Origin of the sequence: Pedobacter sp. FW305-3-2-15-E-R2A2 (assembly GCF_038446955.1) — a bacterium.
Lineage (GTDB): Bacteria > Bacteroidota > Bacteroidia > Sphingobacteriales > Sphingobacteriaceae > Pedobacter.
The window spans coordinates 4,958,975-5,016,645 of sequence record NZ_CP151803.1 but is presented as its reverse complement, the minus strand read 5'-3'; the positions used below and the strand labels follow the sequence as shown (position 1 = coordinate 5,016,645).

Sequence of the window (57,671 nt, the reverse complement as noted above, 5' to 3'; positions counted from 1 at the left end):
CATTCGCGTAATCTCCGGATGCAAATCTTCACAGTTGAGGTTTGGCGCAATAAAACCATGATGAAGCTGTAATACCGCCGCTACAGATTCTATACTTCCTGCAGCACTCAGACAATGCCCAACCATAGATTTTAAAGAATTGATCATAGGGAAATCTTTGCCTGATCTTTGCAGGGCGATGCTCCAGTTCTCTATTTCCAGGGCATCTTTCGAAGTGGCAGTAAGGTGGCCATTGATGAGGTCAATGTCTTTCGCCTCAATACCTGAATCCCGGACGGCTGTGGTAATACAGCGTTGTACGGCCTGTGCATTTGGAGCGGTCATGGTTCCTGTACCGCGTTGTCCGCCGGAGTTCAGGTTTCCTCCAAGTACCTCTGCATAAATCCTGACCCCACGGGAAAGCGCGCTTTCCAATGATTCTAAGACCAGCGCCCCGGCACCACTGCCCGGAACAAAACCACTGGCACTGGCACTCATCGGTCTGGAACCCTGCTCAGGCGATTGGTTGTGTTTAAAGGTACAAACCCGCATGGCATCGAATCCGCCCCAGATATAAGGGCCACTGTCGCTGGTACCCCCGGCAAGCATTCTTGTCGCCTGACCGGATTTGATGCGCTCATAAGCCATTAAAATGCTTTCTGTGCCCGTTGTACAAGCCGAAGAGTTGGTGCTGACCTGGTTGCCCAGTCCCAGCTTTCCGCCGATATACGCACTGATGCCGCTGGCCATGGTTTGTGCCACTACCGTACTGCCCAGTTTACGGGCCTTAAGGTCATCAATCTGATAAACAGCTTCCCTGAATTTATCGACTCCGGAAGTCCCTGTTCCAAAAATGGTTCCGCTCTCCCAATCCGGTTCTTCTTCTCCTGCAACAGGCAGGCCTGCATCTTTCCAGGCATCCATCGCGGCGATGACACCATAAAGAATTCCGGAACTGTTAAAGTTTTTCAATTCCAGTTCCGAAAAATAACCAGCAATCAATGCCGGAGAAAGCTCCGGTTTTCCTGCAATCTGACAGGAAAACTGAAGCTGTTCCAATATCGGATCATGCGCAATACCGGAATGGCCTTGCCGTATGGCTTCCAGGAATGGGGTTAATCCAACTCCATTTGGTGCTACAACACCCAGACCAGTGATGACGACTCTGTTAGGCATTCATTTTATTGGTCACCATTCCTGCTATGGTTCCTTTACAAACCACTTCGCCAGCAGCATTGGTCATCTGAACGGTGCAGTTTAATTTTTTAAAACGGAAATAAACCTTCTCTGCAGTGACTGTTACCTTTTCTCCAGGGAAAACAGGCTTCATGAAATCGATCGCGGTAGAGGTCAGCATGACGTGTCCGGGAACACCTGCAGCTGCGGTTGCTGTTAAATAAATACCGAGGCAAACCAAGCCAATCTGTGCCATTGTTTCTGTTAGAATTACACCTGGTGTTACGGGATGATCTTTAAAATGACCTTTGTAAAAGTCCAGGTCTTCAGAAAAAGTATAGGATCCGGTCACACCGTTTTCGTCAATGTGCTGCAGCTCATCAACAAATAAAAAGGGTTTGCTATAAGGTAAGTGGCTTAGTATTTCTGCTGTATTCATGTTTTTTCTATAATTAATCGGCTAATTTACCACTTTAATAATATTCTCTGTGCAGAAAAACCAGGTCCGAAACTGAGCATCAGGCCAAGATCTCCTTTTTTTTGAGGGGTATCGAGGAAACGGGCCAATACATAGAGGACTGTGGCGCTCGACATATTGCCGTATTGCCTCAATACTTCTTTAGTGTCATCAATGTTTTTCCCGGCTTTACTAAATAATTCTTCCACCACCTGTATGATTTTTTTGCCTCCCGGATGGAATATCAAATGATCGATCTCTGAGATGCTCCATCCGTGTTTTGCCAGAAAAGGATGGATGATCTGGGGGAAATGCAGCTCAATTTGTTCCGGGACAGCAACATCCAGCACCATGGTTAAACCTGTGTTTTTCATTTGAAAACCCATCAGTTGCTCCGTATCGTAGAAATGATACATCTCTTCTCCTATGATTTCAGGCCCTTCCTCACTTTCATCAGAAGATAACAACACACAGGCGGCTCCATCTCCAAAGATGGCAGCACTCACGATATTGGCCATTGAAAAATCATGCAGCTGAAAAGTTGCGGTAGGAGACTCTACGGCGATCACTGCGGCACGTTTTCCGGGATTTGCCTGGAGGAAGTTCTTGGCATAAATGATTCCGGAGATGCCTGCCGCACAGCCCATTTCCGTAACTGGCAAACGCACAATGTCTTGTCTGAGCTTCAGGTTATTGATGATATAAGCATCCATTGAGGGAATCATCATACCGGTACAACTTACGGTAATGATGTAATCTAAATCTTCTCCTTTCCAGGATGCCTGTTCTAAAGCGAGCTTTAAACTGGCCGTACCAAGCCGGATGCTTTCGCGGATGTAAATGTCGTTTCTTTCTTCAAAAGAGAGCTGACTGAAAACTTCTTCCGGCGACATGATCGAGTACCTTCGGTCTACCATTGCATTTTCGAAGATCTTCTTTACTTTTCGGATAAACCGATCTTCCTGTCCGGACAACCAGGCATCTAAAAAAGGCAGGATCTCGGCGGTCGTTCTGGAATGTCCGGGCAAGGACTTCGCTACTGTTTTGATTTTTACACTCATATTGAAGGAATTATCCATTGGTAGCGGAAGGCCCATTTCCATCGGATGCTGGTGTTTGTAAAATTTAATTGATTGGAGTAGCGCAGGAGGTCAGCCTTTTTAAATCCCCTTAAAATTGAAACTAAGCCGTCCTGTTTAGACATGCTGTTGAGCCTGAACACAAAACATAAGGCGATAAACAGGTAATAGGGAAGGGCACTGCGCTGCAAATCATTGATCACAATACCTAATCTGGACCGTTGCTTAAAGCCTTTGAGCAATGTTAAAATTTCCTCATCTTTAAAATGATGCAGGGTGAGGGTGCATAGAATGAGGTCGTAATTGTTTTCTGAGTGGATTTCTTCAAAGATGTCAGCACAGCGGAAATCCAGCTGCTCATAACCGGCAGACAATTGCCGGGCATGGCCAATGGTAAAGGAATTGGCGTCTATACCAGTCAGCCGGAATTTCAATTGTTTTTCCTTCGCAAAATCAGCAAGGGTCCTTAGCATATCTCCATTTCCACAACCTACATCGAGAATGCTGATTTCCTGTTCGCGACCCTGTTCCTGTTTCCGGTCTTTGCGAAGCAGCAGCAATTGTTGCACTCCTTCCAGGGTCACCTTATTCCCGCCAAGCAACCTGTTAATTCCTGCGATTTTATCCAGCGCATCCCTCAATATTTCTCCTTCCATGGAAAAATCATCCATGATTTCCGGGGCTTCACTTCTTTGGGAGGTATTTACCATCATTTAGCCATTATAGGTTTTCCATGGGTTTGCCTGATCAGTGCCTGTAATAGCGCAGGGAATTTTATTAATATACGTAGTAATCTGGCAGAGAGTTGCTTCTTTCTCAGAATTCGGGAGATTATTTTTCCGGTCCTCAGTCTTTTATTAAAATGCCTTTTCCATAAGGTCTCATACTGTGTCTCCATTTTTTTACGGGTACTGGTCTTTCCTTCGAGGTAAGAAATCACTGATTCTGCACAAAGTTTGGCGCTATGGATCGCCATGGCCATCCCGTTTCCACAAAGCGGATGAATCAATCCGGCAGTATCTCCAATCATTAATACATGTTGTGATACTGCATTTTTAGGGTCGAAAGAAATCTGACTGATCACCAGCGACTGATCGAACAGCATCCTGGAGTTGTCAAAGATCTTTCTTAAATGCTCATTCTTGTACAAGACCTGCATTCTATGTTCGGGAATACTTTTGTAGCGTTTAAAAGAAGCATAGTCTACCAGGTAACAGATGTTGATCCGGTTTTCTTCGACTTTAGAAACACCACAATATCCGCCATCAAAATTATGGAGGGCAACGAGGTCATCTGGAAAAGGCCCTTCATAATGTGCCTTTACTGCCAGCCATGGTGATTTCTTTTGAATAAAGTCGCGCGATAGTTTCTGATCAAGGGCATCTCTCTTTCCATAGGCACCTATCACAATCCTTGCAGAAATGACTTGTTTATTTCCCAGACTTACCTGGAACTCATCGGTATTAAAACTGATGTCGGTAATGGTTTCATGAATAAACTGACCACCAAGGCCGATTGCATGTTCGTAAAGAAGCGCATCCAGAAGATATCTGCTCATGCCAAAGCCGCCCAATGGAAGTACAGCATTCAGGCAGTTGCCTTCAACTGTAGAAATCTGGAAGTTTTGAATCCTGCAGGGGCCGGCAGCAGGAATGTCCAGGCCCAGCCATTCCAAATAAGGGAGGACCTCATTCGAAATGTATTCACCACATACTTTATGCTGAGGATAGGTATTCTTTTCTATAACTGTAACGGGGAATCCTGATTTTAAAAGATGAATTGCTGCGGTTAAGCCGGCTAATCCTCCCCCTGCGATCAGTATGTCCATTTTGGTTTCCATAACCGTAGATAAGCGTTTTCCTAATAACAAGATAGCAAATCAATTGTTCTTTAACCTGTTTTATAATTTTCATCCCATTACTTTAAGAATTTCACCCCTTCCGGGGTTCATTGTTGTCTACTTTAGGCACGACCGAATATTTAATCAATGAACCCCTGCCTTTTTTAAGCTCATCTGCTTAATGTTTCCGGTTATACCCCTAACCGCTTCTCTCTGAGAAGCTAATTAACTAAACCAAATATCATATGATGAAAAGAATCTCCCTTCTTATTGCGCTATTTTATTGTTGCAGTACGTTCGTATTTGCACAAACAACCCCAATTACCGGTGTTGTGAAAGATAAATTAAACAGCCCTTTGCCGGGTGTTTCCCTGAGGGTTAAAAACTCAGGAGCAGCCACTTCTACCAATTCTGATGGTAAATTTTCTATCGTCGCTAAACCTGGCGACCTCCTCGTGTTCAGTAGTATCGGCTTTGTAACTCAGGAAATTAAGCTGGTCACCGGCCCCCTAAATGTGATACTCGAAGAAGAAAATGCGAGATTAGAGGAAGTCGTAGTCGTTGGTTATGGCACACAACGTAAGAAAGACCTGACGGGTGCCGTTTCCTCCATTTCCGCCAAAAGTGTAGAGAACGTGCCGATTGCGCGTCTCGATCAGATCATTCAGGGACGTGCGGCCGGAGTACAGGTGAGCCAGACACAGTCGCAACCCGGAGGAACAGTAAGTTTAAGAATCCGTGGAACCAACTCCATCAATTCCAGTAATGAACCGCTGTTTGTCATTGATGGTTTTCCGGGAGCGGGAAATTTAAGTTCACTCAATCCCAACGACATTCAGTCGATAGACATCCTGAAAGATGCTTCTTCCATTGCAATTTATGGAAGCAGGGGTGCAAATGGAGTGGTCATCGTAACCACCAAAAAAGGGGCTGCAGGGCAATCGGCCATTAATTTTGAAGCCTATTATGGTCTGCAAAAGGTCCGCAACCCTTATAAAATGATGAATGCAACGGAGTTTGCAAACTACCTCAATGATACCCAGCGACTCACCAATACCGAAACGCCGGGTTCGGCCAGGGCGCTACCTTATACTGATGCACAGATTGCAGCATTGGGGGTGGGAACAGATTGGCAGGATGAGCTGTTCAGAACTGCTCCAATCAGTAATTACCAATTGAATTTTATCGGAGGAACAGCGGAAACGAAATATAACCTGAGCATGAACTATTTTGATCAGCAGGGGATTATTCTCAATTCGGGCTATAAAAAGGCCTCAGTAAGATTTAACCTGGACAAAAAAGTAGGAGAGCAGTTGAACTTCGGTTTTACTTCCCAGCTGACCGGAGCGATTGATAAACGGGCATTGGTGAATACCAGTGGTGGTTCAGGGGGTGGCGTATTGCTGGATGCCTTAAGGATAAATCCTGCCATGCCTGTTTTTACCAATGGTGATTATACGTATCAGAACGGTCCTACGGGTTATGCTTTTGCTTTAGGTAATCCTGTGGCCTATGCAGAAAAATCAAAGAACCAATACAAAAATATGCGTGGCCTGGTCAACTTTTATGGGGAGTATGAAATCGTTAAAGGCTTGAAATTTAAGACCAGCCTGGGGACAGATTTTAACATCGAAACGAGAAATCTTTTTGTGCCTTCAGATTTGTTTCTGGGGAGCAATACCCTCGGATCTGCCAGAAAGGAGTATTCGGATAACCTGGGATGGGTAAATGAAAATACCCTGACCTATGATAAACAGATCAATAAAAACCATGCACTGAATATCGTTGGTGGTTTCAGTATGCAGGAATTTAATACGAGTGATTTCTTTGCAGCCAGTACCAATTTCTTTACCAATGTGCTCGGCCCTGATAACATCGGAATTGGTTCCAATGTCCTGGTTCCCGGTTCAGGAAGAGTGAAGAATTCGCTGGCTTCCTTTTTTGGACGTGCAAATTACAGGCTGATGGACAAATACCTGTTCACCTTTACCATGCGTGCAGATGGTTCTTCGAAGTTCGGAGTCAATAACAAATGGGGATATTTCCCTTCAGGAGCGGTTGCCTGGCGTGTCATCGAAGAAGACTTTATGAAGTCCTTAACATTCATCAGCGACTTAAAGCTTCGTGCAAGTTTGGGTGTTTCCGGAAATCAGGAAATTGATCCTTATCAATCAATGGCGCGTTACCTCAACAACGGGGCAACCTTAGGAAACGGTCGGGTAGTTGGCGTATCTCCAAATAATATCCCAAATCCAAACCTGGCCTGGGAATCCACTTCTTCCTTCGATATCGGAGTAGATGTGGCACTTTTTAAAAACAGAATCACCTTAACTGCAGATTATTATAGTAAACACACCAAAGACCTTTTGTTGAATGTTTCTGTGCCGCGTAGTACCGGTTTCGGAAGTATTCTGCTCAATGCCGGAGGAGTAGATAATAAGGGTTTTGAAATCGCCCTGAACACCGAAAATATCAATGGAAAAACCTTCCAGTGGAGCACAAACCTGAATTTCTCTATGAATCGAAATAAAGTGACCGACCTCGCAGGAGAAAAGGAACGTTTCGTAGGTGATGCCAGTTCCAGTCTTTTCCCTTCCGGAACAGGAGGAACAAACGTCTTGAGAGTAGGGGAGTCTATCGGTTCATTTTATGGTTATCGCTTTTTAGGAATCTGGCAAACACAGGCGGAAATCGATGCCAGTGGAATTAAAGGAGTGCTTCCGGGTGATCCGAAATATGCAGACCTGACCAACGACAAGGTGATCGATGCCAAAGACCGGGAGATTATTGGTCATGCGCAACCTGATTTTATCTATGGAATCACCAACAACTTTACTTACGGAAGGCTAAACCTGAATGTTTTTATTCAAGGTGTTCAGGGAACGGAAGTCCTCAATTTAAACAGGTATGAAATGGAATCCGGTGATTTTACGACCAATAAACTGGCGAGTGTAAACAATCGCTGGACTGGCCCGAATACGAGCAATACGATTCCAAAAGCAAATAGCACGTTACGCAGAAGAACAGGGATCACAAGTGATGTGGTAGAGAATGGGAGTTTCCTTCGCCTGAAAACCGTTTCGCTGTCTTACAACATTCCTATTGGAAAAGTAACGGGAAAAACGATCAAATCTATTAATGTGTATGCAACCGGGACCAATTTGCTGACGATTACCAAATACAGTGGATATGATCCGGAGGTCAACTCCTTTGCATTGAGCAACGGCCTGAGCCTGAATACAGATTATAATGCCTACCCAACGGTAAGAACCTATACTGCAGGGGTAAGATTTGGTTTTTAATTGATCATTTAAGAAAAAAAGACGATGAAAAAGATAATGATATTATTGGCGGTCATGGTATTGATGACGACAGTATCCTGTAAGAAATTTCTCCAGGAAGATCCTTACGATTTTATTTCCAAGGATAAGTTTTATAAGACAGAAGCTGATGCCAATGCGGCATTGAATGGAGTGATCAGCATTATGCAGTTACAACAATACTATGGTCGGACAGTCTGGGTCGTAAACGACCTGACGGGAGATCAGATGAAAGTAGGTTTGCCACAAACCAACCGGCCGGAACTGTACAGTCAGACCTATACTTCTACCAATGGGGAAATCAGCAACTGGTGGAACAATTCTTATGTACTGATCAACCGGGCAAACGATATGATCGGGAATGTAGCAGGAGGACCAATCGCTGAGGGGGCGAAAAATAACCTCCTTGGCAATGCCAGATTCCTGCGTGCCCTGGCTTATTTTGATTTGGTAAGGAGCTTTGGAGAAGTGCCTCTCTTGCTGAAAGCAACCGAAGGAACGGATGATTTAAGACCTTCCAGAAGTCCTCTTAAAGCGGTCTATGAGCAGATTGTGCTGGACTTGAAGTTTGCCGAAGCAAACTGTGTGACCGAAGATAAAATTCCCGCGGCTTTAAAGGGAAGGGTTTCCAGCGGAGCAGCAAGCGCTTTACTGGCAAAAGTCTATTTAACAAGAGCATCTGGCGCTGCGGCAATTGCTACGGATTATCAGGATGCACTTGCCGCCTGCAACAAGGTCATAGCGCTGAGTCCCGGAGTTTACACTTTATTGCCTTTTGCAGAGGTGTTTAATCCGGATAAAAAAGCCGCCAATAAAGAGGAGATCTTTACGGTTCAGTTTGGTCTGGCACCAAACGTTGGAACGATTACACCGAGGATGCATTTGCCAAAAGCTGTTGCACCTTTTGATGGGAATGAAGCATTTTATGTAGAAAATGCTTTTGCTTTATCTTATTCCTCAACAGACCTTAGGAAAGCAGCAACAATAGGAGTGGTGCCCAATACCGCGAACTTTTATTACCTGAAATTCACTGATCCTTCCAGACAGGGGAACAGTGCGAGAAACAATTGGGTGATTCTGCGTTATGCAGATGTTTTACTGATGCAGTCTGAAGCGATGAACCAGATCAACAGCGCTGATCCTAATAAATTTAATGGCATCAATGCGGTTAGAAACCGGGCCGGATTATTGCCTTTGAGCATGGTAACTACTCCAGGTAAAGACGAATTTGTAACCGCCCTTGTAGAAGAAAGAGGTTGGGAATTTGCAGCCGAAGGACAAAGGAGATATGATTTGCTAAGGCTGGGCAGAATGAAACAGCAGCAGCTGAAATTGCACAACATCGTTCTGGATGATAAATACCTGCTGATGCCGGTTCCGGAAACAGAAAGAACATTGAACCCAAACCTGAGTCAGAATACCGGCTTTTAAATAGACAGAATACCCGCTTTAAATAGATGAATATAGAATCCGGCGCTTTGTAGCCGGATTTTTTATGGTGTTAAAAAACGTAACACCTGGTTGCTCTTGTTTTTTTGTAATCCTTTTTATTGAGGTATAATCCAGCGGAAATCTCATGGCTTCCACTTCCATAGCCCTGAAGTTTGCCCAGGGAATAGTCATAGGAATAGCCAATTCTTAAATCTGGTGTCGCAAAGACCTCAGTGATCAGGCCGACAGAATTATTGGTCGGAAGATTCATCTGCAAATTATTGTTGTGCAGGTGATAACTGCCTCTGTAAAAACCACCGATCCATACGCGTTCTTTGATTAAAAAGAAGGCATTGAAATCAATAGAAGCAGGCCCTTTGAAATCATCTTTAACCAAAATGCTTGGTTTAATGTGTATTTCATCACTCAGTGGGAATAAAGCTCCGGCGGTCAGGTAAAAATGAGGTTTAGGTATAGGAACCAGAAAATTATCGTTTTGTTTGCCAGACATATATCTTGCAACGAGGTTGGTGGCAGAAATGCCTGCAAAATATTTCGTTCCGGAGTAATAAATGCCAAAACGGGCATCGGGGTAAGTATGTGTTTGCGACATATAAGGGGTTATCGCTCCATCTCCGGGGCTGATCTCGATGAGTTTGCTTCCGTTAATGCCCATCTGCATCATTCCTGCTGCGAGTCCAAAGGAAAGTGCTGAGCTTCCTTCCTCATTTAACCGGAGGTGGTATGCGTAATTGGCAAAGGCGGTGAGGCTGTTTTGCGCGCCGATCTGATCGTTGGCAATGATTAACCCAAGGCCTACATTGCCATCATAAAAGGAGCCATCAGCTGCAATGGAAAATGATTTTGGAGCTCCGGTAACACCTTGCCATTGCGAACGGTAGGAAGATTGAATATAGTAATCACCCTTTGTGCCGGCATAGGCAGGATTGATATGAAGCCCATTGAAGATGTATTGTGTAAACTGGCTATCCTGTTGGGCGATAAGTCCCTGATGAATGCTGAGAAACAGGAATAATAAAAAAACTTTTTTCATCTTGATAACTGAGTCATGTTAGGTTCTATTTTCCGCGGATAATGGTAATGAAACCTTTGTAAACCTCCCATTTGTTGGATGCAGATTTGATCTTCAATAAATAGAAGTAAGTGCCTTCATTCAATTGGCTGCCATCCCAGTCATTTTTATACCCTTTTTTGTCAAAGACCGTAGAGCCCCATCGGTTGAACATGGTGAGCTCATTGGCTTCAAAAAACTCGAGACCAGGGATGGTGAAGGTGTCGTTTAATCCATCTCCATTTGGGGTAAATACATTGGGAATCGTAATATTGGTGACCGATTTAAGATCGGTTGAGCTGTTGTTGCTCATATTAGGGTCCTGTTCATTCGCGCTTACCGTAGCGGTGTTGCTGATCATCCCGGGATTTAAAGCTTTGACCTTTATTCTGAGGTCTGCAGTCTGTCCATTTTCCAGTTTAACAATTTCCCATACAATGGTTTTGCTTCCCTGGTTGTAGTTCGCAAATCCGAGAGTAGGCCGGCCAAGATCTTCGAGGCTCAATTCATTGGGAAGTACATCCTGAACCTTGATCATATTTGCTGCACCTGCACCGTTATTCTTCACCTGAATAGTGTAATCAAAGGTGTTGTTGATGCTGACCCCTTTTGATTCAGATTGTTTTTTGATCATGACATCTGCACTAACCGAGCCGACCGGATCAGCAGTCAGGACGAGTGGAGGGGAGATGTCGGAAGCACAGCCCTCTGCGTTAAATGAAATGACGGTATAAGTACCGGGAGCGAATGCCTGGTATTCCTCCTGCGTGGCCCCTGGTATGGTTAATTCGTCTTTGATCCATTGATAAGATACCGCGCTCACAGAATTGGCCCGCAACTTTAAAGAAGATCCATTTGGGATATTCGCAGTGGCGGAACCGGAAGATTGCGCAAAGCATGCTGTTGCACTTAGCAACAGCATACCTGACACAAAACTTTTTTTTCTATAGGACATGTATTTATCAATCAATAGCCATTCCTGGCATTTATACAATTTGGTTAGGAAACGGTAATGGTTGGTGTTCCTGGTTTAGGTGCTACCGTGATGATCGTCGATTCTGCTTGTGTACAAGCTGTGCCGCCCGCCGATTTCAGTGTTTTTCCTGTTCCGCTTACATTGTATTTTACGTTCGAGGTAACGGTATAACTTGCAGGAGTGGTAGAAGTCATGTTGAATTTTTTCGAATCTGTACCATCCACAGCACCTGCGCCGGCAGTGGTGCCAATCCAGTCGTAGTCAAAAACTACTCCTGTTGGAAGCCCTGAAGCTGGGGTTGCCAATGAGCTCACTACGGTTTTTGTGGTATTTGTTGTTCCCGCGACACAATAAGATGTTGCTGCGGGGGTAACGGCTACCGTAAAAGTTGGCAACATATAAATATCGATCGCAGCGGAAACGTCACCCGTACAGGCCGCAGGGTCTGCACTGATCACATGGGCTACCCAAAAGTGTTCTCCGGCGGTGGTCATATCCGTACCGCCGGCAACGGTAAGGTCTGCGCTGCCTGCTGTTCCGGAGTAAGTGTTAGTGACAGCAGCAGAACCGCTGACAGGTGCTCCTACTGCATCTACTTTTTGCCAAACGACCTTATCTCCGGTGACAAGGGTGTAACTGCCGGTATAGGCAAGGGTAACTGATCCGGTCCCACATACATAAATGTCCGGTACTGCGGCAAAAACACCCATTGGTAAGATGAATAGTAAACAAAATGCCATTGCTAATCTGATTGTTTTACTTGTCGTTTTCATAATTTTAAGAGTTTGAATTTGGATAAATAGTTAAGAGGGTTATTGAGATAATATATGAGGCGCCCCGGGTTTGGGGTTCACTTTTAACTGGACATTTACCGCGTTGCTGCAACCGTCTGCTGTTAAGCTGAAGATATAGGTGACCGTAATTGCAGCATTAGTGGTATTGATAAGGGTTTCATTAATGGCACTGCTGAGGCCTGAGCCCGAAGCATTGCTGATGCCGGCAACTGTTGCACGGGTCCAGCTAAAGCTGGTGCTGCCCAGACTGCTGGTTGCGGTATAACTGAAGGGACTGCTGCTGCAAATAGCAGGTGTTAAGCTACTTGTCAGGGTAGGCAGAGGCTTTACAGTAAGGATAGTCGTAACCGAATTAGTACAGGTGGTAGTCGGATCTGTATAGGTGTAAGTGATGGTGCTGGTTCCGGCGGAAACGGTGCTCAGGATCCCTGTGCTGCTGTTTATAGTGGCTACTCCGGTAGCACTGCTGGACCACACTCCGCCGGTTGTGGTGCTGGCTAGTGTGGTGCTTTGATTTAAACAAATGCTGGTGGTTCCTGTAATTGGCGCTACCGTGGGGAGGGGATTAACCGTAACAACGGCTGGCAGCCTCAATGATTCTCCTGTACATCCGATTTTAGCAGTCGCTGCGTAATAGGTAGTCGTTGTACTTAATGCAGGCGTCGTGAAACTATTGCCAGTAAAAACAAGGGTACCACTGGCATCATACCAGAGGGTTTGGTTTCCTGAAGGAGCAGTCGCAATTAATGTAGCGGTGGAATTCGCACAAATAGTTGCGTTTTGAACCGTAAATACCGGGCTGGCACTGGTTCTTTGAACTTCATGAACATGTAAGGTAACCAGAAGCCCTACTACGGCACTATAATTTATAGAAAGCCTGTCGAAGGGGAGGGTAGGCTTAACAGAAACGGTAATTGGCGCTCCCGTATTAAAAAGTCCGAGTAGGTCAAGGCTTAATACAGCACCGAGATTAGTCGTCCAGACAGGTGTCGTATTGCTGCCATTGTAGGCATTTACTGTTATATTACTAAGTAAGCCAAGACTTAATACTGAGGGCGGGATGGAAAGGGTTGCCTTTACTTCGTCGTTTGTAACCGATGGGCCCGAGAAATAAAAGCTCTGTTCAACGGTACTTAACAGGAGGGAAGGAGTAATGTCTGAATAGGTGGCCAAATTACCATCTATTGCATTTGATGAATTAACAACTGTTCCATTTCCAGACCATGAAGTCCCTATTGCTGATCCACAGTCGGCGGTATTCGATGTGCTGTAAAAGGCATAAAATACATTTGCACTAGCTGTTTCAGCGGGAGCACCTAAAAGCCCGCCACCAGCTCCGGTTACGATAAGGCGAACCTGATTGAATACGCTGGTTGCATAAACCCCGATATATTGAGTGCCATCTCCTGCTACTAAATTGTAAAAAGTTGAACCAGTGGCAGCAGTAGAATTATTGTAGGCTACTGCGGTAACAGAACTGGCTATTGAGGGAAGCGTTATTGCGGAGACTTTTATAAATACGACTGTATTTGAAGGAACATTGGATGCAAATTGTAAATTGATATACACCGAAACCGCAGATCCACCCAATGCGCCTGTTGTTCCGGTAGCAGAAAGATTCGCAGGCGTTGATCCTGCCGGAGGAGTTGTAGTACTGGCTCCTCTGACATTCGCCAGACCGGTAACCGTCCCTGTTCCACCTTGTGTGCTCAATGTGGCATAAGTTCTCAATTGCCCTTTTGCCATATTCCCTCCTCCAGCCACTAACATTAAAGTCAGTAGCAACCAAAAATAACCGGTAAATCTATTTTTCAGTCTGAACAAGAGCATAGTAAGCGGCAATTATGGCTGTTTTAAATGCGCCTGAGAGCGTCAAAACAGTCAATTGGTTTTTTATTACCTCAAACTTAGGCCAGAACAGGGGCTTAATTTCTGTTCATATTGTTCATTTTTGCTGGTATTATTGATGCTTTTTTTATTCAAAAAACATCAAATCAATGTTGTTTGCGCCTTTAATCATTAATTGGTCAAGGTTTTTTGCTTTTTATGAAAAAATATTCATTCTGTTCAGGGTTTTTGTAATAATATTCGATACTTTTTTGGACATTCATTCGATCAAATTCTAAGGCAATACCAGAAACATAAGATTAGCGTTGGCTATCCAATAGCTGAGAAGTATACGACAAAGGGCATCCGGTTCCGGATGCCCTTTGTGGCTAAGCCCTCTTCTTAAGAATCGGGATTTATGTTATTTAATTAGCTGTCCAGCAAGGCTGCTGCAGCATCATCTAAGAACCAGGTTACACTTCCATCAATTGGTTGGATCAATTGTGTAGGGTATAATTTGGTGTTCTTTTTCTTATCCTCAATGACATGTTTTACGGCATTGGCCTTGTTTTCTCCAAAAACCAGGAAGGCAATGTTTCTTGCTTTGTTGATCAGTGGAGCGGTAAAGCTGATGCGGTAAGTAGATAACTTCTCTACAAATACAGAATCAACTTCTACTTCCTTGCTGTTTAAGATCGAAGTTCCGGGAAAGAGGGAAGCTGTATGTGCATCATCACCCATTCCTAAAAGGATCAGGTCGAAATTTAGATCTGAACCCTTGAAATGCGCGTTGATTGCTTTTGTGTACTCAATAGCCGCCTTTTCAGGAGCCAGGGTAGTGTCTACATAGAAAATCTGATCTTCAGGAATCTCCAGCAGGTCAAGCATCGCATTTTTTGCCATCAGGCCATTGTAACTCTCATGAGTCGGCATCACATTGCGCTCATCTCCAAAAAAGAAATAGACTTTAGTCCAGTCGATCTTTTCTTTATAGGTTGTTGCCAGCGAATGATACAATGCCTTTGGAGAGTTCCCCCCGGTTAATACGAAGTTGAAAATGCCATGTTCTTCAATCGCTTTATTCGCAATTGCCACAATGTAATCAACAAGATCTTCCTGTAATTCTTCCTGGGTTTTATAAATCAATAAGTTCATCACGAGTTGTTTTTATTGTCAAGAGGCCAATCCTAAAGCTGTACACGACCGCTTTAAGATTAGCCTCTTAAAAAATTTTATTTTTTAATCCTTGTTCAATGGTAAAGTAAACCAATGGAAACCATCTCTGGCGATCAGCGCTTCTGCATCTTCAGGACCCCATGAATCTGCAGTATAGTTAGGGAAGCTCAATGATTTTTTAGTCTCCCATGCATGTACAATCGGCATCAATAATTCCCAGGCACTTTCTACCTGATCCGCACGCATAAACTGTGTCTGATCTCCGGTCATCACATCCAATAACAAGGTTTCATAAGCTTCCGGTGCCTGCGCGGTATAAGTTCCTTTATAATCGAAAACCATGTCTACAGGATTTAAGACCATGTCCAGTCCAGGTCTTTTCGCCTGAACCTGCAAACGGATACTCATTTCCGGCTGGATGCTGATGATCAGCCTGTTTTGTTGCCAGTGTTCGGTTACGCCAGAAGGGAAAACCTGATGAGGCACATCTTTAAACTGAATGGTGATCAATGAAGAAGTCTGGAATAAACGCTTTCCTGTACGTACATAGAAAGGAATTCCCTGCCATCTCCAGTTGTCTACAAAGAATTTAATTGCAGCAAAGGTTTCTGTATTTGAATCCGGATCAACGCCATTCTCATGGCGGTATCCCGGTACTTCTTTACCCTCTACCCATCCTTTGGTATACTGTCCGCGGACGGTGCTAAACCTGATGTCTTCCGGACTGAAAGGACGCATTGCCTTCAATACATCTACTTTTTTATTTCTGATCTCATCCGCATCAAAGTTAATCGGAGTTTCCATTCCAATTAAACAAAGCAATTGAAGCAGGTGATTCTGGATCATGTCTCTCAACGCACCGGCACCTTCATAGTAACCACCTCTATCACCCACACCCAATTGCTCCGTTACAGAGATCTGTACGTGGTCAATATAGGTCCTGTTCCAAAGTGGCTCCAGGAAGGAGTTGGCAAAACGGAAGGCCATGATGTTTTGAACCGTTTCTTTGCCCAGATAATGATCGATGCGATAGATTTGTTTCTCGGTAAAGATACTGGTCAGGATACTGTTGAGTTCTCTTGCGGTTTCCAGATCTCTTCCAAAAGGTTTTTCAATCACGATTCTGCAATTGTCTTCCTCTCCGGCAAGGTCATATTCTGAAATGCATTTGGCAATCAGCGGAAACAGGTTCGGTGCTACCGCAAGGTAGTACAGGACTTGTGTATTCTGACCAAATTCTTCCTTGTACTTCTCAATATTGGTTTTTAAAACGCCAAAAGTTTCCGGAGCTTCTACATCAACCGGGCTATAATGAATATGTTCTGCAAATTTGCTCCACTTTTCTTCCTTCACCTTACCGGATCTGGAGAAGCTGTTTACGCCTTCCATCAATGTTTTTCTGAAGTCATCATCAGTAAGCTTCTTTCGGGCTGTACCAATGATCGCATATTTTGCCGGCATAAAGCCATCAGAATACAGATTGTAAAGTGCAGGCGCAAGTTTGCGCAAATTTAAATCACCGGTACCACCAAAAATGACGATTATGGTTGGATTGAGGTTGATGCTTGTTTTCATTGTTGTGAATTTGTGTCTTTAGTTCACTGGGGTTATTTATAAATTGTCTGAATTCCAGTCTGCGTGAAATATTCCTTCGCTGTCTGTACGTTCAAAAGTATGTGCGCCAAAAAAGTCTCGCTGCGCCTGCGTTAAGTTCAACGGTGAATTTGCTGTTCTTAACGAATCATAATAGGTTAGGGCAGAGGCAAAACACGGTACGGCAATACCATGATTGATTGCAGTAACCACCACATTTCTTGTTCCTGGAATGATGTCTTTCAACTGTTGCTGAATGCTTTCATCGGAATAAAGGTGAGGTAGTTGAGGTTGTTTTTTATAAGCCTGATAAATATCTTCCAGCAATACTGCCCTGATGATACATCCTCCACGCCAGATCTGAGAGATCTCCTGTAGGTTCAGCTCATATTTATATTCTATAGAAGCCTGATTTAATAAATGTAAACCCTGTGCATAAGAAGTGATCATGGCAAAATAAAGCGCCTGCTCTAAATGAACGATAAATTCTTCCGGGTTGTCAATTTTTAGAGAAGGATGAGGTAAAGCTTTGTCAAGTGCTACCCTTAAATCTTTAAATTTAGAAAGATCTCTGGCACTTACCGATTCATTGATGGTAGGAATTGGCAACTGAAGATCCATAGAAACCTGGGAAGTCCATTTTCCGGTTCCTTTAGATTTTGCCTGGTCCTTGATCACATCAATCAGGAAACCTCCGGATTTTTCATCCTTTACTTTGAAAATATCTCTGGTTACTTCCAATAGAAACGATTTCAAACGGCCATTGTTCCATTTTTCAAATACCGCATAGATTTGCTCGTTGTTGTAACCCAGGCTGTTTTTCAACAGGTCATAAGTTTCCGCAAGGATTTGCATCATGCTATATTCAATGCCATTGTGCACCATTTTAACAAAATGTCCGGAAGCTCCGGGGCCAATATAAGCCACACATGGATCACCATTCACTTTTGCAGAAACTGCTTCAAGAATTGGCTTCACCGCTTCGTAAGCCGCTTTATCACCACCAGGCATCATGCTAGGTCCGAACCTTGCACCTTCTTCACCGCCGGAGATGCCCATTCCGAAGAAATGGATCCCCTGATCAGCCAGTTCTAAGGAGCGTCTGGTGGTATCTGTGAAATGTGAGTTTCCACTGTCAATGATCAGATCACCCTTGTCCAATAAAGGAAGAAGTTCCTGGATGACGCTGTCTACAATCGGTCCTGCGGGTACCAAAAGAACGATTCTTCTTGGTAATTCCAGGCTTTGGATGAAATCTTCAAGGACAGCATAACCTTTCAATTGATGTGCTTTTCCGTCCTCTTCCAGCTTCTTTAACATGTCCTGACTCTTATCATAACCTGTTACTGAGTAGCCATTGTCGGCCATATTAAGCAATAAATTGCGGCCCATTGTGCCCAGGCCAATCATTCCTAAAGTGTACTTGTTCATTATCTGCTATTTATTTTTTAGGGTGTGTGGTGAATACATGAAACTTCTCTTCCAGGTCCCATAATTTTGCACCACCCTTGATTCCGTCTTTATTGGAAACAAGCTTGATGTTATGGTCTAATGGGAAATTAATCTCTTTGGAGTTGCCACCACCGATATATAGGGTATCGTAGTTAAATACGGTTTTGTAAATTTCAATCACGCGTTCCAGGCGCTCATTCCATTCTTTTTTTCCTTGTTTCTCAAAGGCTTTATTGCCAAGGTAATCATCGTAATCCTTGGTTTTGGTGATCGGAAGATGCGCGAGCTCAAGATGTGGAAGCAGGTCTCCGTCAAATACTAAAGCAGTACCGAAACCGGTTCCGACAGTAAAGACAATCTCAAAGCCTTTTCCGGATACAATTCCAAGTGCCTGCTGATCCGCATCATTGATCAGGCGGACCGGTTTCCCAAAGGTATCGCTGATCTGTTGTGCCAGGTCTACATTGGTCCACTTGTTTTTTGCCAGATTTGGTGCGGTTTGCACTATGCCACATTTTACGTAACCGGGAAAGCCAATAGAAATTTTCTCGAAAGGAAGGTCTAGCGTCGCCACCAGCTCCTTAATAGATTTGATGACTTCCTCCGGACTGGAGTTTTTGGGAGTGGGAAGTTTTTTGAATTCGGAAAGCTGTTCACCCTTAGGGTCTAAAATACATGCTTTGATGCTTGTTCCACCGATATCGATGGATAAAATATTGCTGTTTTTCTGTTCTTCAGGCATGTAGAATTGGTATAAAGATAACCCGGTGTATTAATAACACTCAAAATAACAAAAAATCGGTCATTTAAAGATGCTAAACCTCAAGATAATACAATAAAAAAACATTACTCCCTGTTTATCGGTGTCTTAAGCGTGTGGGGCTGGTTAGTGTCCCCATGAGCAATTGCTAAATTTCACGCTTGCTCTTCTTCTGACCGGAATTGATTTTTTCCTTCAATTTCCGGACTGAAACCCAAACAACGCAAAAACCTCCGTATGCGGTATATATCTTATCGCTTTCTATTGTACCAGGATCGAGGAGGAGCAAAGTGGTGTACATCAGTTTTGTACCACCACAAAGGGAAGTTGTGGCAAAAAATACAGCTCCTATTTCCTCCAGATTGACTTCATGAAACCGCTTTTGATAAATGCTGGCCATCAGATAAACCAAGAGCAATACTCCTCCCAAAAGTAGAACGGTAAAAGTATTTATCCCGATAATCAATTTAAGATTTCTCTTTTGTTTCGGTTCCCGATGGATCTTTATAGATGGATTTATAACTCCAATACCCCATACAGGAAGAACCGATTAACCCGGTAATCAGCAGAGGCCAGATCCCGAATTCCATTCCTAACATTGACGCACCCATAAAGCCGATAAAGGCTTGTTCAATCACCTTACAAATATCATCAAAGGCATTCCTGGAAGACCCTTGACTTGTATTTTTATCATTCATCTTTGAATTGGTTTAATGTCTTCCTCAAAACTACATCTATTATTTTACTAAAACAACTTTAAAATAAAGTTTAAGTTAATTAAAATGTGTAATTAGGTTTTTTAAACAATTTAAATGATAAATGCAGGTGTTTTAGAAACAAGAGATGGCCACCCGGGTGTCATCAGGGAGAAAGGTCAGCGCTTGTCTAATGCCCGCCTGATCTCGGTATACAGCAATCCGCTTCCACCTCCAAAATGATAAACAACAGGAACCTCCGGATGCTGTTGTTTCAGTTCAGCTTCCAGTAGTTGTTCGCGCTCCGGCGCTAAACCTGCGCCAATGAGCACGAGGTCATAAGGCCTGGCGGCAAAACTAACCATGGCCTCCTCCGGAGAAGCAACCGCAGTTCCTGTCATCTCTTCCCCCTTGTCAATCAACCGGATGATGGTTGCCGAAATCTCCGGATGACAGCATACCACTAAAATCTCTATCTTTTTCATGACCTTAATAATTCATTGGAACTTCCATCAGCAAAATTTCTGCTGCTGTTGATGTTTCCACATCAATTGATCCGGTTTCCCACAACCCATAGCCATCCCGTTCTTCTAATTCCTGTCCGTTTATTTTTATTGAACCCTTAATCACGAAGACATAAATACCGTTTTCTTTATTTCTTAAGGGATGTGTTAGTTTAATGCCGGCTTCAAATTTTCCGATATTAAACCAGGCATCCTGGTAGATCCAGACACTGTCGGCCTCTTTTTCCGGAGATAAAATCTGGGTAAATTCATTGGGCTTTAACAAAGCATCATACCGTTTTTGCTGATACCTTGGACTCACATTTCTTTGATTTGGAAATAACCAGATCTGAAGGAATTTCACGGGCTGATCAGGGTTCTTGTTGAACTCTTTGTGATAGATTCCTGTTCCGGCACTCATTACCTGGATCTCTCCGGGTTCAATAATGGCCACATTTTGCATGCTGTCTTCATGTTGTAAGGAACCTTCCAGTGAAATAGAGATGATCTCCATATTGTCGTGCGGATGTTCTCCAAATCCCCCTCCTCCATCTACAATGTCGTCATTTAAGACCCTTAATGCACCGAATTGTACACGATCAGGATCGTAATTTATTCCGAAGCTAAAGGTTTGAAAACTTTTTAACCAGCCATGATCTGCAATGTTGCGGGTATTGGCTTTATGTAATATCGTCTGTGCCATAATTTTATATCGATGAGGTTTTATAAATGAAAGACCATTTTCCGGGCCAGTTCCAGTTCCGGGTTACTGATGGTATGAACCCTTCCAGGGTAAATCTTTACCTGGACATCTGCGTTCATTTCCTTCAGGATTGCCCCGCTTTCTTCTACTCTGGATACCGGAACATGAGGGTCAGGATTTCCAGTGCTGATGAATACAGGCGTTTGCATAAAATCGCCTGTATACTTAGAACGGTCAATGGTCTCGCCAATCAGGCCACCGGTAAAGGCAATGGCTCCACCATACCGGGCTGCATTCCTGCTGATGTATTCCAAAGTCAGACAGGCGCCCTGGGAAAAGCCTGCAAAAAACACCTTGTTTAAAGGAATTCCATTGGCAACAATTTCAGCAACGAGGTCGCCGATCAGTTCCAAAGCAGAATCCAGTGCAGGCTGATTTTCATTTTCCGGCGCCATAAAGCCATAAGGATACCAGCTGTGGTTGCTTGCCTGAGGGGCAAATAAAGCGGCGTCATTTACCTTTAAATGTTGATTTAATTGGATGATGTCTGCCGCAGAAGCACCACGGCCGTGTAAAAATACAATGGCTTTATCTGCGTTTTCCATTGGAACTCCGGACGTGATGATATTTTTCTGATGTGTATACATATTAGCTTAATTTTGGTAAAATGCCTTCAATCATTACCCTGTTACTTTCGTATTGTGCAGGCAATTTCAGGTTGGTTCCCAATTCTTCTAAAGACTCATCAACAGTGAAACCAGGATTGTCTGTTGCCAATTCAAAAAGTACGCCTCCAGGTTCGCGGAAGTATAAAGAATAGAAATAGTTGCGGTCAATTTTTTCCGTGATGTTCAAACCCAACGCCACAATTTTATCTCTGAAATACATCAACGTCTCCTCGTCTTTAACGCGGAAGGCAACATGGTGTACCGAACCACCGGCAACATGTCCGACAGCTTCTCCGGGAGCTTCCACTAAATCTACGATTGCCGCATGTTCCACGGTATCGGTAATGAAGCGGGATCTGTTCACTTCGGTTTCCTGTAAGCGATACCCCAATACCTGTGTTAAAATAGCGGCTGTTGCTTCCATTTTATTGGTGGTAATGGTAATGTGGTGAAATCCATGAACCGCATTTTCTTTGCTGACTTCTTTAGTTTCCCATTGTACCCGGCTGTCCGGAGTTTTTGCTTCTGTCAATTCAAATTTTAATCCGTCAGGATCCAGGAAGGTTAAATACCTTTCTCCGAATTTTACCGCAGGTTTATTATAGATAACGTTGTTTTTTTCTAATCTGTCTTGCCAGAAATCAAGGCTTCCTGCAGGTACACTGTAACCAATTTCAGTGACTTGTCTGCTGCCTCTTCTGCCGGTTCCGATTCCTTCCCATGGGAAGAAAGTCAAAATGCTTCCCGGAGTTCCCTGTTCATCTCCGTAATAGAAATGGTAAGTATGGGGATCATCGAAATTAACGGTTTTTTTAACCAACCTTAATCCCAATATCCGGGTGTAAAAATCATAATTCTTTTTTGCGTTTCCTGCGATGGCGGTAATGTGATGAATACCTAAAATTTCGTTTTTCATAGCTCAATTATTAATTACAACACAAAATTACAGCTTAGGTTTCTGCGAAATCTTACCATATCGTAAGAAATAACTTTTTTGTATCTTTAAGAATGTCATGATAATTTCATAACTATTATTGAAGAATTAAATTTTAACGAATCCTCCATAAGTTTGTCTTTCGCAAAAGTTCATCTTAATGAAAAAGAATTACATATCCAATTCGTCCGAATCTGTTAGAATGTTTAAGAGTTCACTATTAGAGGGCTTGTCTAAAGTTCCCTATTTTGTTCCCTTAATTGTATTCATTCCTGTGATCGGATATTTTTGCTGGCAATCATTTGTGATCAACAGCCCGCTCACCGCAATAGGGCAGATTTTGCTGGGCCTTTTTATATGGACCTTAATTGAATATGTGATGCACCGCTTTGTGTTTCACTTTTATCCAAAGTCGGAATGGGGCAAAAGAATTCATTTCATCTTTCATGGGGTACATCATGATTATCCGAATGATGCACACAGGTTGGTGATGCCGCCATCAGCAAGCATTCCTTTGGCTACCGCTTTTTACTTTCTTTTCCGGGTCTTTATTCCGGTAAGTATGCTGGACGGTTTCTTTTGTGGATTCATATTTGGCTATCTCGTGTACGACATGACCCATTATATGTTACATCACGCGAAATTTACGGCTCCCTTCTGGAAAAAGCTAAAACAACACCACATGTTACACCATTACGATGATGCAACCAAAGGTTATGGTGTGACTTCTGATTTGTGGGATAAAGTTTTTGGTTCTGAACTTTCGAAGAGAGAACCGAAGAAGTCATAGCGTAAATTTTCTAAGCCTTCTATACCGTCTTCTGATCCATCCTGGCATATCCTGATTTCGTAAAGCGTAATAACGGTGTTTTACTGTGCTGCTATTGTGTTCAGCATGCCTCTACTTGTTAATCGGCATTACCAGGGGCTCTGATAGGGGATGCTAGGGCCTTGCTTAGGCTGATCGCCCTTTTAACACGGTTTATTGCCTTATAATTAGCTTCAATTAAGCATAAATGAATATAGGATGACTGTGATCGGATAAGTGTGACAGATTAAATAAATTTCTTTCAGTTATTGTTATTTTGTGATATTAATGTTAAATTAGGTTAAAACAATTAATCTAATCATTATGGCATTATTACCGTATGGACCTTATGGACCACTAATAGGCAAAGTTGGAAAATTGGTTTCCTATATTTTAAATGGGCAGGTGGTTACCCGGACCATTGGTCATAAACGTACCAGGCATAGTCATAAACAACTGGCAAATTATCAGGCAATGGCTGTGACCATGGATCTTTTAGGTCCTATGACCCCTTTTATCAACTCGAGTTTTGAAATTGAAGCAAGGGGGACGGTTAAAAATCAGCATAACCTGGCTACTTCTTACAACAAAAAACAAGCATTAAAAGGCGAATACCCTAACATTCGTGTAGATTATAGCAAAGTTGTGCTCAGTTATGGCGATTTAGCAGTTGCAGAAAATCTGAAAATGGCCAAAACCGAGGCTGGTGTGCAAATCAGCTGGGATGTCAATGGCGGACGGGCAGAGGATATCGTGATGGTAATGGTTTATCATCCCGGGAAGGGCTTGTATCGTGGCAGCATTAATGCTTGCCGCAGGGATGCCGGGAGTTATTTCGTTCCTGTTGTGGAGAAAGAAGATCTGGAGCAGCAGATGGAAGTTTACGCCTGCTTTAAATCGGCGGATGGGAAAAAAATCTCTAACAGTGTGTATCTGGGAAACTTCAATGGGGAGGCGGATGGTCCTGAAGAACAGGAGAAACAAGAAAAATATCTGTTGGTAAAAAAACGGTTTGATCAGGTTTCAGCCGAGTATTTCCGGCTTCAGACACTCGAAAAGGGCATGAGTACCCGTACCAAAGCCTTTCGGAATTTAGAAAAAGAGTATCAGGTACTCCAGCAGAAACTGCAACATATGCCTGGGAAACCCGGTTAAACGCGGTCTTCGATACCCGACCAGAAAATGTTTATTGGGCCGGATCTACGTAGAAATGCCAAAAAAGCTTAACATTTTGGCAATTAACGCCAATTTTATAAATGAAATTCGCCCTTTCTTTGAAAAGGGTGCCTTTAGCTTATTTAATGGTGCTTCATACCGGACAGATCATGGAGATAAATTTTTTAAAAGGCAAAGCTTGCCACCGCTTAACGTTTATTATAGGTTGTACCATTGCTCTTGGCTTACCGCAAAGAGGAAAGGCGCAGTTATTTACAGATAAGAATTACGTAAAGATCAGTCCGGCAGACAAAGAAGCCGATATCATCAGAAAAGCAGCAAATGTAACGCCTTCCCCACGACAACTCAGATGGCAACAGCTGGAACTGACAGCTTTCATTCACTTTGGAATCAATACGTTTACCAATAAAGAATGGGGTGATGGTACTGAAGATCCTAAAATATTTAACCCGGAAGAACTCGATGCCCGTCAGTGGGTAAAGGTTTGTAAAGATGCCGGCTTTAAACAAATCATTCTGACCGCGAAACACCACGATGGATTCTGTCTGTGGCCAAGTAAATTTACGGAGCATTCTGTTAAGAATAGTCCATGGAAAGGCGGAAAGGGAGATGTGGTAAAGGAAGTCGCTGAAGCTTGTAAAGCGTTTGGTATTGGATTTGGAATTTACCTTTCTCCATGGGACCGCAATTCCACCTATTTCGGAAGCATGCAATACAATGATTATTTCATCAATCAGCTGACAGAACTGCTGACACAATATGGACAGATTGATGAAGTTTGGTTTGATGGCGCAAACGGAGAAGGACCAACAGGAAAAAAACAGGTTTATGAATATAGCCGCTGGTATAATCTGATCCGTAAACTGCAGCCCTTAGCCACAATCGCGGTTTCCGGGCCGGATGTAAGGTGGGTAGGTACAGAAACCGGATACGGAAGAGAAACGGAATGGAGTGTGGTTCCGGGGGATCAGATGATCCCTGAAGCGATCGCGGCAAACTCCCAAAAGGATGCAGATTTCGCCCCACGCGACCTCATGTCGAATGACCTTGGCAGCAGGGAGAAAATTGCCAAAGCAAAGAGCCTGGTATGGTACCCTGCAGAAATAGATGTGTCTATCCGTCCGGGATGGTTCCACCATCCGGAAGAAGATACTAAAGTGAAAGCGCCGGATAAATTGATGGACATCTATTACAGCTCAGTGGGCAGAAACGGAGTCTTGCTGTTGAACATTCCACCTGATAAAAAAGGAAAGATCAATGATAGTGATGTAACTGCTTTAAAAGGATTCAGGAAGCAACTGGAGGAGACCTTTGAAAATAACCTGCTGAAGTCAGCGATACTAAAAGGCAGTACTGCAAAAAAAACAAACCTGTTGTTTGATGGGAAAGACAGCTCCTACTGGAAAACAGGAAAGGCAGATGGAAACCTCGTGATGGAGTTCCAGCTGGATAAAGATCAGAAATTTAACTTGTTGCTGCTTCAGGAGAATTTACAAATAGGACAACGGGTAGAGCAATTTGTACTAGAATATAAAGAGGGGAGTACCTGGAAAAAAGCAACGGAAGGAAGTACCATAGGCTATAAACGTTTACTGCGTTTCCCTGCGGTAAAGGCAAGGGAGTTAAGGTTGACCATCCTTTCCTCCAGGCTTCAGCCTGCTATTGCGGAAATTGGCTTATACCTGCGCCCGGAAGCTGAGGTAAAGTAAATGTTCTGATTTCCTCATTTTGCATTCTTTTTCTGGTATTGCCTGAGGCATTTCTTTTCTTGATCTCCGTCATCATTTGCGCAAAGTAAAAGCCATGTCCGATAAGGATGCAATCTTCATTTTTCTCTTCCAGCAGGTCTAGAAAACGGCTGATCCGCAATTTAGACTTTTCCCGAACTTCTGCCTGTCTCGAAGAATTGAAATACCATTGCAGCCGGCCGGCAATCATCCAGATGATGGTTGGTAATTTAAGGGAGGTGTCGATAAAAGAGTTCAAAGGGATTTCATTCAGTAGAGCCGTCCTGATCAGTTCTTTTTCTCCAATGAGAAAAGCATGAGCGGTTTCTTCTGCTCTTTTCAGCTCGCTGATGTATACACTTTTTCCGCTCAGTTTTAAACTTCCTGAGGTTATGGTAGGTGCATGGTCGTAGGCTCCGCAAGCCAAATCAAAGTCTCTGGAATGATAAAAGGCTTTCCATTTGAAATCAACTTTTGAATGCCTGATGAAAGTAATGTTCATGCCGGTAAAGATAGGAAGAAGGAGGGGAAGTCTTTTAAAGAAATCGAAATGGCATCCGGTAGTTAACAGTACAGGAAATAAGACAGATAGCGGAATCTGCTGTCTTAAAAAGAAAACGACCGGAGCGATTTCTGCTTTTCCATTCTTCGGAACCACTTTATCCTTCGAAGGCTTTGTTTGGTAATCCATACACTGAAGGATATCTGTGCGAATAAATTAGTTTTAATTTAAAAACAACCTTCCTTAAAAGTACTTTAAAGATATTTTTATCTTTTTCTTATATCGTATTGATTTTAACGTAAAAATGGCAGACTTTTTGATGTTTCATTTACAGTTAATTAATAAAAACCCTAAAACAAAAAGTTATGGCTTTCAAAGCAAGATTAAACTTTTCGGGCAAGGAGTACGATGTACTTCACTGTGCCTATTCTCTAAACCGCGATGTAGATGCAAAAGGAAGACCTTCTTCCGGAGTGTATGGTGGAACGATCGATATCGAGATCGAATCAACCGAAGATACCTCTGTCATCGAAGCAATGGTAAACAACCAGTACAAACCTTTAACCGGAACTTTACTGATCAAAAAATCAGAAGAAGATGCGAAGATGAAGGAAGTTCATTTTGAAGACGGATATATTGTGAAATATTCCGAAGGAATTAACATTGTTGGGGATAACCCGATGACCTTGAAATTCCAGATCTCTGCCCGTAAACTGAAACTCGGCAACGCTGAGCACACCAACGACTGGCCAAAGGCATAATTCAAATTCAGGAAGTTTAACATTTAAAAAATATTATCATGGCATTTAAAACCAGGCTGAACTTAGGTTCAAAAGAATTCGATGTGTTGCAGTGCAGCTTTTCATTGAACAGAGACGTAGACGCAAAAGGACGTCCGTCATCAGGTGTTTACGGTGGAACAATCCATCTTGAAATAGAATCAACAGAAGATACTTCAGTGATTGAATCTATGGTAAACAACCAGTACAAGCCACTTTCCGGCAATATTGTCTTCAAAAAAGGCGAAGAAGATGCAAAGATGAAGGAATTGTCTTTCGAAGACAGCTACATCATCCAGTACAATGAGGGTATTGCCGTTAACGACAATACACCAATGACATTGAGTTTTGTAATATCCGCACGTAAATTGAAGATCGGTAACGCAGAACATATTAACGACTGGCCAAAAGCGTAAGCAAAAGACCTTTTGTATAAAACCGCAGGATCCTAAAGGTCCTGCGGTTTTTTTGTGGTACTTATTTATCCTTTTTCTATTTATTTCTGATCAGGAATTGCAGTACTGAACGATTGGGCAGCAGGGGTTGGAAGATTGTTTAGTAATACTAAACCTTGATTTGGAATCTTATGTCAAATGGTTATCTTAGGGCGCCAGTGATAACACACTAAATTTAACCTAAACAAACCGCATGAACAGATTCTTTATTTTTGCATTTCTTCTGATTTGCAGCATCAAATTGTCCGCACAATCCAGGATCTCCCTGATTCCCTTACCTGTAAAAATGGAAGAAAGAAAAGGGAGTTTTTTATTGGATAAAAATGTATACATCAATTACCCCAAGCCGGAATTAAAAGAGCTGGCCGGTTACCTGCAATCTGCGATCGAGGAAACAAGCGGCCTGAAAGCGGGTTTGCGCACCGGAAAGTGGATGCAAAAAGGGGCAAGGACGATCAGCCTGCAGATCGACCCAACAGTGACCGCCAAAGAGGGTTATAGCCTGGAAGTCAGCCCAACAAAAATCAATCTCAAAGCGGGTACAGAAAACGGCTTGTTTTATGGTATCCAGACGCTTCAGCAATTGATTCCATTGAAAGGATCAAAAAGTATTCCTGCTGTGGCGATCGAAGATGAACCCCGTTTCAGCTGGAGAGGAATGATGTTCGATAATTGTCGCCATATGTTCTCCGTACCCTTCATCAAAAAGTTTATTGATCAGCTGGCTAAGCATAAGCTGAATAAGTTTCACTGGCACCTGACCGAAGATCAGGGCTGGAGGATAGAGATCAAAAAGTATCCCCGCTTACAGGAAGTCGCAGCTTATAGAAACGGAACGCAGATTGGGCCTGACCGTAAAAAAGATGTAGATAGCATCAGGTATGGTGGTTATTATACGCAGGAACAAGTGAAGGAAATTGTAGCTTATGCAAGTTCCAGATATGTGGAGGTGATTCCCGAAATAGAAATGCCCGGGCATTCTGTAGCCGCAATTACGGCTTACCCTTACCTGGCCTGTGGCGCCGTAAGTTTTGAAAACGGAAAACCTTTTGAAGTAAGAAAAGTTTGGGGCGTCTCCAAAGATTTGTACTGTGCCGGCAATGAGCAGGTATTTACTTTTCTGGAAGATGTGCTGTCCGAAATTATGCCTTTATTCCCTTCTCCATACATCCACATTGGTGGAGATGAAGCACCGCATGATGCCTGGAAGACCTGTCCTAAGTGTCAGGCCAGAATGAAAACAGAAGGATTAACAGATGAGGCTGCCTTGCAGAGCTGGTTCATCAGAAGAATGGAGAAATTCATCAATAAAAAAGGAAAGAAAATTATCGGTTGGGAGGAGATCATGCAGGGTGGATTGGCTGAAAATGCCACGGTTCATTCCTGGTTGGGCGTGGAAAGCGGATTGAAAGCGGCAAAGAGCGGACATGATGCCATCATGTCTCCGTATTCTCACCTTTACTTTGACGGTTACCAGGCGGATTCAAAAATTGAACCTATGGCAATCGGTTATTGGGTGCCTTTGGATAGTGTGTATGCGTTTGAACCGGTGCATCCGGCATTGAATGAAAAAGAAGCCAAACATATTCTTGGTGCTCAGGCAAACTTATGGACAGAATTCATCGGAACGGAAGATTATTTTCAATATATGGTCTTCCCGAGGATTGCTGCCTTATCAGAAATAGACTGGTCACCAAAAGCATCCAGGAATTTTGAAGATTTTAACAAAAGGTTGGTGGATCAATATCAACGTTACGATAAACAAGGGATTCAGTTCCGTGTTCCAGTGCCAAAGTTGGCCCTGATACGGACTTCAGGCATCACTTCTACCGTTGCATTGACCGACCCTACAAAAAGCGGAACGATCAGGTTTACGTTGGATGGTGGAGAGGTATCGGCTACTTCTTCTCTTTATAAGGAGCCTGTGACTTTGCAAAAAGACCAGGTGATTCGTTATGCTTTGTTCTTTAATGGCCAGAGAAAAGGCTCAACGGAGTCCTTTCCGAAAGTAAAAAAAGCTAAAAAATAAAAGGAATTCTTCCTTGTTAGTTTTGAAAAAGACCTAAGCCAGAAAGGCTTAGGTCTTTTTTTATATTTCCACTCCCGGAACAGGCTTCTTATGCAAGATTGCTTACAAAAGCTATAAATACCAATATTCAGGACAATATAGTGTCATCATTAGACAATCGATGTAGAGTTCGGTGCAGTCATTGGTTTTAACTTTAGTTGACCATCCCCCTCAACATTTTATAACCAAAAAACCTAAACTAAACCAACCAAGTATGATTCGTTTACATTTACTATTATTAGTTGTTTTTTTAACCTGTGGCTACGCACAAGCTCAGGTTAAAATCATCTCAGGGAAAACATTGGACAAAGCAGACAATTCCCCTCTGCCTGGAGTTTCCATCATGCTCAAAGGAAGCAAGAAGGGCGTGCAATCGGATAATAAAGGGAATTTTACTTTAGATATCGGATCTGCTACTTCAGCAACGCTGATCGTTAACTATGTCGGTTACAACACTCAGCAGGTAGAAGTTGGCAATAAAACACAATTGGACATCCTTCTTGTTCAATCGGATAATGGCCTGAATGAAGTCGTGGTGGTTGGCTATGGCACTCAGAAAAAGGTAAACCTGACCGGATCCGTGGCCAGCATCAGCTCTGCGCAGATTACCAACAGGCCGGTCACTTCCATGCAGAATGCGCTACAGGGAATAACCCCGGGCTTAACAGTAAAGTCCAGGACGGGGGATGTAGGTAGTTTTAATACCACTACCGGGGAAGGTGGTGCTGGTGGTGATATCGGTAGTTTATCCCTGAGGGGAAGCAATCAGATCACACTTTCAGGTCAGAGTCCGGTATCCAAAGAACCATTAATTGTGGTGGATGGAATTCCAGCAAGCCCGGCAGATTTTGCCCGCATCAATCCCAATGATGTAGAAAGTATTTCCGTGCTTAAAGATGCAGCATCCGCTTCCATCTATGGTAACCGGGCTGCAAATGGAGTAATCCTCGTAACGACCAAAAAGGGAAAAGATGGCAAGATGAATATTGAATACAATGGCTATTATGGAAATCAATCGCCAACCAATATTCCCAAATACCTGGGATCCCCGCAATATGCGCGTCTGTTAAATGAAGCTTTAACAAATGCAGGTAGACCAGTTCGTTTTACAGAGGAAGAGCTCAGGAAATTTGATACCGGCGAAGATCCGGACAAGTATCCGAATACCGACTGGTATAAAGCATCCTTACTAAAGAATGCGCCATTGCAAGACCACCAGATCAGTGTGAGTGGGGGAGATAAGATTAAATTCTATTCCGGCTTTGGTTACATGAATCAGGAATCCCTGAAAAAAGGAAAAGATATGGACCGTTATTCCTTTCGGTTAAATACCAATGCAGCAATAAACAAAAGACTGAACCTCAGTACAACGAGTTCCTTCACTCAGGAGATGTACCAAATGGATGGAGGTGATTATTCATTCACTACGTTAAACAGAAATGTACCTACGATTCCCATTCGCCATACTGATGGGACCTGGGGAAGTTTGAATGGCGGAGTTTTTGATCCGTTGGTGACTGGAAATACCGTTCGGACGCTGGAAGAAGGCGGATGGAGCCGTTCAAAAGAACAAAGAATCAATACAGCTGTAAATGCAGATCTGACCTTGACAGAGGGATTGGTTTTGCGCGGAACAGCTTCTTATAATGCCTACAATAAAACGGGTTCGGCTTTTATAAATGAGCTGGCGCCGATCATTAACTTTTTAACCAAACAGCCGGTAGCCAGTACTGCTGTTACGCCAAATGCACTTGACGAACGTTGGGACCGGAACAACAGGATGCTGTTGCAGGGAACTGCCGAGTATGAGAAAACGATAGGAAAGCATTATGGCAAAATATTAGGAGGTACCTCTTATGAAGCATTTCAGTCTAGATTTATCCGGGCAGGGCGTAAAGATTTTCCGAACAATGATCTTGGAGTGATCGATGCAGGGGCCAATAATCCAAATTTCAACACCAATGAAGGAAATCTTGGAGAATGGGCCATACAGTCCTTCTTCGGAAGGATGAACTATTCCTATAATGACCGGTATCTGTTGGAAGCCAATATCAGGTTTGATAAATCTTCCAGATTTGGACCTGCCAACAGACTGGCTGTTTTCCCTGGTTTTTCTGCCGGATGGAGAATCAGTCAGGAGGAATTTATGAAACAGATCAAATGGATTGACGACCTGAAAATACGTGCCTCATGGGGTAAACTTGGGAATCAGGACAATGTGGGGAACTACGATTACCTGGATCTGTTGGTGTCTAAGTTTGCTTATTCTTTTGCAGACCAGACCCAGAATGGCGTATGGCAGGAGAAAGGTTCAAATTCAAAAGTAAGCTGGGAAAAGACTACGGTTTCTAACCTTGGAATGGACTTAACCATGTTCAATGGGAAGGTGAACCTGACCGCCGATTATTACCTCAGAAATACCAACGACATCCTGCTTTCTTTACAAAGTGCTTTGGAGTATGGTTTGTTTGCACCGGCGCAAAATGCAGGTTCAGTTCAGAATAAAGGATTGGAATTGCAATTGGGGTATAAGAACAATATTGGTGATTTTACTTACGGTATCGGAGCCAATATGTCTAAAGTATGGAACAAAATCACTTCCTTATCCAGTGCGGATGGAAACATCAACGACAAGTACATTTATAAAGTAGGGGAGCCATTGGGATCTTTCTACATGTATAAATCACAAGGTTTGTTTGCCAGTGATGCCGAAGCAGCAGCCTCGCCAAAAATCAATTCAGCCTCTAAAGGTGGGGACATTAAATTTGCCGATCTGAATGGCGATAATAAAATTGATGCAAACGACCGCACAATCGTAGGAAACGATCAGCCATTTTTCACCTATGGTTTTAACATGAATATGGCCTATAAAGGTTTTGATTTTTCAATGCTGGCACAAGGGGTAACAAATGTTAAAGTTTATTTAGGCGAGGAAGCTTCTATGGCCTTTTTTAATGGTTCAGGGGTGAAGCCTATTCATGAGCAACGCTGGACAATCGCAAATCCGGATCCAAATGCGGCATATCCAAGGTTACTGAAATCGGAAAACAATACTCAAAATACCGTTTTCTCCGATTTCTGGTTATTTAATGCAGCTTATTTAAGAATCAAGTCAATGTCACTTGGTTATACTTTCAATGCTCCGGTGATTTCGAAAATGCACCTTGGAGGATTAAGAGTTTACCTGAGCGCGACCAATCCTTTTACGGTAAGGGCAGACAAACGTCTGAAAGATTTTGATCCTGAAGTACCTTCAGCAAGGTCCTCTTATCCGGGATTGAAATCTTATGTAGTGGGTTTAAGTGTTCGTTTTTAATGGTTGGCCGTTCATTTAATTTAGAAAATACTCTGATGAAAAAATTTAAATATATCTTATACCTGGGGCTGTTCGCTTCAGTATTGTCAGCTTGTAAAAAAGACCTGCTGAATAAAATCCCACAAGACAGTGTTTCCAGTGAAACTTTTTGGAAAACAAGTAATGATGCGTTCCTTGCCGTGAACGGTTGTTATCAGAACCTTCCTGGTGATGCTTATCAGTCCTATTATGATGCCTATGCGGATAATGCCTATGCGCAATATCCATGGGAAAGTATTGCCACAGTAGTGAGTTCCGGTGATGTAAACCTGACTGTGGATTTTGGTTGGGAAGCCAGCTATAAAGCAATCAGAAGGTTTAACTATCTGTTGGAAAATATTGATAAAACTCCGGAAGATAAAAACTTGCTGGAGCGTTATAAAGCAGAAGTCCGGTTTCTAAGGGCTTATCAGTATTTGAATATGATCTTACTGGTAGGTGATGTTCCTCTGGTGACCAGGTCTTTGGCTTTTGGCGAGGAATTGCCTAGAACAAAAGAGGCAGAAGTATTGAGCTTTGTGCTTAAAGAACTGGCGGATGCAGCTGCGGTATTACCAGTTTCCTATGCAGGTGGTAAAAAAACAGAAAAGGGCAGGGTAACCAAAGGTGCTGCCCTGGCCCTCAAAGCAAGAGCACATTTATATTATAAGCAATGGGCAGAAGCAGTAGCTGCGGCGAAACAAGTGAAAACACTGGGTTATAGTTTGTTTAAAGTAACTGCCGAGACTAATGCTCAGGACTTAAAGGATGATTATAGCAAATGGGTGAATTTTGCAGATGCAGCAGCGGAGAAAAAATTCAGACTGGGTTTGCGCAGTTATGAGAAGTTGTTTTATACCGAGAATGAAGGCAATTCGGAAGTGATCCTGGAACGTGAGTATACCCCGGAAAAAGACACACATGGCTTAAATACCTTATTGTTGCCTGCACAGGTTGGGGGCTGGGCATCGATCAGTCCAACGCAGCCTTTGGTAGACGATTATTGGATGAGCAATGGCCAACCACATGTGCCGGTGGCAGTGGCAACCCGGGCAGCCTGGTATAATGCCAAAGATCCAAAGTATATGGACGAATATAAAAACAGGGATCCCCGATTTTATGCCTCCATTGAATTTGATGGGAATCCATGGAACCTCCTTGTAAATGGCTATAGTTACGACTGGGGGGTAAACGAAAGTGCCTCTAAAACCGGTTATGGATTCCGTAAACTGGTGGATCCCAATGAGCAAAGGGAGTATAAAGCTTTCAATAATACCATTTTGATCCGCTATGCAGAGGTCTTGCTGACCCAGGCAGAAGCGCAAAATGAATTGAGCGGGCCAGGTACGGAAGTTTATGATGCGCTGGACGAGATCAGAACAAGGGTGGGTATGCCGGTTATAGACCGTGTGGTATATAACAACCAGGATAAAGTCCGCTTGCTGATCCAGCAGGAAAGAAGGATTGAGCTCGCCGGAGAAGGACACCGTTATTTTGACATCAGACGTTGGGGAATTGCGCCGGCAGTCATGAAGGATTTGGTGGACCTAAAAAACTCTTCGGTTCAAAAAAGAATCTGGAGCAATAAGCTGATGAAGTTGCCGGTTCCACAGGCGGCGGTAGATAAGAATACCAAGCTGAATCCAAATAATACGGGGTATTAAAAAAATAGAATTGTTAGTTAGTAGGTTAGAATGGCGCTCCCGTACTGGGAGCGCTAATTCTTTTTTAGGCATTTTCCGCTATTGGATGGATAGAAATAAATCCAGACTTTTAAGTAATAACACAAAATGAAACCATGAATTTAAAAAGAGAACTGACCACATTCTTTATGGCGACCTGTATGGCCATGAATGTAGCCGGGCAAACTGCAAAGCACGATTTGCAGTTTAGTCAGCTGGCCAATAAATGGGATGAAGCCATTCCTTTAGGGAATGGGATGCTGGGGGCTTTGATCTGGCAAAACGGCACCCAATTGAGATTTTCATTAGACCGGGCTGATCTTTGGGACATGCGCCCGATGAAAGGACTGCACCGCAAAGAATTTAGTTACCAATGGGTGGTAGACCAGGTGAACAAAAAAGATTATAAACCTGTACAACAGTATTTTGATGAGCCCTACGACCGGGAGCCTGCGCCTTCCAAAATTCCCGGTGGAGCATTGGAATTTGAAACCGGGAATTGGGGCAAGGTGAACTCCGTAAATTTATCGCTCAAAGATGCATTATGTGAGCTGAGCTGGACAAATGGGATCAGGTTGAAAACCTTTGTCGATGCCGGGAAACCTATGGGCTGGTTTAGGTTTGAAAATGTAAAAGATGATTTTAAGCCTCATTTGATTGCACCAAGGTATCAGGGGACGGTAAGGTCTTCCGGTGATCCTGTTGGCGGTGATGACTTGTCCAGGTTAGGTTATCCTCAGGGAAAAATTAAAGAAGAAAGAAACCGGATCACCTATCAGCAGCAGGGCTGGGGCGGATTTAGTTACCAGATTGTGGTGACCTGGAAAAAGACAAAGCCTGGCGTAATAGAAGGACATTGGACGATCAGTTCAAAACAAGCGAATGCGAAAATAAGTAAGCCTCAAAATACCAATGTTACTGGTGACTTTAACCAACGGTACCTTGCCCATAAAAACTGGTGGAAGGGCTTTTGGAGTAAATCGGCCATTCATGTTCCCGATACTTTGCTGGAGAAACAATGGTATCTGGAGCAATATAAATTTGGATCGGCGGCAAGGATAGGGGCGCCTCCAATTTCATTGCAGGCAGTATGGACTGCGGATAACGGAAGAATACCACCATGGAAAGGCGATTTTCACCACGATTTAAATACTCAGCTGAGCTATTGGCCTGCCTATAGCGGAAACCATCTCGCAGAAGCGATGGGATACCTTGATCATTTGGAGCAGAACAAAGCAAATTATACACGGTATACCAAACAGTTTTTTAATGCCCCGGGGATTGCTGTTCCGGGGGTAACCACCCTGGATGGTACGGAAATGGGAGGTTGGATTCAATATTCACTTTCTCCAACCGTATCGGGGTGGCTGGCGCAACATTATTACCTGCAATGGCGCTACAGCATGGACCGGGAGTTCCTCAAAAAGAAAGCCTATCTCTGGATAAAAGGAGTCGCGGTATTTCTGGAAAAGATTACGGTCAAGGATAAAAATGGAAACCGGAAATTGAAAATCAGTTCCAGTCCGGAGATCAACGACAATGCTTTGGATGCCTGGTTTTTAGAAGATACCAATTACGATCTCGCGATCATGAAATTTTCTTTTAAAGCTGCAGCAGAACTGGCCCTGGAGCTGGGATTGCCGGAAGAGGCGAAACACTGGACAACAGTGCTGAAGGAGTTTAAAGATTTTGCCACCACAGAAAAAGAAGAACTGATGTTTGCGCCGGGTTTAGCCTATAAGGAGTCGCACCGGCATTTCTCCCATATGATGGCGATACATCCTTTGGGAATGATCAAATGGGAAGATGGAGAAAGGGCCCAATCCATCATTAACAATAGCATTAAATTACTGGATAGCATAGGGCCTGATTATTATGTGGGTTATTCTTATGCCTGGAGGGCGAATTTAAAAGCCAGGGCTAAAAACGGGGAAGCGGCTGCCGAAGACCTGAAGATTTTCGCCAAAGCATTTTGTTCTCCGAATAGTTTTCATTTGAACGGAGATCAGTTGAAAGCCGGATACTCCAAATTCCAGTACCGTCCTTTTACATTGGAAGGGAATTTTGCTTTTGCTGCAGGATTGCAGGAAATGTTATTACAAAGTTATGCCGGCTTTATCGAGATCATGCCTGCTGTCCCAAAAAGCTGGACAGAGGCCTCCTTTGAAAATTTACGTGCTGAAGGTGCTTTTTTACTCAGTGCGAAAAGAACCGGCGGACAGGTCGAGGAGCTGAAGATCGTTGCCGAAAAAGGTGGGGAGACGAAGTTGAAGCTGCCTTTTAAAACCTGGTATGCGGTAAAAAACAATGGAATCATCCTCAAAAGCACTGGAGATGGTTTTTTAACCCTAACCTGTAAGCCCGGAGGGGAATTGGTGTTAAAAAACGGATACGAATAAAAATAAACGCTATTTTCCGGTGTAAAATCTGGAGAATGGCGTTTCTTATTTATCTTAATATCAGGTTGTTCGGCCTGTATGTGGCGCCCTGCCATCTGGAGGGAGATTAATAATTGAAAGTCAACATTTTCATTTTTCCCTGCTGTTTTTGTTCTTTTCAGTTCAATAACTTTACTATTTTTCTTTGAATAATTTAAAATTAAATCTTCTGATTTACAGGTGATTATGTCAAAATGTTACCTATTCACTCATTTATTTTACTATTCATACAATAATATTACAGTTATGTATGTTAGCTTTGCTCCCAAATTGATAATTTTTTGTACAGACTGGCTTACCTATGCGCCTAAAAAAAGCAAATGCTCAATTGTTCACGATTGTTCCAATAATATGTTTCCAGAAAAGAAATACCATCGACAGCGCTACAAAAACAGTATTAGTCCGAAGCTAATTAGACCACCCAAGTGGTTAAATATGTTCAAACACGACTAATTAGTACTTATTTAATTATAGAAAATCCGCCTGTAACGGAAAAGAAATAAACGGTAATCTCCTGTTTTTGGGTTGATCTGTCTGTTTGATTTTTTTCCGTTTGGGCTAAAACGATATTATCAAGATCCAATCATCAATACAGTAATCTCATGAATAAAACAGTTAAGCAATACATCATGCTTATTGGGTTGCTATTTGCATTCGGTGCAAAAGCTCAGGTAGGAATAGGTACCAACACTCCGGATGCGAGTGCGCAGCTGGAAATTCTTTCCACTTCGAAAGGTTTACTCATCCCAAGGTTGTCACTTATACAACGTGATGGTATCAATAACCCTGCCAATGGATTATTAATTTATCAAACGAACAATTCTCCCGGGTTCTATTTTTATAATAACGGGCAATGGCAGCGTTTGGTAAACAATGCGGAATTGGGTTCAGGAGGAAACGGAACAAATGGAAATACTATTCTCAGTGGGAATTCCAGCCCTTCAGCAGCAGTCGGAGTGAATGGTGATTTTTACCTGAATCTTGGAAATAATAGCCTGTATGGTCCAAAAAAATCGGGTAGCTGGCCTTCAAATGGAATCTTACTGGTCGGTCCGAAAGGAGAAAAAGGAGATACAGGAGCCAAAGGTGATGCTGGTCCAAAAGGTGATACTGGTGCAAGAGGTGATCAGGGGGCAAGAGGAGAGGCTGGATTAAGAGGCGAACCTGGTTTAAAAGGGGATCAGGGTGTAAAAGGAGATACAGGAGCTAAAGGCGATACTGGTTTAAAAGGTGATAATGGCCTAAAAGGAGACACTGGAGCTAAAGGCGAACCTGGTTTAAAAGGGGATCAGGGTGTAAAAGGAGACACAGGAGCTAAAGGAGATACTGGTTTAAAAGGTGATAATGGCCTAAAAGGAGACACAGGAGCTAAAGGCGAACCTGGTTTAAAAGGAGATACAGGAGCTAAAGGAGAGACCGGTTTAAAAGGAGATCAGGGAATAAAAGGAGATACAGGAGCTAAAGGTGATATTGGTTTAAAAGGAGATCAGGGAATAAAAGGAGATACAGGTGCTAAGGGTGATAAAGGAGACAAAGGAGATAAAGGGGAGCCGGGAACTCCGGGGAATTCTTTACCAGGTGTGGGGAAAAGCGTCACCTCTTCCGGAACAATTGCCATTGGAAATGGGAAAGAAGCGGTACTAACAGACCTGACGCTTGACCTTGCAGACAATGCGGTTACTTCCGCGAAGATTGCCGACGGTTCTATTGAGAATGTGGATCTGAATAAAGTTAAAATCCCTTTAAGTGGATTTGGAGCTCCTGTAAGGAACGTTCCTATGGGAGGCTTTAAGCTGACCAACCTTGGCGCTCCTACAAATAACAATGATGCGGTAACAAAAAAATATCTGGACGATAGGCTAATTGCCGGAGGCGGACAATTACCGATGCTTAGTTTCGATAATAGTTATAACCTATCTATAAAAGGAAGCAATTCTGTAAGTCTTGCGGATCTTAATCAATCATTGAGTCTTGCCGGAACGGTGCTTTCCATCTCAGGCCCAAGACAAAGTCATGTTGACCTTCGCGGCATATTGGGCGGTGGGAACGGTTCCGGAGGAAATGGCATCGTGATTCACGACAATACTTTAGAAGGGGAAGGCACAACCACCTTACCTTTAAAGCTGTCCAATACTACCGTAACTCCAGGGAGTTATACTGCTGCGAACATTACTGTAGATGCTAAAGGTAGAATTATCGCAGCCTCAAATGGTACAGGCGGCGGACCTGGCGGAGGAACAGTAACTTCAGTAGAAGTGCTGTCTGCTCAGGGATTCACCGGTTCGGTAACCAATCCGAACTCTACACCTTCTATTACCCTTGGAACATCGGTTAATGGGATTCTGGAAGGAAAAGCCGGAGCAATTACGGCGGCAAGTACCACAGGAACGGGTTCGATTGTATTGGATAACGGCCCAACCATCAAAGATCCGATCCTTACAGGAGTAGCAAAAGGAAATATTGACGGGACGGCAACAAACGTAACCGGAGTGGTTGCAGTTGTCAATGGAGGAACCGGAGCAACTACCGCTGCAGGAGCTAAAGCCAATTTAGGACTGGGTAAGGTCGACAATACCAGTGATGCTGAAAAGCCATTGAGTGATGCCACCAAAGCGGCCTTACTTGGAAAAGTAGAGGCAAACGCAGCCATCACAGCAGGAACTCATACCAAAATTACCTATGATGCAAAAGGGCTGGTTACAAAAGGGGAAGATGCAACTACTGCTGACATCAAAGAATCAGCAGATAAAAAATACGTAACGGATGCGCAATTAACATTAATTAATAACACCAGCAATATCAATACAGGTGATCAAATTGCAGTCACTGTTCCGGTAACGCCTAAAGGAGCTTTAAGTTCAACCAACGTACAGGCTGCTTTGGAAGAATTGCAATCCAAGATTACGGCATCAGCAGGTGGGGGGATGACAGCGGTTAAGCATGATGCCACTCTAACCGGTGATGGAAATGCAACCGATTTAGGTTTAAACAATAAAGCCGTTACGTTTGCGAAAATGGCTGACCTGGCTTCGGGATCTTTGATCGGAAGAGGTACCGCCGGAACGGGAAGCCCTGAACTGATCAGCATTGGTGAAGGAATCGCACTAACTGGCGGAACTTTGTCGGCCAATATTCCGGTAGCAACTGGCGGAGCCGGAGGGAAACCAGGTTTAATGGACCCTGCGGATAAAGCTAAACTGGATGGATTAACGAATTATACCTTACCTGTCGCTTCAGCTGCGACATTAGGTGGTGTGAAAATTGGCGCGAACTTAAGCATCGATGGAAACGGCGTATTGTCTGCTGCCGGTTCAGCAAATGTGGTAGATGCCACAACATTGGAGAAAGGTAAAGTTCAGCTGGCTGGTGATTTAACCGGAACTGCCGATAAGCCACTTGTTGCAAATGATGCCATCACTGCCGGAAAGATAAAAGATGGAAGCGTAACCGACAGCAAAATTGTCGATGTAAGCGGAACTAAAGTGACGGGTAATATTCCTGGAAATGCAGCGAATGTAACCGGAATTGTAGCTATAGTGAATGGAGGTACCGGAGCAAATGATCCGGCAGGAGCTAAAGTCAACCTGGGTCTGGATAAAGTTGAAAATACACCCGATTTAGACAAACCGGTGAGTAAAGCAACTGAACTGGCATTGGGATTAAAAGAAGACAAATCAAATAAAAGTACAAATGTTGTCGCTGATGGAGCTTCAGGAGAGAAATATCCTTCTGTATTGGCCATTAAGACCTATGTAGATACAAAAGTAAACGATGCCGTAATTGGTGCCGGTGGCGTTCCTGATGCAACGACAACGATTCTCGGTAAAATTCAGCTGGCAGGTGATTTAACCAATGTGGCTTCTTTACCAAGAATTGCTGCTGATGCCGTGACCACTGTGAAAATTAAAGATGAAAATGTAACAGACCCAAAAATATTATCGGTTAGCGGGACTAAAGTAACGGGCAACATTCCGGGGAATGCAGCGAATGTGACCGGAACGGTTGGGATTGCTAACGGAGGTACCGGAGCAACAACACCTGCCGATGCCAAACAAAACCTGGGTCTGGGAAATGTAGACAATACTAAAGATGCAGATAAGCCAATAAGCAATGCCGTGAAAACAGCATTGGATGCCAAAATCAACCTGACTGAAAAAGCGGCTGTAAACGGAGTGGCTACACTCGATGGATCTGGTAAAATTCCGGTTGGTCAGATTCCCGCTTTGTCTTTCTCCTCAGTAGATGTGGTGGATACTCAGGCTAAAATGCTTGCTTTATCTGCTGCTGTGGTAGGAAGTACAGTAATCAGAACCGATCAGAGTAAGAGTTATGTCTTGAGAACTTTGCCATCCAATGTACTGGCAAACTGGGTGGAAATTCTTACCCCTTCCACTTCATTGGTACAATCTGTGAACGGACAGATTGGTGCGGTAACCATCGCTAAAGCTGATCTTGGTCTGGGGAACGTGGAGAATACCAGTGATGCCAATAAGCCGGTAAGTACGGCAACAGCAACGGCATTAAACGGAAAAGAAGATAAATCAAATAAAAGTACAAATGTCGCCGCAGATGGCGGATCTGTAGATAAGTACCCATCTGTAAAAGCGGTCAAAGATTATGTGGATGGAGTCGTTGTCGGATCTACAGTGGTTCCAGCTACAGCAGCAACAAAAGGAATTCTGAGGTTAACCAACGAATTGGGTGGTACTGCTGATGCACCGACAGTGGTTTCTGTAGGTGGTACATCTGCAGCAAATATCAGCACAGGGATTACTGCGGTAACAGCAGCGACCAGTGCAAATACACCAAATACGATTGTTAAAAGAGATGCTTCAGGTAATTTTTCTGCGGGCACGATTACTGCAAGTTTAACCGGAAATGCGACAACGGCAACTACGGCAGTATCTGCTTCAAAATTGAGCCCTGGTAGTAAAATTAACGGAGTTACTTTCGACGGATCTGCGGATATCGTTCTTCCGGTAACTGCCGATGCCACTAAACAAGATAAGTCAGATAACCTGACCGCTGTTGCAGGTTTAAGTACGACAGGAATTGTCGTAAGAACCGGATTGGGTTCTGCAGTAACGCGTGCCATTGCAGCCGGATCAGGATTAACCTTAACAAACCCCGACGGTGTTGCCGGAAATCCAACGATTGCACTTCCAAATGCATTTGTAGGTACTCCTGGAGATTTCACTTCCGCAAATATCAGTGTCGATGCACAGGGTAGGGTAACCAAAGCTACAAATGGCAGTGGAGGCGGGGGGTATACCTTGCCAACAGCGGCCGCTTCGACGTTGGGTGGGGTAAAAGTAGGTGCTGGTCTTGCGATCGATGGCACCGGAATCCTTTCTGCCAAAACAGATCTGGCTTATACGGCGGGTGCCACAAATGGTACCGTAGGAAGCAGTACAGGTACAGCTGCAGTGATTCCTGCCGGATCAACTACAAATGCAAGTTTGATGTTGCCTGCTGATAAACTGAAGCTGGATAAAATCCCTGTAATTACCGCTCCAGGAGATGCGAACAAAGTCCTTACTGTAAATAGCGGCGGAACGGCTGCTGCATGGGTAACTCCAACTGCCGGTGGCGGCGGTGGAGCGACCAACCTGGGCTTCACGACAGGACCAACCGATGGAACGATGACTTCCAGCACAGGGACTTCTGCAACCGTTTCTGGTGCGACCAATGCTGCGGCTGGATTAATGCCGGCGATGGATAAAGCAAAGCTGGATAAAATCACGGACATCGTTGAGGCGACAGATGCGAATAAGGTATTAACCGTAAGTGCCGATGGTAAAAAAGCAAACTGGGTAACTCCGGTTGCAGGTGGCGGAGGTAGTTCTCTCGTGACTTATTTCCTGAGCAGTAAAAAATATTTTATCAGGGCAAGTGGTCCTGGGGTTACCGCAACTTTAGCGGGCAATACCGTGACGATCACTATTCCGGTAGGGGTAACGCTGGATTACATCAAATTCAAAACAAGTTTTGCCGAGCTTGGTAGCCAGGCCTTCCTGAACATCGCGCTGATCGATAAAAATGCATTGTGGAATAACGGGCCTGACGACTTAGTCGTACCTGTTGTTCAGATCATTGATATCAACTCGGCCAATCCTGTAATCAATGCCGTGACAATGATGGGTGGAGGGAATTTCGGTTTCACTTTACAGGGATACGCCAATGGTACTGTTAACCTGCAAACCAATAACATCAGTAACCATACCGGATCACTGGGTTTCTTTATTACAGTAAGACCTTAAACCTATGAAATCATATAAAATTTGTGTCCTTGTTTTATTTTTAATGGTTTTGGCCTTCCGTGGTCAGTCGCAAACGATAAACCAGTTTAATGGTCAGTTTACGATCCTGTTTATCAATACCGGGACGGAACCAAATGTCTATTATATCAATGGATCATTTGCTGATGCAGCCAATATGTTCAGTGCCGATCAGGTACGTAAGGGAGATCAGATCATTGACAAAAGTGGAAATACGTTTGAAATTCTGGAAGTAAGTATTGATGGTTCAAATATCAATACGACCTCCAAAGCTTTTGATGCGATCCCTCCCGGAATAGGATTGGGTCTGATTTACAGACCGAGTCAGCGGGGCTTTCCTCTGACCACAATCAACACACCTGCGGCAGCATTGACCAGTGCTTCAAATACGGCAATTCTGGCCATCAATACCGCAATCCCGAATTATACCGTTGGTGATGCATTGCCAACTTCTTCGGGTACTGTAGGGGACATTATCTTTAATTCAGGAGACAAATTATTATATCAGCTGACAGCCGATGGCTGGAAAAGTATTTCAATGGGAAGCATCCGGACGGATTATGCAAATCCTCCAGGCTCCGCAGACCCGGGAGCGAAAGGCGATATATTTATGTCCTACTGGGATAGTAAGTATTACGTTTTTGACGGATCTGCCTGGGCAGAACCAACCACCTTATCTTCACTTCCTGTTTCCTCTAAATATGGGGATGTTTTCTTTGTGAAAGGAGAAATGAAACTGTACATGATGGCTGCAGATAATAAATGGAAAGTCATCAGCAGCTCGTCGATTCCCGGAGGTCCGGGAACGGAATTGCCTACGCAATCCAAACCAGGAGATATGTTTTTTAATACAGATCTCAATATTCTGTATGTCTACGATAAAAATGGGAAATGGGTAGAAGTATCTACCAATGGTTCTACACCTTCTGCGCCGACAAGCCCCGATCCCGGAACGGCAGCGATACGCGAAGGTTCCTTATTCTACAATACCTCCGATCATAAATTGTATGTTTTTAATGGAACAACGTGGACACCTCTGGACAATTCACTGAAAACAGGACAGGTTTATGTGGGGAACAACTCAAATGTTGCCACCTCAGTACCCTTATCCGGCGATGCTAAAATCACTACGACAGGAAAGTTGACGATTCAGCCTGCAGCAATAAATGATGAAAAACTGGATAAATTAAATATCCCGATCAGTGGGTTCGCGAATCCATTAGATGATGTGTCTATGGGAGATGGCACAGGAAATAATTTTAAAATCACCAATCTGAAAGCGCCTTCTTTTGGCGCAGATGCGGCCAATAAAGATTATGTCGATGCCCAGCTTAAAAATCCAACACTTTTGGCCTTACCGAATAACAATCTGTTTGTAGGTAATACCTCTGGCAAAGCGGAAGCAATTCACAAAAGCCTGATCCCGATCTCTGGTTTTGACAAAGCCCTTGCGAATGTCTCTATGGGAACAGGAACCCCCGGTTCTAATTTTAAGATTACCAACCTTGCAGATCCTACAGCGGCTCAGGATGCCGCAACCAGAAATTATGTAGATACTAAGGTAATGCTTCCGGCCAACCTGAACCTCCCAAAAGGAGAGGTCTATGTTGGAAGTGATGCAAGTACGGCCGTAGCAGTGAAAAAGAACACCATTCCACTGAGTGAATTCGGAGAAGCAAAAGCGCTGATCTCTATGGGGACTTTCAAAATAACAAACCTTGCGGATCCGACGGATGCCCAGGATGCGGTGACCAAGAATTACTTAGATCGTAAAGTGATTGGTTCGGGAAGCATCAGTTTGACCACAGGAAACCTTTTTGTCGGCGATCTGAATGGTAAAGCTGCAGACGTATTAAAAACTGCAATCCCTTTGAGTGGCTTTGGTGCCGCACAGGCAGATATTGCGCTTGGAGGTTTTAAGATCACCTCATTGCTTAATCCTACAGAAGATCAGGAAGCCGCAACGAAGAAATATGTTGATGATCTTTTCAAAACACCGGCAACGCTATTGTCCCTTCCTTCAGCACACCTGTTTCTGGGAGATATAAATGGAAAAGCTATGGCCACTCCCAAAAAGAATGTTCCTTTAAGTGGTTTTGCCAAAGCAGGGGAAAACATTGCAATGGGGGATGAGACCACTCAATTCAATATCAATTTTCTAAAAGATCCGGTTTTAGCTCAGGATGCAGCTACCATGGCCTATGTAGATAGAAAAGTGGCCAATCCCGGTTCATTGGCCCTGGCAACAGATCATGTTTTAGTTGGAAATGCAGAAAATAAAGCGGATGCAGTAGCAAAAACTGCGATTCCATTGAGTGACTTCGGAAGTCCGAAAGCAGACGTTTCCTTCGGCAATGGGACAACCGGATTTAAGATCATCAACCTTGCAGACCCAAGCGATGCACAGGATGCGGCGACCAAGAAATATGTAGATTCAAAATCTTCCTCTTCAAAACCTCCGGTTGCGCCAACTGCGCCGACCAATCCTGTTGCAGGAGATACGTATTACAATAGCACAGATAACCGTTTGTATGTTTACAATGGGAAGGACTGGGTTCCGGTAGACAATAAGCTTGCCGATGGACATTTATATGTTGGAAGTCCCGACGGCATTGCCATATCTACGCCGAAAAATGTAATTCCATTGAGTGGTTTTGGTTCCGCTCAGGGAGATGTATCTATGGGGAACTTTAAGATCACGAACCTCGTTGATCCGATCAATGCACAGGAAGCGGCAACAAAAAATTATGTAGATTCAAAAACGACAAAAACTCCGGTTGGGCCAACAGCACCAGTGAATCCGGTTGTTGGAGATACCTATTACAATACCACTGATAAACGCCTTTATGTTTACAATGGAACGGACTGGGTTCCGGTAGGAAATGACAAGCTTGCCGAAGGGAACCTCTTTGTCGGAAATGCACAGGGCATCGCTACAGCAACAGTCAAAGGGGACGTATCCCTGACCGGTTTCGGTGCACCTACTGCCGAACTTTCTATGGCCGGAAAAAACATCACTAACCTGGCAAGCCCTGTCGGAAATGAGGATGCCGTTAATAAAAAATATGTAGACGATGGTTTGACCTCAGCCACTGCTGCGGGAAAAGATAACCTCGGAAATCACCTGGCTACACAAAATATCAAGCTCTCTGTGAATTCCATCAGCAATGATGGTGTGGTCGGGAAAGGTTTAAGCTTTGATGCACCTGGAAATGCCAGTTTAGGACAAGACCTGACCATCAACGGAAACCTCTTTACGCCTTCAGACAGAAGATTAAAAGACCATATCGAAACGCTGGGCAATGTATTGGCCAAGATCGGTCAGATCAGGGGAGTAAGCTTCGAGTATAAAAACAAGCACAAATATGTGAGCGGTGCCAAGATCGGGGTCATAGCACAGGAATTACAAAAAGTATATCCTGAAATGGTGACTCAGGGGAAAGATGGCTTTTTGAAAGTCGACTATACCCAGCTTACCGGAATGTTGATTCAGGCAGTAAAAGAACAACAAAAAGAAATTGAAGTATTGAAAGTTCGCATGGACCGTCAGCAGGAGCAGATCAACAGCATTCTTGAAAAAATGAATAAATAGGAGTATCGGTTATTTTGAAGGCACAGGGTCATCTTGTTAAAATTATATCTTTTCTTTTGTTCACCGGAATTGGTGCTGCTTCCGCACAGGATTACTTTCGGGTCATCGGCGGGATTCCACACCTTCCGGCAGTAGAGCCCGCAGTGATTGCTTCCGCCATACCGGGGATGATGATTTATAGCCTTTCTGATAAACAACCATTGGTCTATAATGGAAGCTCATGGGAAACACTTTGCAGCAGTCATATCAATACCGATGTGGTTAAAGATTACCTGGAGGTAAAAACAGGCATCCCTTATTTATCTTCTTTAGTGACGGAGCCTGCGGCTGATGTTCCCGGAGGAGGTATTTATTATTCGAAATCAGAAAAGACCATCATGGTTCATGATGGAAATAAATGGACTCCATTGGCTAAGCTGAACACAAAATCCAGCCTTAAAACCAACGACAATTTCTCTACCCACAGCGAATTAAAGATTTCCAGGTTGCCGGTTCTTTCGGCCAATCCGATTCCTTTGGGCTTATCAGCGGGCGCAATTTACATCAATAGTGTTTCCAATGCCATCCGTTATTATGATGGCATGAAATGGATCGAACTCAGTTGTCTGCCCGTCATCACTACCATTCCTCCAAATCAGGTCAGCAATACTTCCGCAAGGTCCGGGGTAGACATTCTGGCTAATGGCGGATCGGCAGTAACCCTTCAGGGAATCTGCTGGAGCACCAGCAGGAACCCGGATACCAGCCTGACTACAAAAACTAAAAACCTGGTCTTTGGTAAAGATACCGGGATCTTTCCGGGTGTGATGTCGGGATTGCAGGCGAGTACGGTTTACCATGTTCGTGCTTATGCTGTGAATAGTTCCGGGATCGTTTACGGGGAAGACCTTACTTTCAAAACTGCCATTGCAGCGATACCTTCGATCATCACGATAGACATCAGTCATTTTACCCCCATCAGTGCCAATAGTGGTGGAATCATCAATGATGATGGCGGTGCGCCAATTACGGCCCGCGGGATCATCTGGAGTGCAACAGGAGATCCGATGAATGACCCTGCTGCGGTGACTTCTTCTGATGGTTCGGGAGTCGGTTCCTTTCCAAGCAAGCTGACCGATCTGTTGAGGAATACCAAATATTATGTCCGTGCTTATGCAGTCAATGTAGGCGGAACAGGTTATGGGAATCTTCTGGAGTTTACCACACCGAGCGCAACGGCACCAGTATTGAGTTCGCCAAATATCCGGATTACAGACATTACCGAAGTTTCCGCATTGAGCGAAGTCACGATCATCAACAATGGTGGGGAAGTGGTCACAGAACGGGGAATGAGCTGGAGTACAGACCGGGTAAATATTACCTATGGGCCTTCTTCTACCGTTAATCCTACCGACATCGGTAAGTTTATCTGCCACATCACCGGCCTGATCCCCGGAACACTCTACTATGTCAGGGCCTATGCGAAAAACAGTATCGGCACAAGCTTTAGCAGTGAGTCCAGTTTTATTACGACTTCCTTACCTACATTAGCGACAGTGAAGCCCTTTAATTACGATGCCGACAGTCATGAGAACGGCTATTTTGAAGGCTATAACGGAACGGTTGCCTATAGCGGGGGCGACATTACCAGCAATGGGGTTTCGCCGGTAACTACAAAAGGGATTTGCTGGACAACCTCTGCAACCGAACCACCGACTACCGCTTTAACAACGAAAACAACACATCCCGTAATTGGAAGTGGAACAGGGCTTTTTTATAGCTACCTGACTTCCCTAAGCCCGGGCACCACTTATTATGTCCGCGCCTATGCGATTAATAGCCTGGGCACTGCCTATGGAGATACGTATCATTTTACCACTCCCGAAAAACCAAAAGTAACCACTACTGCAGGAACGCTGATCAGCAGTTCAACAGTAAGTACAGGAGGGGAAATCAGTGCAGATGGAAGAATGCCGGTTCATACCAGAGGGGTATGCTGGAGCAGGAATAACAACCCTGCTCTGGATGGTGATTTTACGACCAATGGAAACGGGAGCGGGAACTTTATCAGTACGATTAAAGGGCTGATGGGGAAAACGACTTATTTTATCAGGGCCTATGCGACCAATCATGTTGGAACCAGTTATGGTGAGGTCCTGGAGTTTGAAACTGCGCCTCCGGTAAAACCAGTGGTGACGACCACTAAAATTAGTGCGACTGCCGGTTCAAGTACCATTGGTGGTGGTGATGTGAAAGAAAACGGGGGTGCCCTGGTTACCTTAAAAGGGTTGGTCTGGAGCCTGCTGCCTAATTTTACACCTGATCTTTCCAGCGCGGATAAGACGGAACTGGCAGGAGGGGATGGTGCCTTTAGCAGTACCATTACCGGGCTGGCACCCAATAAAATTTATTATGTAAGGGCCTATGCAGTCAATAGTGCAGGGACCTCTTTTGGAGCGGAAGAATCTTTTCACTCTTATACCATTCCTTCCCTGATTACCAGTCTCCTGAGCAACATTACCAGTACCAGTGGCGTTGGTGGAGGTGATATTTTCAATGATGGTGGTGATCCGGTAAAGGCGAGTGGAATTGTCTGGAGTACATCGGTTAATCCTACTACAGATCTGGGTACAAAAACAACCAGCGGTACAGGGATCGGGAATTTTATCCATCAGTTGAACGAATTGATGGGCAACACCACTTATTACGTTCGTGCCTATGCCAGCAATGCGGCTGGAACGGCCTATGGAAATGAAGTCAGCTTTAAAACCGGGCCCGCGGTTCCACCTACCATCAGCACTTTGGAAGCTACTCAGGTTTCTGGCAATAGCGCCATGAGCGGAGGGCGCCTGATCAGCAATGGCGGTGCTTTAATTACGTCAAATGGAATGGTCTGGAACATCCTTTCCGGCTTTCAGCCTGATACGGAAACAAAAAACAGGACTTTGCAGAATGATCCAAAATCCTTTACGACAGAAATTACGGGACTAACACCCGGAACCATTTATTATGCCCGGGCTTATGCAGGAAATCCGGCTGGTTTGGTGTATGGCAATGAAATTGTTTTTAAAACAGCTACCCTTGCTACCATCACTACGCTCAAACCGATTGCCGCATCCATCACCAGCACCTCTGCCACCAGTGGGGGAAGTATTCTGAGCAATGGGGGGTCTTATATCAGAAACAACGGCATCTGCTGGAGCACCAGAGAAAATCCAACATTGGAAGATGAAAAGGTCATTTCCGGTTCCGGAACAGGAAGCTTTACCGCGGAGTTAACGGACTTGCTGGGTGCTACTACTTACTATGTACGCGCTTTTGCGACCAATTTCGCTGGCGTGGCCTATGGAAATCAGGAAGTCCTGTTCACCAAACCAGCGGTACCGGCAACGGTCATCACGACCAAATTGAATGGCATTACCGGGAGATCGGCAGAGGCAGGAGGAAATATCACGAGTAATGGTGGAGGTCTGGTCACGACAAGAGGAGTGCTTTGGAGCATTTATCCCGATTTTAATCCGGATACGGTAGTCAACAATAAAACCGCAGAAACGGGTTATGTGAAGGGCATTTTTAATAGTCAGATCAGAAAGCTGAGCCCAGGAATGACCTATTATGTACGGGCTTATGCGGTTACCGCTGCGGGAATTGCTTATGGTGAGGTGGTTAATTTTACCACCCCAAGAATGCCGGAAGTCAATACGAACCCACCGAAATTAGTTGGCAATACCTCGGTCGTAATGGGAGGAACCGTGCTCAATTCAGAAGGATCAAACGTCACTGCCAGAGGGGTATTCTGGAGCACCAGGGAGAACTTTATACCGGACACCTTATCCGCAGACCGAACTTATAACGGAGGCGGACCGGGGAGTTTTGACAGCAAGCTACAAGACCTGAAACCGGATACTAAATATTTTGTAAGGGCTTATGCGATTAGCATTGCCGGCATCTCTTATGGAGAACAGGTGAGCTTTACAACGTTCCCGCCAACAGTACCGGTGTTAACCACGGTTAAGGCTGTTTCCATCAGCGGAACAGGAGCGGTAAGTGGTGGAGATATAGAAGATGAAGGTGGTGTGGTTGCAGACACCCGCGGGCTGGTCTGGAGCACGCAGCCGAATTTTGATCCCCTTACTACGGGCAGCCGTAAAACGATACAAACAGGTTCCGGTAAAGGCGTTTTTAACAGCAATATTACCGGATTAAGCCTGGGAACTACTTATTATGTTCGTGCTTATGCATCCAACAGGGTAGGTACGGCTTATGGCGATGAACTGAGTTTTACCACGCATCGCCTTCCTTCGCTGAGTACCATTGACGTTTCGGCAAATGCCGCAAATCAGGCGAAGAGTGGAGGAACGGTCAGTTTTGATGGAGGGACACCGGTCATTGCACAGGGTGTTTGCTGGAGCCTGAACCCGAATCCAACCGTCGGTTTGACCACCAAAACGATTGATGCCGGGATAGGGGTGTTTACGAGTTTGATGAGTAGCTTAAAGCCGGTAACGACTTATTATGTACGGGCTTATGCGATCAATAGCATTGGCGTTGCTTATGGAAATGAAATCAGTTTCGTTACTGCGCCTGTGCTTCCGGTCTTGACCACCACTGATCCTGCAATTACTTCCAATACGACGGTCAGCAGTGGTGGAACGATCAGTTTTGATGGTGGTGCTGCGGTAACTGCACGCGGAATCGTATGGAGCGAAGACAAGAATTTTAAACCGGAAACGGTGGTCACAAACAGGACTACAGACGGACAGGGAATCGGTGGTTTCATCAGTGAGATGACCGGTTTGATAAAGAGCGTTAGCTATTATGTGCGTGCCTATGCGACGAATAGCGTAGGAACCGCCTATGGCGATCAGTTCCATGTGTCCATATTTGCCACCTCGCCATTGTTGAATACGAATGTAGTCACTGCAATTACCGGTACAACGGCTACCAGCGGAGGAGAGGTTACCAGTGATGGAGGTGCAGTGGTTTTCAAACGTGGAATCTGCTGGGGTACGGAGCAAAATCCGACCATCGCCTTACCTGGAAAAACCAGCAATGAAGATTTAGGAAACGGCACTTTTGTAAGCCAGATGACCGGATTATTACCCAATACCCTCTATTATGTGAGGGCCTACGCCATCAACGGAATCGGAGTGGCTTATGGTCTGGAAGAATCTTTCCTGACTCTTGCAGTGCCAACCCTGACCGCCACTACTCCGGTAACCAATATCAGAGCAACAACGGCAACGAGTGGAGGAACGATTACCGACGACGGACGTACACCAATATTGAGTCGTGGTATTGTATGGAGCTTGTACAGCAATCCGACCACCGCACTTCCCACTAAGACGACAGACAATATCAGTTCCGGAATCGGCACGTTTACTGTCGAACTTACCGGACTGGAACCGAATAAAACCTATTATGTAAGGGCTTATGCCGTAAACAGCGTAGGGACCAATTATGGCAGCGAGACGACCCTCAAAACAAATGTCGTGATGTTACCGACCCTGAGCACAAATGCGATTACAGAGGCAGATGGCTTATCCGCAAAAAGTGGTGGAAACATTAGCGATGATGGTGGGATGCCGGTAACAGCAAGGGGACTGGTTTGGAATACCAGTCCGGTACCAACCATTGCTTTGCCTACAAAAATTGTAAACGGCAAAGGTGGAACAGGACTGTTTGAAGATTATTTCTCCGGCTTAATTCCCGGGACCACCTATTATGTCCGCGCTTATGCAACGAATAGCCTGGGTACTGCTTATGGTAATGAAATTACTTTCGTTACTCCGGCAGTAGTTCCACAACTGAGTAATGTGGTCATCTCCAATATCAACAGAAATAATGCAGATGGTACGGCAAGCCTGTTAATTGACGGTGGTGCTGCGGTCACAGATCTTGGACTGATCTGGAATACCACTGATGTCATCCCAGCACCGGCTACAGCAGAGAATAGCTTATCTGTTGGCGCTTCGGGAACTTCGATTACAGGAACGCTGACTCGGTTATTGCCAGCTACAAAATACTATGTATGGGCTTATGGAACCAATCCGGTTGGCACAGGATACAGTAGTAAATCTGTTGCTTTCAATACGCCGGATCTGGCCACAGTGATCACCACTAAACCCAGCTTAATTGCACAAAGTACGGCACGTTCCGGAGGGCAGATCTCTACCGATGGCGGCAATCCGGTAACGGCAAAAGGTGTGTGCTGGAGCGTTACGGAAAACCCGGTGATCGGAGCAGATAACTTCACAAATGACGGTCCAGGCAATGCGGCCTTTATCAGTTCCATGACTGCTTTGCAAAAGGGAACTTTGTATTATGTGAGGGCATACGCGACCAATGGAATGGGAACCGCTTATGGAAACCAGGAAAGTTTTACTACACTGGATGTTCCCGCTTTGAGCACCAATGCCGTTACGGAAATTACGAGTACTTCGGGTTTAAGTGGTGGAGAAATCACTGCCGATGGCGGGGCAGACGTAACGGTAAAAGGAGTAGTATGGGATACCAAAGAGTTGCCAACGATCTCATTGGCCACCAAAACCAGTATTGCTGGAAAATTACCGAACCCATTTACCAGTAAGATGAGCCCATTGGCCATCGCGACAAAATATTATATCCGTGCCTATGCGACCAATAGCGTTGGTACTGCTTATGGAAATCAGCAGGTAATGAATACCAGTGCAGTACTACCGGTTGTGACCATTGCAAAGTTGTCAAATATGACCACGAGCAGTGCCGTATCTACAGCCGAAGTGACCTCTGATGGAGGAGCAATGGTGACGGCAAGAGGTTTTGTCTGGAATACCACAGGAAATCCAACCATCGGAGATGGTCAGTTGATTACCGAAGGAACAGGAATGGGGATTTTTAACCATACCATTTCCGGGCTTACGGAAGGTCCCATTTATTACATCAGAGCCTATGCCACTAACGGGGTGGGAACAGTTTATAGCCCGGAGATTACCAGTTTTAAAATCTGTCCGAGTACTTTTACGATAAACCACTATGCCGGATATAACGGGGCTCCGGTCAGTAAGACGGTTACCTATAATGTGGTCAGCTCCAATGTTTCCGGAGAAGCCAGGTGCTGGATTACCCAAAATCTGGGGGCCGACCAACAGGCAACAGCCTGGAATGACGCTACCGAAGCTTCGGCTGGCTGGTACTGGCAGTTTAACAGGTTACAGGGATATAAACTAGAAGGAGCGGTACGTACTCCGGGAACGACCTGGAATACGGTCATCACGGAAAATGAGAATTGGTCAGCAGAAAATGATCCTTGTAATCAATTGCTGGGTGGAGGATGGAGAATCCCAACTTCAACAGAATGGGCAAAGGCCGCGGGGGCACCGCAAAGCTGGGGCTCACCAACGGGAGCTTATGCTTCGGACTTAAAACTTCATTCCGCAGGAAACCTGACCGGTTCAGGCGCATTAACTGCAAGGGGCAGTGGCCATGGTTATTGGACAGCCAGCACACATGGGTCAAACAGCGGTTGGGGATGGTATTTGTTCAATGGAGGTTCGGTCCAGTATGCCGCTAAATATACCGCTTATCCGGTTCGTTGTCTGAGCAAGGAAACGCTGAAAAGAGCGCCTTCGGTAAGCAATGTTATTGTTCCGCCTGCGGCCACCAATGCGACAAGTACGACAGCTGCTGCTTTCGTGACCATGGATGGTGGTGCTCCGGTTACTGCGCGAGGTTTTGTCTGGAATACCACAGGTAATCCAACGCTTTCAGATCAGGTGTTGAGCATTGGTTCAGGGCTTGGTGATTTCAATGGTGTTTTAACCGGACTCTCAGAAGGAGCAATCTATTACGTTCGTGCTTTTGCCAGCAATTCGGAGGGAACGAATTACAGTGCTGCCGCTTACAGTTTTAGAATTTGTGTTCCGGTAACGGTAGTCCATAAAGCTGGTGTTAAAGGTTCCCCGGTAGATAAAACGGTGACCTATCAGACTGCTTCCGCCAATTTTACAGGAGCAATGAAATGCTGGATTACCCAAAATCTGGGGGCCGACCAACAGGCAACTGCTGCGAATGATGCAACGGAAGCTTCGGCAGGTTGGAACTGGCAGTTTAACAGACTACAGGGGTATAAACATGATGGAGTTACCCGTACACCAACAACTGGCTGGCAGGCGGACATCTATGAGAATTCGGATTGGGTACCAGCAAATGATCCATGTACACAGCTGCTCGGAACCGGATGGAGAATCCCTACCGCAACGGAATGGAGGAAGACCATCGGCCCTCCTCAGAGCTGGACTGGCCCGGCTGATATTTATAACTCTGTGTTGAAGATGCATGCTGCAGGTCATTATACCAATGCGGCATTAAACGGTCGGGGAAGTTCTCATGGTTATTGGACGGCGAGTCAGAATCCAACGATCTCCTGGGGCTGGTATTTATTTAACGGGAATTCTGTAGCCTATGCAGGTAAAGTCAGTGCCTATAGCATCCGCTGCCTGAAAGACTAAAAATATTGCAATGAAGAATAATAAGAATACAACAATAGAAAATAAAGATGATCAGTAAGCCATTTAAAAATATAGTATTTACCAATGCCATTTTGGGACTGATGACTTTCGGGGTACAGGCTCAGGACCTGACGCTGAAAATACACCTGTCCGGCGTGGCAAAAAGTAAGATCAGTTTGCTGTCACTGGCCGGAGCTTCGGTTAAAACGGTAGTAGAAAAGACGGGAGTAAACAACGGAGAAACTGCGGTGCTGAACATCCCAAAAGATCAGCTGCCGGGAGAATTTGTGCTGAGATTCGACTACCAGGAGAAGCAGGACAGTAACCCTTATCCTTCGGAAAAGCAGATTTTTGTAAACAGTCAGAACCTGGAACTTTGGGCACGTCCGAAAGCCCTGAACCATCCCGATAGCACCTACTTTCAAAAAGGTGAAATAGAAAATACCGTGTTCCTGAGTTTTGCCACTGACAATGCAAAAAAGAGACAGCCACTAGGCCTGCTGCAGAATTTCATGATGAACTATGACCAGCCGGAATCTAAGTTCTTTTTATTGGGAACAGAGGAATATGAAAGCAGACGGATCGGTTATAATAAATGGATAGAAACACAAATACTGAAACACAAAAACACTTTTGTGGGCAGCAGTTTTGTGTTCCAGAACATTGCCCCGATTCTGTGGAAAGGAACAGAGACCGATCGCATGAACAGTGTGATTGCGCATTATTTCGATGGGATGGACTTTAAAAACCCCATGGTCATCAGGACGACAGAAATGAAGGAATGGATGAATAAATACGTCAACATTTATGGCGCAATGTCTACGACAATAGCCCTTCGGGATTCCTTGTTTACGCTTGCCGGAAAACGGGCGATTGAAAAAGCACGTACCGGTCATCCTTTAGTGTATGGCTGGATGGTCGATTATTTCTATAACGGATTTGAGAGTTTCAACATGGCTGCCGGGATAAAAATGCTGGAACCTTACCTGAATGATCCGCTTTGTATGACAAGCAAAAGAAAAGCCATTGAACAAAGGCTGAAAGGAATGGAGACATTGGTAACCGGTGCTGTTGCGCCAGATTTTAACTGGAAATTGGGCTCGGGAAAGACCGTTGCTTTTCATGATTTTAAGACCGAAGCCAAATACAAACTCGTGCTGTTCTGGTCTGCCGACTGTCAGCATTGTAAAGAGCTGATGGAAAAATTACACCCATGGTATCAGGAAGCTTCAAAGGTAGAAATGATGGACGTTTTTGCCATTAGCCTGGATGAAACAGAAACAGAAATTCCGGCCTGGGAAAAGGCAAAACTAAAGCTTCCTGCATTTAAACATAAAAGGGCGGATCAGGGAATCCGGAGCCCGGAAGCAGCGGCTTACTTTGTGCTTTCTACGCCAACAATGGTCCTGGTAGATGCAAAAACGAATAAGATTATGGCCATGCCGGAGACGGTTGAACAGCTGGAATCAGCTATGAAATAAGTCAGTTTAAAAAGATAAAATATTAAAAAACAGCAGAAATGAAAAAGATAATTGCCTCCCTTTCCTTCGGCCTCCTCTTGTTTGGCGCCACGGAGCTGCAAGCGCAGTTAAGGATCAATTCAGAAGGCCTTTTTATTCAAGGTGGAACGGTTTTCAGTACCGATGGTTTGACACTCGTTCCTGCGAACAATTGGGTGTTGAATAACCTGAGCGTAAACAAACAGCAGACCGTGGTTATTTTTCCTAAGTTCAACAGCATTCAGCGGATGTACCGGTTCAGCAGACCGGCGGTATTCCAGGGAGAATTGGCCATGAACTATGAGGACATTGAGCTGAATGGAAATGAAGCGAAGAACCTGTTGCTTGCTTATTCAAAAATGACGAGCAGCACGGCCAAAGATTTTATGCTCGTAAAAGAAAGCGTGGTGAATCCTGAGCAGCTGTTTAT

Annotated in this window: 36 protein-coding genes (2 of these 36 running past the window's edge); 16 read left to right on the top strand and 20 right to left on the bottom strand. The window is 44.3% G+C overall.

Annotation, left to right across the window (positions count from 1 at the left end; translation table 11 throughout):
* The 5 genes in view from AAFF35_RS20185 to AAFF35_RS20165 are tightly spaced (at most 26 nt apart) and all read right to left on the bottom strand, a layout consistent with a single transcriptional unit that may run on beyond the window.
* On the bottom strand, positions 1 to 1,155 hold the 5' portion of the coding sequence (locus AAFF35_RS20185) for a beta-ketoacyl-[acyl-carrier-protein] synthase family protein (RefSeq protein WP_342328343.1). It extends 123 nt beyond the left edge of the window; only the first 1,155 of its 1,278 coding nucleotides appear in the window; its start codon is at positions 1,153 to 1,155; the stop codon falls past the left edge of the window.
* A complete protein-coding gene (locus tag AAFF35_RS20180; protein ID WP_124583470.1) occupies positions 1,148 to 1,594 on the bottom strand; it encodes a 3-hydroxyacyl-ACP dehydratase FabZ family protein in 447 nt (148 codons plus the stop codon). The genes AAFF35_RS20185 and AAFF35_RS20180 overlap by 8 nt, the downstream gene beginning before the upstream one ends.
* Before the next feature lie 26 nt (positions 1,595 to 1,620).
* The gene (locus tag AAFF35_RS20175) at positions 1,621 to 2,673 is read right to left on the bottom strand and encodes a type III polyketide synthase (RefSeq protein WP_342328342.1); all 1,053 of its coding nucleotides are present in this window, start codon (positions 2,671 to 2,673) and stop codon (positions 1,621 to 1,623) included.
* The gene (locus AAFF35_RS20170; RefSeq protein ID WP_342328341.1) at positions 2,670 to 3,404 is read right to left on the bottom strand and encodes a methyltransferase domain-containing protein; all 735 of its coding nucleotides are present in this window, start codon (positions 3,402 to 3,404) and stop codon (positions 2,670 to 2,672) included. Before AAFF35_RS20170 ends, AAFF35_RS20175 begins: the two co-directional genes overlap by 4 nt.
* Positions 3,401 to 4,531: an NAD(P)/FAD-dependent oxidoreductase gene (locus AAFF35_RS20165; protein WP_342328340.1), complete on the bottom strand. Its 1,131-nt coding sequence runs from the start codon at positions 4,529 to 4,531 to the stop codon at positions 3,401 to 3,403. The genes AAFF35_RS20170 and AAFF35_RS20165 overlap by 4 nt, the downstream gene beginning before the upstream one ends.
* A 245-nt stretch (positions 4,532 to 4,776) precedes the next feature.
* Between AAFF35_RS20165 and AAFF35_RS20160 the strand changes: the two genes are divergently transcribed.
* Together AAFF35_RS20160 and AAFF35_RS20155 are read left to right on the top strand one after the other, a co-directional pair.
* The gene (locus AAFF35_RS20160) at positions 4,777 to 7,833 is read left to right on the top strand and encodes a TonB-dependent receptor (RefSeq protein WP_342328339.1); all 3,057 of its coding nucleotides are present in this window, start codon (positions 4,777 to 4,779) and stop codon (positions 7,831 to 7,833) included.
* Positions 7,834 to 7,857: 24 nt separating this feature from the next.
* Positions 7,858 to 9,282 carry a RagB/SusD family nutrient uptake outer membrane protein gene (locus AAFF35_RS20155; RefSeq protein WP_342328338.1) on the top strand — a complete coding sequence of 475 codons (1,425 nt, stop codon included), beginning with the start codon at positions 7,858 to 7,860 and terminating at the stop codon, positions 9,280 to 9,282.
* A gap of 70 nt (positions 9,283 to 9,352) precedes the next feature.
* On the opposite strand, the gene AAFF35_RS20150 is transcribed toward AAFF35_RS20155, so the two are convergent.
* The 14 genes from AAFF35_RS20150 to AAFF35_RS20085 all read right to left on the bottom strand — a co-directional run bounded on the left by AAFF35_RS20150 (position 9,353) and on the right by AAFF35_RS20085 (position 22,417).
* Positions 9,353 to 10,336, bottom strand: coding sequence for a type IX secretion system membrane protein PorP/SprF (locus AAFF35_RS20150; protein WP_342328337.1), 984 nt, complete (start codon positions 10,334 to 10,336; stop codon positions 9,353 to 9,355).
* A gap of 25 nt (positions 10,337 to 10,361) precedes the next feature.
* A complete protein-coding gene (locus tag AAFF35_RS20145; RefSeq protein ID WP_342328336.1) occupies positions 10,362 to 11,309 on the bottom strand; it encodes a gliding motility-associated C-terminal domain-containing protein in 948 nt (315 codons plus the stop codon).
* Positions 11,310 to 11,353: 44 nt separating this feature from the next.
* The gene (locus AAFF35_RS20140) at positions 11,354 to 12,103 is read right to left on the bottom strand and encodes a hypothetical protein (protein ID WP_342328335.1); all 750 of its coding nucleotides are present in this window, start codon (positions 12,101 to 12,103) and stop codon (positions 11,354 to 11,356) included.
* Positions 12,104 to 12,142: 39 nt separating this feature from the next.
* A complete protein-coding gene (locus AAFF35_RS20135; protein WP_342328334.1) occupies positions 12,143 to 13,966 on the bottom strand; it encodes a hypothetical protein in 1,824 nt (607 codons plus the stop codon).
* Between the two features lie 414 nt (positions 13,967 to 14,380).
* Positions 14,381 to 15,106: a 6-phosphogluconolactonase gene (gene pgl, locus AAFF35_RS20130; protein ID WP_342328333.1), complete on the bottom strand. Its 726-nt coding sequence runs from the start codon at positions 15,104 to 15,106 to the stop codon at positions 14,381 to 14,383.
* An 84-nt stretch (positions 15,107 to 15,190) separates the two neighbouring features.
* Positions 15,191 to 16,702: a glucose-6-phosphate dehydrogenase gene (gene zwf / locus AAFF35_RS20125; RefSeq protein WP_342328332.1), complete on the bottom strand. Its 1,512-nt coding sequence runs from the start codon at positions 16,700 to 16,702 to the stop codon at positions 15,191 to 15,193.
* Positions 16,703 to 16,738: 36 nt separating this feature from the next.
* Positions 16,739 to 18,151, bottom strand: a complete 1,413-nt coding sequence (gndA, locus tag AAFF35_RS20120; RefSeq protein WP_342328331.1) for an NADP-dependent phosphogluconate dehydrogenase — start codon at positions 18,149 to 18,151, stop codon at positions 16,739 to 16,741.
* A 10-nt stretch (positions 18,152 to 18,161) separates the two neighbouring features.
* Entirely contained in the window at positions 18,162 to 18,914 is a 753-nt protein-coding gene (locus AAFF35_RS20115; RefSeq protein WP_342328330.1) for an ROK family protein, read from the bottom strand.
* Positions 18,915 to 19,080: 166 nt separating this feature from the next.
* Positions 19,081 to 19,398, bottom strand: a complete 318-nt coding sequence (locus AAFF35_RS20110; RefSeq protein WP_342328329.1) for a hypothetical protein — start codon at positions 19,396 to 19,398, stop codon at positions 19,081 to 19,083.
* A 1-nt stretch (position 19,399) separates the two neighbouring features.
* The gene (locus AAFF35_RS20105; protein ID WP_342328328.1) at positions 19,400 to 19,630 is read right to left on the bottom strand and encodes a hypothetical protein; all 231 of its coding nucleotides are present in this window, start codon (positions 19,628 to 19,630) and stop codon (positions 19,400 to 19,402) included.
* A 176-nt stretch (positions 19,631 to 19,806) separates the two neighbouring features.
* Complete coding sequence (locus tag AAFF35_RS20100) at positions 19,807 to 20,112, bottom strand: hypothetical protein (RefSeq protein WP_342328327.1); 306 nt, start codon at positions 20,110 to 20,112, stop codon at positions 19,807 to 19,809.
* 4 nt (positions 20,113 to 20,116) lie between these two features.
* Complete coding sequence (locus tag AAFF35_RS20095) at positions 20,117 to 20,833, bottom strand: pirin family protein (RefSeq protein ID WP_342328326.1); 717 nt, start codon at positions 20,831 to 20,833, stop codon at positions 20,117 to 20,119.
* Between the two features lie 20 nt (positions 20,834 to 20,853).
* On the bottom strand, positions 20,854 to 21,480 hold the full coding sequence (locus AAFF35_RS20090) for a dienelactone hydrolase family protein (protein WP_342328325.1): 627 nt from the start codon (positions 21,478 to 21,480) through the stop codon (positions 20,854 to 20,856).
* A gap of 1 nt (position 21,481) precedes the next feature.
* The gene (locus AAFF35_RS20085; RefSeq protein ID WP_342328324.1) at positions 21,482 to 22,417 is read right to left on the bottom strand and encodes a ring-cleaving dioxygenase; all 936 of its coding nucleotides are present in this window, start codon (positions 22,415 to 22,417) and stop codon (positions 21,482 to 21,484) included.
* Between the two features lie 178 nt (positions 22,418 to 22,595).
* Here AAFF35_RS20085 and AAFF35_RS20080 point away from each other — a divergent pair, with 178 nt between their 5' ends.
* The 3 genes from AAFF35_RS20080 (at position 22,596) to AAFF35_RS20070 (ending at position 26,128) form a co-directional block, all read left to right on the top strand.
* Positions 22,596 to 23,225: a sterol desaturase family protein gene (locus AAFF35_RS20080; protein ID WP_342328323.1), complete on the top strand. Its 630-nt coding sequence runs from the start codon at positions 22,596 to 22,598 to the stop codon at positions 23,223 to 23,225.
* 342 nt (positions 23,226 to 23,567) lie between these two features.
* Complete coding sequence (locus tag AAFF35_RS20075; RefSeq protein WP_342328322.1) at positions 23,568 to 24,398, top strand: DUF6266 family protein; 831 nt, start codon at positions 23,568 to 23,570, stop codon at positions 24,396 to 24,398.
* A gap of 101 nt (positions 24,399 to 24,499) precedes the next feature.
* On the top strand, positions 24,500 to 26,128 hold the full coding sequence (locus tag AAFF35_RS20070; protein WP_342328321.1) for an alpha-L-fucosidase: 1,629 nt from the start codon (positions 24,500 to 24,502) through the stop codon (positions 26,126 to 26,128).
* Here the strand turns inward: AAFF35_RS20070 and AAFF35_RS20065 are convergent.
* The gene (locus AAFF35_RS20065; RefSeq protein WP_342328320.1) at positions 26,079 to 26,837 is read right to left on the bottom strand and encodes a histidine phosphatase family protein; all 759 of its coding nucleotides are present in this window, start codon (positions 26,835 to 26,837) and stop codon (positions 26,079 to 26,081) included. The genes AAFF35_RS20070 and AAFF35_RS20065 overlap by 50 nt on opposite strands.
* A gap of 176 nt (positions 26,838 to 27,013) precedes the next feature.
* On the opposite strand from AAFF35_RS20065, the gene tssD (AAFF35_RS20060) reads away from it, so the two are divergent.
* From tssD (AAFF35_RS20060) to AAFF35_RS20010, 11 genes are all read left to right on the top strand, one after another.
* Positions 27,014 to 27,409 (top strand): type VI secretion system tube protein TssD, encoded by a 396-nt coding sequence (tssD, locus tag AAFF35_RS20060; protein ID WP_342328319.1) that lies wholly within the window; start codon positions 27,014 to 27,016, stop codon positions 27,407 to 27,409.
* A gap of 38 nt (positions 27,410 to 27,447) precedes the next feature.
* A complete protein-coding gene (gene tssD, locus AAFF35_RS20055; RefSeq protein WP_342328318.1) occupies positions 27,448 to 27,843 on the top strand; it encodes a type VI secretion system tube protein TssD in 396 nt (131 codons plus the stop codon).
* A gap of 232 nt (positions 27,844 to 28,075) precedes the next feature.
* Entirely contained in the window at positions 28,076 to 29,911 is a 1,836-nt protein-coding gene (locus tag AAFF35_RS20050) for a family 20 glycosylhydrolase (RefSeq protein ID WP_342328317.1), read from the top strand.
* A gap of 253 nt (positions 29,912 to 30,164) precedes the next feature.
* Complete coding sequence (locus tag AAFF35_RS20045) at positions 30,165 to 33,266, top strand: TonB-dependent receptor (protein WP_342328316.1); 3,102 nt, start codon at positions 30,165 to 30,167, stop codon at positions 33,264 to 33,266.
* A gap of 35 nt (positions 33,267 to 33,301) precedes the next feature.
* Positions 33,302 to 34,948 (top strand): RagB/SusD family nutrient uptake outer membrane protein, encoded by a 1,647-nt coding sequence (locus AAFF35_RS20040; protein ID WP_342328315.1) that lies wholly within the window; start codon positions 33,302 to 33,304, stop codon positions 34,946 to 34,948.
* Positions 34,949 to 35,082: 134 nt separating this feature from the next.
* The gene (locus AAFF35_RS20035; protein WP_342328314.1) at positions 35,083 to 37,365 is read left to right on the top strand and encodes a glycoside hydrolase family 95-like protein; all 2,283 of its coding nucleotides are present in this window, start codon (positions 35,083 to 35,085) and stop codon (positions 37,363 to 37,365) included.
* 641 nt (positions 37,366 to 38,006) lie between these two features.
* Entirely contained in the window at positions 38,007 to 43,664 is a 5,658-nt protein-coding gene (locus AAFF35_RS20030) for a hypothetical protein (protein WP_342328313.1), read from the top strand.
* 4 nt (positions 43,665 to 43,668) lie between these two features.
* Complete coding sequence (locus AAFF35_RS20025; protein WP_342328311.1) at positions 43,669 to 47,274, top strand: tail fiber domain-containing protein; 3,606 nt, start codon at positions 43,669 to 43,671, stop codon at positions 47,272 to 47,274.
* Between the two features lie 56 nt (positions 47,275 to 47,330).
* Positions 47,331 to 55,742: a hypothetical protein gene (locus AAFF35_RS20020; RefSeq protein ID WP_342328310.1), complete on the top strand. Its 8,412-nt coding sequence runs from the start codon at positions 47,331 to 47,333 to the stop codon at positions 55,740 to 55,742.
* 47 nt (positions 55,743 to 55,789) lie between these two features.
* Positions 55,790 to 57,223: a redoxin domain-containing protein gene (locus tag AAFF35_RS20015; RefSeq protein ID WP_342328309.1), complete on the top strand. Its 1,434-nt coding sequence runs from the start codon at positions 55,790 to 55,792 to the stop codon at positions 57,221 to 57,223.
* 38 nt (positions 57,224 to 57,261) lie between these two features.
* Positions 57,262 to 57,671, top strand: the 5' portion of a protein-coding gene (locus tag AAFF35_RS20010) for a gliding motility-associated C-terminal domain-containing protein (protein ID WP_342328308.1). Its footprint extends 352 nt past the window's final position; the window shows 410 of its 762 coding nt (coding positions 1-410); its start codon is at positions 57,262 to 57,264; its stop codon lies beyond the right edge, outside the window.

What these genes read in the sequence shown, in the direction of transcription:
- AAFF35_RS20140 (WP_342328335.1), bottom strand. Translation starts at nt 12,103, where the DNA reads ATGAAAACGACAAGTAAAACAATCAGATTAGCAATGGCATTTTGTTTA.
- AAFF35_RS20165 (WP_342328340.1), bottom strand. Translation starts at nt 4,531, where the DNA reads ATGGAAACCAAAATGGACATACTGATCGCAGGGGGAGGATTAGCCGGC.
- AAFF35_RS20180 (WP_124583470.1), bottom strand. Translation starts at nt 1,594, where the DNA reads ATGAATACAGCAGAAATACTAAGCCACTTACCTTATAGCAAACCCTTT.
- AAFF35_RS20015 (WP_342328309.1), top strand. Translation starts at nt 55,790, where the DNA reads ATGATCAGTAAGCCATTTAAAAATATAGTATTTACCAATGCCATTTTG.
- AAFF35_RS20065 (WP_342328320.1), bottom strand. Translation starts at nt 26,837, where the DNA reads ATGGATTACCAAACAAAGCCTTCGAAGGATAAAGTGGTTCCGAAGAAT.
- tssD (WP_342328318.1), top strand. Translation starts at nt 27,448, where the DNA reads ATGGCATTTAAAACCAGGCTGAACTTAGGTTCAAAAGAATTCGATGTG.
- AAFF35_RS20155 (WP_342328338.1), top strand. Translation starts at nt 7,858, where the DNA reads ATGAAAAAGATAATGATATTATTGGCGGTCATGGTATTGATGACGACA.
- AAFF35_RS20145 (WP_342328336.1), bottom strand. Translation starts at nt 11,309, where the DNA reads ATGTCCTATAGAAAAAAAAGTTTTGTGTCAGGTATGCTGTTGCTAAGT.
- AAFF35_RS20025 (WP_342328311.1), top strand. Translation starts at nt 43,669, where the DNA reads ATGAAATCATATAAAATTTGTGTCCTTGTTTTATTTTTAATGGTTTTG.
- AAFF35_RS20095 (WP_342328326.1), bottom strand. Translation starts at nt 20,833, where the DNA reads ATGGCACAGACGATATTACATAAAGCCAATACCCGCAACATTGCAGAT.
- AAFF35_RS20090 (WP_342328325.1), bottom strand. Translation starts at nt 21,480, where the DNA reads ATGTATACACATCAGAAAAATATCATCACGTCCGGAGTTCCAATGGAA.
- AAFF35_RS20085 (WP_342328324.1), bottom strand. Translation starts at nt 22,417, where the DNA reads ATGAAAAACGAAATTTTAGGTATTCATCACATTACCGCCATCGCAGGA.
- AAFF35_RS20075 (WP_342328322.1), top strand. Translation starts at nt 23,568, where the DNA reads ATGGCATTATTACCGTATGGACCTTATGGACCACTAATAGGCAAAGTT.
- AAFF35_RS20175 (WP_342328342.1), bottom strand. Translation starts at nt 2,673, where the DNA reads ATGAGTGTAAAAATCAAAACAGTAGCGAAGTCCTTGCCCGGACATTCC.
- AAFF35_RS20050 (WP_342328317.1), top strand. Translation starts at nt 28,076, where the DNA reads ATGAACAGATTCTTTATTTTTGCATTTCTTCTGATTTGCAGCATCAAA.
- AAFF35_RS20080 (WP_342328323.1), top strand. Translation starts at nt 22,596, where the DNA reads ATGAAAAAGAATTACATATCCAATTCGTCCGAATCTGTTAGAATGTTT.
- AAFF35_RS20115 (WP_342328330.1), bottom strand. Translation starts at nt 18,914, where the DNA reads ATGCCTGAAGAACAGAAAAACAGCAATATTTTATCCATCGATATCGGT.
- zwf (WP_342328332.1), bottom strand. Translation starts at nt 16,702, where the DNA reads ATGAAAACAAGCATCAACCTCAATCCAACCATAATCGTCATTTTTGGT.
- AAFF35_RS20030 (WP_342328313.1), top strand. Translation starts at nt 38,007, where the DNA reads ATGAATAAAACAGTTAAGCAATACATCATGCTTATTGGGTTGCTATTT.
- AAFF35_RS20105 (WP_342328328.1), bottom strand. Translation starts at nt 19,630, where the DNA reads ATGAATGATAAAAATACAAGTCAAGGGTCTTCCAGGAATGCCTTTGAT.
- AAFF35_RS20045 (WP_342328316.1), top strand. Translation starts at nt 30,165, where the DNA reads ATGATTCGTTTACATTTACTATTATTAGTTGTTTTTTTAACCTGTGGC.
- gndA (WP_342328331.1), bottom strand. Translation starts at nt 18,151, where the DNA reads ATGAACAAGTACACTTTAGGAATGATTGGCCTGGGCACAATGGGCCGC.
- tssD (WP_342328319.1), top strand. Translation starts at nt 27,014, where the DNA reads ATGGCTTTCAAAGCAAGATTAAACTTTTCGGGCAAGGAGTACGATGTA.
- AAFF35_RS20040 (WP_342328315.1), top strand. Translation starts at nt 33,302, where the DNA reads ATGAAAAAATTTAAATATATCTTATACCTGGGGCTGTTCGCTTCAGTA.
- pgl (WP_342328333.1), bottom strand. Translation starts at nt 15,106, where the DNA reads ATGAACTTATTGATTTATAAAACCCAGGAAGAATTACAGGAAGATCTT.
- AAFF35_RS20170 (WP_342328341.1), bottom strand. Translation starts at nt 3,404, where the DNA reads ATGATGGTAAATACCTCCCAAAGAAGTGAAGCCCCGGAAATCATGGAT.
- AAFF35_RS20070 (WP_342328321.1), top strand. Translation starts at nt 24,500, where the DNA reads ATGAAATTCGCCCTTTCTTTGAAAAGGGTGCCTTTAGCTTATTTAATG.
- AAFF35_RS20100 (WP_342328327.1), bottom strand. Translation starts at nt 20,112, where the DNA reads ATGAAAAAGATAGAGATTTTAGTGGTATGCTGTCATCCGGAGATTTCG.
- AAFF35_RS20035 (WP_342328314.1), top strand. Translation starts at nt 35,083, where the DNA reads ATGAATTTAAAAAGAGAACTGACCACATTCTTTATGGCGACCTGTATG.
- AAFF35_RS20160 (WP_342328339.1), top strand. Translation starts at nt 4,777, where the DNA reads ATGATGAAAAGAATCTCCCTTCTTATTGCGCTATTTTATTGTTGCAGT.
- AAFF35_RS20150 (WP_342328337.1), bottom strand. Translation starts at nt 10,336, where the DNA reads ATGAAAAAAGTTTTTTTATTATTCCTGTTTCTCAGCATTCATCAGGGA.